The sequence below is a fragment of the Ochrobactrum sp. Q0168 genome, from assembly GCF_016427605.1.
Classification (GTDB): Bacteria; Pseudomonadota; Alphaproteobacteria; order Rhizobiales; family Rhizobiaceae; genus Brucella.
Genome location: NZ_JAELXQ010000013.1, coordinates 56,056 through 112,267, shown reverse-complemented (window position 1 = coordinate 112,267; position 56,212 = coordinate 56,056). Strand labels below are relative to the sequence as shown.

Sequence of the window (56,212 nt, the reverse complement as noted above, 5' to 3'; positions counted from 1 at the left end):
TTCATCGCATCGGCCATTGTTGCACGCGGTGCGCGCTTCTATTTCCTGGCCTGGTTGCTGCGCCGCTATGGCGAGCCGATCCGCCATTTCATCGAAAAGCGTCTTGGCCTGATTGCCAGCGCCGTGGCAGTCTTACTGATTGCCCTGTTTTTTGCTGTGAAATATCTTCACGCCTGATCCGGCTGCCTCACGCCGGTCAAAATAAATTGCTTGGAAACAAGTCTCTATCTTAGTTTAGCTGCACATAAAGAGCCGCGTCAGGAATTTTCATATGGCATTTGCACTTAATCATCCGGTCGGCAAGGTTCAGGCTTGGACCGCAGGCATCATGACCCTCGGTCTCGCCGCAACCGTCGGCACTGCCCTCGGCTTCGAGCATCTTGCGGGCTTCATGCCATGCAAGCTCTGCCTTGAAGAGCGCACGCCCTATTATATTGGCGCCCCGGTTCTGGCCGCAGCCTGGCTTTCCTATGGATTGAAGTGGCCGCCGATCCTGACGCGCGGCCTGATCCTGATCGGCGCGCTTTTGATGACCTATGGTCTGGCGCTGGCCGTCTATCATACGGGCGTTGAGCTGAAATACTGGCCCGGCCCGACCGATTGCAGCGCGGCGACCATGAAAGTAACGCTGGATGCGGGCAACCTTCTGAGCGACCTCAACACGCATCCGCCTGCATGCGACAGCGCACCCGGCTTTTTCCTTGGCCTGTCCTTTGCCGGATGGAATATCGTCGCAAGCCTGTTCTTTGCAGCCATCGGCTACTACGGCGCTTTTGCGAAGAGTGGGAAATAGGGAAGATTCTGAGGGGGCTAAGGCTCCAGTTCGACATCCCAATAGAGAAAATCGAGCCAGCTATCGTGCAGATGGTTGGGCGGGAAAAGACGACCATTATTGTGCAGATCCTGCACGGTCGGCATGACCGGCTTCTGGCGCGGCCACATATGCGCAGCCGCAGGCATGAGACCGCCCTTGCGCAGATTGCATGGTGAACAGGCGGCGACCACATTTTCCCACGTCGTCTCGCCGCCATGGCAACGCGGGGTAACGTGGTCGAAGGTCAGATCATGCGGCGAGCCGCAATACTGGCACTCGAACCGATCACGCAGAAAGAGATTGAAGCGCGTAAACGCCGGATAGCGCGGCGGCTTCACATAATCCTTCAGGCAGATCACGCTTGGTACGCGCATGGAGAATGACGGCGAGGAAACGATCTGATCGTATTCTGCGACGATATTGACGCGTTCGAGAAAGACCGCCTTGATCGCATCCTGCCATGACCAGAGCGACAAGGGATAATAGCTGAGCGGACGATAATCCGCATTGAGGACCAGAGCGGGCAAGCCACTCGTCGAGACGGTCCGGGGTGAGACTGCAATGGTCAAGCACGCACCTCCTTCAGAGCAACTCCGAGAAAGGGCGAAACGACTTTCCATGCGGAATTGCGCTCTTTATCGGAGCGCCGCGCGTCCATTGTGGGCGCAACAACGACGCTCCAAGACCGCGAAGACGGACTGCAATCAGCAGAAAATCAAGCTTCTGCGAATCGAAATACCGTCATCAGCTGATGGGGATAATGTAAGCCCGACGTGACAGGATTGTGAAGCGGAAACGCATTTGTGCCACCGGAAACACGCAACATTTACAGAAGCATCTACAAAAGTGGGGCCGCTTCACGCCCCTTGATTGCTGCGTAATAGGCCCAGAACAATCGCGCCGCCACGCCGCGCCAGGGTGCCCAATCTTCCGCCAGAAGCCGCAACGCTTTAGCGTCCGGGCGCATTTGATGGGCAAAGGCATGACCGACGGCTGCTTGCAGCGCCACATCGCCCGCCGGAAACACATCCGGATGACCGGCGGCAAACAGCAGATAGACCTCCGCCGTCCATGGCCCGATGCCCTTTATCGCGGTGAGCGCTTCTATCGCTTCCTCCGCGGGCAGATCGCAGAGCCCGTGCAGATCGAGCCCGTCATCCACCAGCGCCTGCGAGACGGCCAGAAGCGTCCTTTGCTTGGGCCGCGACAGCCCGGCGAACCGCCACGCCTCCTCGCCGCCATCGATATAGGCTTGCGGCGTCAGCGGATCGATCGCCTCTCTCAACCGCGCCCAAATGGCTGCAGCGCTTGCGGTTGAAACCTGCTGCGCCACGATAATCGAAGCCAGACTTTCAAAGCCGGGCGGTGAGCGGCGCAGCGGAACTGCATGGGCGCGGCTGCGAATATCGGCCAGTCGCATATCGGCCAGAACCAGCGCTTCAAGGCCAGCCTCTATATCGTCCAGTGTATCGATCCGCTGCATGGTGTGGCCTTTCATTTCAAACGCCGACAAAGTACCAATGCATTTAAATGACAATCAATAAGAACCGGCAACTGCCACAATCATGACCAGACCTGTCTTTCGCTTCGCCCCCAGCCCCAATGGCCAACTGCACCTTGGCCATGCCTATTCAGCCCTTCTCAACGCACGCATGGCGAACGAAAGCGAGGGTCGTTTTCTATTACGCATGGAAGATATCGACACGGCGCGCTGCACGCCGGCGCTGGAACAGGGCATCTACGACGATCTGCACTGGCTTGGCCTTTCATGGGAAAAGCCCGTGCGCCGTCAGTCCGAACATTTCGGCGAATATCGCAATGCGCTGACAAAGCTTGCCGACAAGGGCCTTGTCTATCCGGCGTTTCTCAGCCGGGGCGAAGTGCGCGAACGGATTGGCGAGGCCCATGCCAAGGGCAAGGTCTGGCCATCGGACCCGGACGGAACGCCGCTTTATCCGGGCGGCGAGCGAAATCTCTCCGAAAAGGAGCGCATGGAACGGATCGTGTCGGGCGTCGCCTATGCCTGGCGTCTCGACATGGATAAAGCTCTGGCGGCTGCGGGCGGGCCAGTGTTTTGGGAAGAAAGCGGCGCCGGCCCGGATAGCGAAACGGGGCGTATCGCCGCCGATCCCGCCCGATGGGGTGATGTGATCATCGCGCGCAAGGACACGCCGACCAGCTATCATCTCTCCGTAGTGGTGGACGACGCGCTGCAAGGCGTTACCCATGTCGTGCGCGGCAGGGATCTTTTCCACGCGACCGCCGTGCATCGTCTTCTGCAAAAGCTCCTCGACCTGCCGGAACCGCATTATCATCACCATGATCTGGTGCTAGGTGACGACGGGCTGAAACTGTCGAAAAGCCGCAAGGATACGGCACTTGCATCGCTGCGCGAACAGGGATGGACACCGGAGCAAATAAAACACACTTTGAAGTTGTGATTTATTTTCTCCCCAGCGTCACAGATGATGTGCCGCCGCGTCGATTGACGAAAGCGCGCCAAAGCGGTTCAAAGGCAACAGGATAGCTGGCGTTAAAAGCGCTGGCGGTGGTTGTGTATATTCTGAAGGAGGCCAAGCCATGAGCAATTACGTCGAAATCGAAGGTTTGCGTGTTGCCCCGGAACTCGTGGAGTTTCTGGCCAAAGAGGCCGCGCCCGGCACCGGTGTGGACCCGGACACGTTCTGGAAAGGCTTCGCCGCCATCGTTCGCGATCTTGCCCCGAAGAACCGCGCGCTTTTGAAGAAGCGCGACGACATGCAGGCGAAGATCGACAGCTGGTACAAGGAAAACCGCGACAAGGGCTACAGCCAGGCGGATTACCAGCAGTTCCTGAAGGATATCGGCTACCTCCTGCCGGAAGGCGGCGCCTTTACCGTTTCGACCGCCAATGTCGATCCGGAAATCACCCATATTGCCGGTCCGCAGCTCGTCGTGCCGGTCATGAATGCGCGCTATGCGCTTAACGCCGCCAATGCGCGTTGGGGCTCGCTCTATGATGCGCTTTACGGCACCGATGCGATTTCCGACGCCGATGGCGCGGAAAAGGGCAAGGGCTATAATCCGAAGCGCGGCGAGAAGGTTATCGCCTGGGCGAAGAATTTCCTCGATGAAAGCGCGCCGCTTGCGTCGGGCAAATGGGCCGAAGTCGCTGGCCTTTCCGTCAAGGATGGCAAGCTCGACATCAAGCTGACGAACGGTTCCGCCACAACCCTGAAAGATGCCAGCCAGTTCAGGGGCTATAATGGCGACGCCGCCAGCCCGACCAATGTTCTGCTGGCCAAGCACAACATGCATGTCGATATCGTCATCAATGCCGATCATCCGATTGGCAAGACGGATCCGGCGCATATTGCCGACATGGTTCTGGAATCGGCCATCAGCACGATTCAGGATTGCGAAGATTCAATTGCCGCTGTCGATGCCGAGGACAAGGTTGCGGTCTACCGCAACTGGCTCGGCCTGATGAACGGCAAGCTGGAAGACACGTTCGAAAAGAACGGCAAGCAGATGACGCGCCGCCTCAATGGCGACCGCAGCTATCGCGCCGCCGATGGCTCCGAGCTGACGCTCAAGGGCCGCTCGCTGATGCTGGTTCGCAATGTCGGCCACCTGATGACCAATCCGGCCATTCTTGACGCCGACGGCAATGAAGTGCCGGAAGGCATCATGGATGCGGCCTTCACCAGCCTGATCGCCCTGCACGATATCGGCCCGAATGGCCGTCACATGAACTCGCGCGAGGGCTCGGTTTATATCGTCAAGCCGAAGATGCACGGCCCGGAAGAGGTGGCTTTCGCCAACGAGCTCTTCACCCGCACCGAAGAACTGCTCGGCATGAAACCCAATACGCTCAAGATGGGCGTGATGGACGAGGAACGCCGCACGACGATCAATCTCAAGGAATCGATCCGCGCCGCCAAGGACCGTGTCGTGTTCATCAATACCGGCTTCCTCGACCGCACCGGCGACGAGATCCATACCTCGATGGAAGCTGGTCCGATGATCCGCAAGGGCGACATGAAGCAGGCCGCATGGATTGGCGCTTATGAACAGTGGAACGTCGATATCGGTCTCGAATGCGGCCTTTCCGGCCACGCGCAGATCGGCAAGGGCATGTGGGCCATGCCCGACCTGATGGCGGCAATGCTGGAGCAGAAGATCGCCCATCCGAAGGCAGGCGCGAACACCGCATGGGTGCCGTCGCCGACCGCCGCCACGCTGCACGCCACCCATTACCACAGAATAGATGTCGCCGCCGTTCAGGAAAAGCTCAAGAGCCGCCCGCGCGCCAAGCTCGACGACATTCTGTCGGTGCCGGTCGCCAGCCGTCCGAACTGGACGCCGGAAGACATCCAGAAGGAAATCGACAATAACGCACAGGGCATTCTGGGCTATGTCGTGCGCTGGGTTGATCAGGGCGTCGGTTGCTCGAAGGTGCCGGACATCAACAATGTCGGCCTGATGGAAGACCGCGCGACGCTGCGGATTTCCGCCCAGCACATCGCCAACTGGCTCTACCATGGCGTTGTCACGGAAGCGCAGGTCATGGAAACCATGAAGCGCATGGCCGCTGTCGTGGACAAGCAGAATGAAGACGACCCGCTCTATCGCCCGATGGCTGCCGACTTCGACAAGTCCATCGCCTTTCAGGCTGCCTGCGACCTCGTCTTCAAGGGTCGCGAACAGCCGAACGGTTATACCGAGCCGGTCCTGCATCGCCGCCGCTTGGAACTGAAGGCGCAAGGGTAAAAACCAAGCGCTCGCCCTCGCCCTTCGACCCGATGCCTTCGCACCGGCTCAGGATGAGGGAGTGAGGTCATTGCCAAAGCCTCGGGCTTTGATCGTAAAACAGATTGAATGCGGCGGGAGAAATCCCGCCGTTTTCGTCTGCGAAATCGCTTGACTCCATTATAATAGATATTATTTCTATCATAATGGAAAACGCAATCGAACAGCTCGACAATGCCATTGGCGAGAACCTGCGCCGTCTGCGTCTGGCGCAAGGCATGACGCTGGATGCGCTGGGCGATGTTTCCGGGGTCAGCCGCGCAATGATCTCGCGGATCGAGCGCGGCGAGACAAGCCCGACCGCACAGCTTCTGGCGCGCGTTTGCGCGGCGCTCGGCACTTCGCTTTCAGCCTTTTTTGGCGATGCGGAAGCGCCGCCATCGCCCTACCTTCCCAATGAGCGCCAGCCCGTCTGGCGCGACCCAGACACTGGCTATCTGCGCCGGTCGGTCTCCCCACCCGGTACAGGCTCGAATGTCGACATGATCGAGGTCGAGTTTCCCGCTGGTGCGAAAGTGTCCTTTGCGCCGCAGACCGCCAATGCCGGTATCACCCAGCATATGTGGCTCTTTGCCGGTGAGATGGAAATGACCGTGGGCGACACGCATTATAGCCTCAAGCCCGGCGACTGCCTTTATATGCCCATCATGGCTGGCATCACCTTTTACAATCCCGGCTCTTCCCTTGCACGCTACGCCATCGTGCTCGAACGCCGCGGCAGCCTTTGAAAGACCGTCCGATGATTCACGTTCTCAATGCGGAAGAAGCAAAACGAGCTGTCCCCGCGCTCGCCGAAATTCTGGCCGACTGCGTCATGGGTGGCGCATCGGTGGGCTTCATGGCCCCGTGTGAGCCGCAGGATTTCACGCCTTACTGGACCCGCATCGCCGGCGAGACCGAGAGCGGCGACACGCTGCTCATCGTTGCCGAACATGAAGGCGAAATCGTCGGCACGGTTCAGCTTGGCCTCGCGCAAATGCCCAATCAGCCGCATCGCGCCGACCTGAAAAAGCTGCTCGTCCACCGCAAGGCGCGCGGACTTGGCCTCGCGCGCAAGCTGATGGATGAAGCGGAAACCCAAGCCCGCAGCCGAGGTAAAACACTGATCTGCCTCGACACCGCCACCGGCAGCCCCGCCGAAGCGATCTATACCCATCTGAATTGGCAGGCCGTCGGCGTGATCCCGAATTACGCGCTCTTTCCCGATGGCAGTCCCTGCGCCACCACGCTCTTCTACAAAGGCATCTGAAATGACCCTTTCCATCCGCCATGCGACGGCAGCCGATCTCCCGACGCTGCTTGCCATCTATAATGATGCGGTCGAAAACACCCTCGCCATCTGGAATGAAACGCTCGTCGATCTGGAAAACCGCCGCCTGTGGCTGGAAGGCCGCAAACGCGACGGGTTTCCGGTGCTGGTGGCCGAGCGCGAAGGCAAAGTCGTCGGTTATGCCAGCTATGGCCCGTTCCGGCCCTTCGAAGGCTTTCGCCATTCGTCCGAACTGTCGGTCTATGTCGCAAGCGATGCGCGCGGCGGCGGCATCGGTCGCGCCTTGCTGGCCGAGCTCGTCGAAGAAGCGCGCCGCCGCAAGGTGCATGTGCTGGTGGCGGGCATCGAAGCGGGCAATGCCGCGTCCATCGCGCTGCATAAATCGCAGGGCTTTGAGGATTGCGGCACCTTGAAACAGGTCGGTCAGAAATTCGGCCGCTGGCTCGATCTGACCTTCATGCAGAAGATTCTGTGATCTTCAGTCGAGCGACATTTGCCACCGACAGATCATCAAGACCGATGGCTCCTTCCACCCGGTCGCTGCGCGCCATGAGATAGAGGCCGAGACCGCTGGTCAGCACCGCGATGAACACCAGATACCAGGCATGCGCCATCGGATTGACCGCCAGCATCGTCGTCACGATCACCGGCGTCAGGCCGCCAAACACCGCATAGGAAAGGTTATAGGAGAACGACAGACCCGAAAACCGCACCGGGGCTGGGAAGGCGCGCACCATGACATAGGGTACCGCGCCAACCATGCCGACGGAAAGTCCCATGACCGCGTAGAGCGCAAAAAGCACCGGCAGCGAGGTGCCGGCAAAGCTGTAGAAAACGAAGGTGGCAATGCCGAAGAACACACCGGCCACCGCGAAGAAGCGACCGCTGCCGATACGATCGACAATTGATCCCGCAGTCACCGTGCCAAACATCAGGAAAAGCGTGCCAAAGCTGGTCGCAGCAAGCGATTGCAACGGGCTGTAACCATAGAGCTTTTGCAGGAAGGTGGCCGTCATCAGCGTGGTCACGACGATACCGGCAGACAATATCCAGGTCAAAAGCACGGAAATGATGACGCCGTGCATATGCTCGCGCAGCACGGTCTTCAGCGGCAGCTTGTCTTTCAGCAGATGGCTGTTCTTCATTTCGGTAAAGATCGGCGTCTCCGCCAGCCAGCGCCGCAGATACACAGCGAGCAGGCCAAAAATACCGCCAATGAAGAAGGGGATGCGCCATGCATAGGCGGCAAGCTCTTCCGGGGTGAAAATCCAGTTGATCGCCGTTGCGATCAGCGAACCGATCATGATGCCGAGCGTCAGACCGGAACAGAGGAAGCCGCAGGCCATGCCGACCCGATTGGCGGGCACATGTTCCGCCACAAAAGTCCAGGCGCCGGGAACCTCGCCGCCAATGGCCGCGCCTTGCAACATGCGAAACACGATGAGCAGGATCGGCGCGCCAACGCCAAGCGTCGCATAGGTGGGCAAGCAGGCCATGGCCAATGTCGAGACCGACATCAGGAACACCGAAAAGGCGAAGACCCGCTTGCGCCCGAACTTGTCGCCGAAATGCGCCAGCACGATACCGCCAATGGGGCGCACCAGATAACCGGCTGCGAAAATGCCGAAAGTCTGGATCATGACCAGCCAGTCCGGCATGTCGGGCGGAAAGAACAGATGCCCGATGACGCTGGCAAAAAACACGAAGATGATGAAATCATAAAACTCCAGCGCGCCGCCGAGGGCCGAAAGGCCAAGGGTGCGGAAATCCTGTCCATGGAGCGGACGGGGGCTAATGCCTTGCGCGTGCGTGTTCATCGATGCCATCGATCCTGTTCTTTTTCGGCTTGTTCGTCATGCCATTGCTTTGCAAAACCCCGTTTTACCGGGGCCGAAATGTAATGCGCCAAACAGGCCCGCATCGCAAGACTTGACTTTTAGCTGACTCATTATAACTTTAGAATAATTCTAAACTGATGGATTTTAACATGCTGAGTCGATTTTTCCGCAACGGTCGTCGCCCGTTCGATTCGCTTTCCGAACAGGAAATACTGGCGCTAGCCATCTCCTCAGAAGAGGACGATGCCCGCATCTATCTCGCTTATGCCGATGGCCTGCGTGAAGAATTTCCGCAATCGGCCAAGATTTTCGAACAGATGGCGGAAGAAGAGCACGGGCACCGCGATGCGCTGATCGAACGGCACCGGGCGCGTTTCGGCGACCATATTCCGCTCATTCGCCGCGAGCATGTCAGCGGCTATTACGACCGCAAGCCCGACTGGCTGGTGCGACCGCTCGGCATCGACAAGGTGCGCGACGCGGCGTCTGAAATGGAAGATCAGGCCTATCGCTTCTATGTCGAGGCGGCGAAGCGCGTCACCGATGCGGCCACGCGCAAGCTTCTGGGCGATCTGGCGCTTCAGGAAAAGCAGCACGAGGTCAAAGCCGAATCGCTGGAACAGGAGCTGACGCCCGAAACCGTGCAGGACGAGGAACGCGCGCTGGAGCGCAAGCAGTTCATCCTCACCTATGTCCAGCCCGGCCTTGCGGGCCTGATGGACGGTTCGGTCTCCACCCTTGCGCCGATCTTCGCTGCCGCCTTTGCCACGCAGGATACTTGGCAGACTTTTCTGGTCGGTCTGTCTGCCTCGGTCGGCGCGGGTATCTCGATGGGGTTCACGGAAGCCATTCATGATGACGGCAAGCTGTCGGGTCGCGGATCGCCGATCAAACGCGGCCTGTCCTGCGGCATCATGACGGCACTCGGCGGCCTCGGCCACGCCCTGCCCTATCTGATCACGGATTTCTGGACGGCTACGTCTTTGGCGGTCGTTATCGTGTTCTTTGAACTCTGGGCCATCGCCTTCATCCAAAACCGCTTCATGGAAACGCCATTCTTCCGCTCGGTTCTGCAAGTGGTGCTGGGTGGTGCGCTCGTCCTGGCGGCAGGTATTCTGATCGGTAATGCTTAAGCTTTGACGTCCAAAGGCGGCGACATCGCTCCCTCAAAACCGTCAATGGCGATGCGGCCCTGCCGGGAGACAGTGACAAAACTGTTTGCCGGCACGGCCCTCCAGTTCGCGGCTTCGCCATCCAGCGGCTCCGACACAACACAGATTCCGGACGATGCGCCAAGTGTCGCCGTATAAAGCGTCGGCGCAAAGGCGTCGGTGGCATAGCGGATCGCATAAAGCTGATTGCCATCGGAAAAGGCAGCCGTCAGCCGCAGAAATGGCGGCACATCGGCCTTTTCGGCTTCATTCACGATCGTCGCCACCATGCGCTTCATCGCCTGAACCGGATTACTGTCCAGGCCGAATTCCAGCATCAGCAGAAAGATCAGTTCCGAATCGGTTGCGCCGTGCTTCTGCGCATAGACATGATCGCTCAGATGCGCTTCGAGCCTGCGGCGCAGCCGGTCGAAACTGCCGATCTGCCCATTATGCATGAAGCTCCAGCGCCCGGAAACAAAGGGGTGACAGTTTGAACGGCTGGTCAGCCCGCCTGTCGAGGCGCGCACATGCGCAAGAAAAAGGCGCGACCGGATTTGTCGCGCCAGACTGCCAAGATTCTGATCGGACCAGGCGGGCAATATATCCCGATAAAGGCCCGGTTCGGTGCGATGCCCATACCAGGCAACGCCGAAACCGTCGCCATTGGTGCGCGTTTTGGCTTCATGCGCATCGTGGCTCTGCGCCACGAGCGAATGACAGGGAGACGAAATAATGTCTTCCAGATAGGTCTCAGGTCCGAGATAGGCTGCCCAACGGCACATGTGCGATCCGATGTAAACGTGTCGCCCGAAAGCGGAAACCGCGGTACTCAGCGACCTCTGTTATGCGTCCGCTCATAGAGCTGACGGACAATGGTGCTTGCAGTCTTCTCGAACAAAAATGGCAAAAATGCATGGATCAAAGCAGCAAATGCCGCCCCGAACAGCTTGAATGAAAACCGCGATGCAAAGGCCATATGCTCGAAATAGGTCTCATCGACCGAGGCGGGATGTTCGGTGAAAATGCGGGTAATACGCGTCGTCATTGCAATGCTCCCGTTTGATTGAGAAATTCTTTCTCTTTTGCCCAGCGCTGAAGCGCCGTTCTGGAAAATCATTTTAGCAAGAATGAAGAAGATGAAATCTCAAAATATTCTTGAAATCAGTATATAATTGGGACAAATATCCCACTATGATAGCTTCTATCGACGAAATTGATCGCAAAATATTGGGAGAACTGCAGATTGACGGCACGCTGTCTGTTGATTCTCTGTCGGAGCGTGTGAACCTGTCGCGCAATGCCTGTTGGCGACGGGTAAAGCGCATGGAGGAAGAGGGCATCATCAAGGCGCGTGTTGCGCTGGTGGACGCCGAAATGGTGGGCTGCGGCCTGTCCGTTTTCATTCTGGTACGAACATCCAGTCACGATCCGCAATGGCTTTCGAAGTTCCGCAACGCCACGGCGCGGTTTCCGGAAATCGTTGGTGTCTATCGCATGACAGGCGATCTCGACTATGTGTTGAAAGCGCGTGTGGCTGACGTGAAGGCCTATGACCGGCTCTACCAGCAGCTTATCGCCAGCGTTCCGCTGTCGGATGTTTCGGCTTCCTTCGTGATGGAAGAAATCAAGGAAACCACCGTCGTGCCGCTCGATCTGCGCTGACGGCAGCCCCAGATCGGCCATGCATGAAAAAAAGCATGATCCTGTGCCGTACTATCATTGCAAAACGCCAAATAGGCGGTACACCTTTGATCTGTTTTCACGTATGAGCGTCGCCAATTTGAATCCCCGCAGGAAAGGCTCCCTCATGACCGCAGCATCCGCTCAAGCACCAACGCTCGGCATCATTCGCCTCGAACATGCGAAAGGCCTTGAACTCCCCGCCTATGAGACCTCCGGTTCCGCAGGCATGGACCTGCGCGCAGCCGTTGCCGAAGACCGCCAGATCGTGTTGCTGCCCGGACGCCGCACGTTGGTTCCGACGGGTCTGATCTTCGAAATCCCGGAAGGCTATGAAGTGCAGATCCGCCCGCGCTCCGGCCTCGCCTTCAAAAACGGCATCACCTGCCTCAACACGCCGGGAACCATCGATTCCGATTATCGCGGCGAAGTGAAGGTTCTGCTGGTCAATCTGGGTGACGATGATTTTCGCATCGAACGCGGCATGCGCATCGCACAGGCCGTCTTTGCTCCCGTAGTGCAGCCAAAAATCGAGGAACGCGCCGAAGTCACCGAAACCACACGCGGCGCTGGCGGTTTCGGCTCGACCGGCACGGCCTGATCAAGCGAAATAGATTGAACGAAGAGCCGGGCGAAATGCCCGGCTTTTTCGTTTGGAATTTACTGCGTCAGCGCCGCTCTTTGACAAATAACACCTGTTACCTGAACATCAGCCTGACCGAGTTTGATGCCGAGCAAGTCGAGCAGGCCGTTTAGTATCGGATCGAGCAGGGATGTGAGCGGCGTCAGAAGACCTTTCAAAAGCACGGAAAGAGCGTCCAACGAAAGGGAAAGACCCGCTATATTCACTTCCAAGCTCAGGTCATTCTTGAACAACATGCTCGTTATGGAGCCGGTTATTGTAGAGTTAGTAACAGTCTTTATCGTTTTATTCTGTATATCATTGTATGTGAAAGTCAGTGATTTCTTTGTTTCATCACCTATAGGCAATGCGATTTTCGCTTTTATCGTAATGGGTAACAATAGGAGAACGTTCACCTCGGCGATCGTGGCCTTATCAACCACCGGCGTTTTTGAGAAGTTTTTCATTTGGTCATAATCAGCGTCGCCGAGATACACGCCTGCTATGCCGGGCCTCGCAGCAATCGTAACCTTTGCACTTTCCGGCCCTGTCGGACAGCTGACATTGCTTAGCTCGGCTTCAGCCCATGCGACATCCACATAGAGCGGTACGTGCAGTCCTGCCAAGGTACCTGCTCCTACTCCAATCCCGGTTTTGATGCTGACGTCGACATTCAGCTTCAGTCGAATCTGAGCTGTGCGAACAAGCGTCCCCGCGCCGCCTACAGCAAAGAACGGTGTTCCCTGAGGAGGTTCACCCACGGTAACAGAAAGCGACACGTCCAACAAACCTGGAATTTTCGCACCCGTATCTACCGCAGCTTGGTGCTTTCCTCCCAACATCACGCCTGCCGAAATCATCTGCAAGACATTGGCCGTGATGCTGTAATTGCCAGCAGAGCCTATGCTGGCGTTCGCCAGAGAACCAAGACCCAACAGCTTACCAACAGGCAATTTGGCTGAAAGGGCGGCTGCATTTTTGCCCAAAACGTTTAGTGCTGCCTTGGCTGTAGCGTTGTTCGTCACGACGTCAGCCATCACCTTTGCCAGAACGCCCACCGAGACGTTTGTATTCAACAACTGATCATATGTCCCAGCGGTCAAGCCGACTTGCGGTGCAAGTTTGTCGAGAAAGCCCAGCAGGTTGATATCGGTGGCAGCAAGAGCGTTGTAGTCAACCAAACTCAGGTTCAGCGTTGTTCCCAGCAAGCCGCCCAATAGTCCATTGAGAACACTTTGATCCGTGTTCAAACTGGCTAGTCGTGAACCGATGGAAAAAGCCGCTTCCGCATGGGAGGCCGCCATACCACTCGCGCCAACTGCAGGGCGATCCATCAGCGCCTGACCGAAATAGAGGTTGCCGGGCTTTGCGAGCGTCACCCGCACAGCATCCGGACTTGTGCCGCCCGCCACGAAACGCGACCCCACATCCACTGATTTATCGGCCTTGTAATTGCCGGTCTCCACCCAGACACGTGTGAGATTGTCCGTCTTGCCCTTGACGATGGAAGGGTCGTACGTGCCCGTCATCATGACGGGAGTGAGCCCATTGGCCAGCAATTGCTTTTTGACAGCATCACTGGCGGTGCCGATTGCGCTGGCACCGCTGATCGCGGCCAGATCGGCCATGTTCTGCAATTGTCGCCGCTCCAGATAGAGCGCGCTTGAATCGATGGTAAGCGCCGCAATTGCGAGAAAGAGTGGCACGATGAGGGCCGCCATCGTGGCCATATTGCCCTCACGCGCCTTTAAAAAACCTAAGCCCCCCACCCGCATGTCATGTCCCTCCGAGCCGGATTGTCGAAGCGCGCACGATCGTCTTGCCGGGTAGAGGCAATTCGGTAAACAGGTTCCAGATCGGCAGATTGGCTGCGTTATAGCTGATCGTGACTGTAAACTGGCTTGGATCCGACGCAGCATTGTCAATCGCGGTCTGTATCTGCGCCGGATTGATCAGCATATATTTGGCCGCGTTTTTCTGGATGTAAGTCGTGGCAAGCGTCTGCCGCTCGGTCGCATCTATCCCCGCAAGCGCCGTGCGTGTTGCATCGGCAGCGAGCTGCTGCACCGCATTGGCCGCGCCCAGATAAATCCCGAAAGCGATGACGCCCATCAGCAGAAGCAGAAAAACCGGCGCCAGTATCGCAAACTCTACTGCCGCAGTTCCCACTTTATTGCGTGAAAAAAGAACAGCAGATCGTATAATCTCCCGAAGCCATTCTTTTCTCTTCAAAAATGGGAAACTAATCGTTTTAATTGTGATCCCGCAGTCCATATGCCCTCCCGTCCAAGAGCAGATAAACTTACATGTATAGACATTACGAATGAACATGCTTCATGCACGCGCACTCAACTGTTTGACAGAAGAAATGCGTTCGATTTTTATTCTTATTACTTTTCATAATAATGCCGTCGATCCCATATCAACATAAAATAATTTAATAAAAGCTAAATAGAGCCTTATTCGACTCGATAGTAAAGTTTAACTACAAGTTGTATCGAGCGCGACCGTTAAGCCATTGTGGCAATTGGCGGCGGTGCGGCGCTGCCATTGGCTATAGCAGCGCGGCTGCTTTCTGCTGTTGTACCGTCGTCGAAAAAGGACGAACAAAAACCGGACTGGAGAAACCAGACCGGCTTTGTTGTCGCGAGAGATGCGGACCGTTTTACTTGAACTGAATGGGCACGCTGATCGATTTACGCGGCTCAGCAAGGGCTGGTGGCGGAGCAGGCACCGGCGAAGCACGACGCACTGCTTCTATTGCGAGTTGATCCACCGCAGGATCACCTGACGAACCCGCCACACGGGCCGACAAGACAGTGCCGGTAGGATCGACAACAAAAGTGACTCTCACAAGGCCCTTGGCGTTTCGCATCTTGCGCTGCAAGTACCGCGTATTGCGGTTGAGATGAGAAAAAAGCTTTGCTTCCCACTTGTCGGAGTTTACTCCAGCCGACGCGTTGTTCTCCCCACGGCGGTTCGCAGCAGCCTTCGGACCGTTATCGGCATCCATGCGCGGGGCGCTGGCCTGACGGGTTTCCTCGGCCTTTTCCGCCTTCTTAGGCTTCGGCCTCTCGACCTTTTGCGGCTTGGGCTTTTCAGGCTTCGGCTTTTCGACCTTCTTGGGTTCGGGTTTCGGCTCTGGCTTGGGTTCAGGCTTTTCGAAGGGCATAGGAACGGCCACGTCCGGCTTTTCCGCCTCGACGGCATCCGGAATGATCTCTTCCGGTTTCTCCTGAACGTTCGGCTCCGGAGGGGTCGGTTCCTCGGGCTGCGGTTCCGGCTGAACAACCGGCTCAGGCTCAACTTCCTTTGGTGCTTCCGCCGTTTCCGGTTGTGCTTGTTCCGCGACCTGTTCTTCGACCGGCGCCGTCGGCTCCGGTGCAAGCTCGACCACCATGGCCGCGACCTCGGCACCGAAAGGTTGCTCTTCTTCCCGCAGCTGTTGGATCGCGTAAGCACCGGCAGCATGTACCGTCAGGACAACTATGCCCGCGCCGATCCAACGTCCCGCATCATGCCAGAAGGAATGATGATGAACGTCGGGAGAGGCCACCTTTACGGGAGGATGATCGGGCGGAAGCGCATTCATTGTGCCGCTCCGGGTGCAGCAGGTGCCGGTGCGGAAGAAGCAGGTGCTGCTGGAGCGGCTGCGCCAACGGTCTCAAGACCAACCAGCGCGATCTTGAGATAGCCAGCCTCGCGCAACAAATTCATGATGCGCATCAGCTCTTCATAGGGGACAGTTTTATCGGCGCGCAGGAAAACGCGCGTTTCCTTGTTTTTTTCCGAGAGGCCATCCAGCGCAGCGCCCAGACGCTCGCGTGCAACGACATCATTGCCGACACTGATGCTCAGATCGGTCTTCAGCGTCACATAAAGCGGCTTGTCGGGGCGCGGCGCAGCGGCGGCGGTCGATGCCGGCAAGTCAACCTTCACGTCAACAGTCGCCAGCGGGGCCGCCACCATGAAGATGATGAGCAGAACCAGCATCACGTCGATGAAGGGCGTTACGTTGATCTCGTGATTGAGCTCGAGATCGTCTCCGCTGCCTTCGCGAAGTTTACTCGCCATGGTGCCTACTCCGCTGCGTGCAGCGTGCCTTCGCGCACGCCGGCTGCCCTGAAATCCAGATCGCGGCTGACCAGACGTTCAACACCCGCCGATGCATCTGCCAGAAGCGAACGGTAGCCGGTGATTGCGCGGGCAAAAACGTTGTAGATCACCACCGCCGGAATAGCGGCCACCAGGCCGATAGCGGTGGCAAGCAGAGCTTCAGCAATACCTGGAGCCACCACGGCCAGATTGGTCGTCTGCGCTTCACTGATGTTGATGAAGGAATTCATGATGCCCCAGACGGTGCCGAACAGACCGACAAATGGTCCAATCGAGCCGATGGTGGCGAGGACGCCGGTGCCCTTGGACAGGCGGCGACCAGCCTTGGCTTCAATCCGCGACAGGCGCGACGAAACACGTTCCTTGAGACCTTCTCCTCCCGCGCGCGCCAGTGCCGGGCTGGAGAGCCGGACCTCGTCTTCGGCAGCCCGCACCATGATGGCGCCCGCCCCCTTGACGCCGTCGAGCGAACGGCCCGCTTCGGAAGGCGTTGCGAAATGACCGATGTTCTTCAGCGCCTTATTGGCACGGCGGCGCGCACCCGCCAGTTCGAGCGACTTGGCAACCCATATGGTCCATGTTGCGAGCGAGGCAAGGCCGAGACCGATCATCACCGCCTTCACGATCCAGTCGGCGGCCATGAACATGCCCCAGGGCGACAGGTCATGCGGAAGGCTGGCATCTCGCTCTTCGATTGCGGGCTGCTGCTCGGCTTGTGGAGCCAGCGTCTGATCCACAGCAAGCGGCTGGATTGCAGGCGCAGGCTGGCTGGTCGGCTGAGTGGCGGCGGGAGCCGCTGAAGGATTGGGCTGCGCCGCCTCTTGAGCCAGCGCTGGACCCACGCCCAGCAAGACAATGCCCATTGTCGCGCCCATCGCCGCAGCCATGAAGCCTTTCCGACAGAAACCAGTCATCTTGATCGCCTTTTGATTGTTCAACTCGGGCGCCAAGGACGACCCATCACGCAGGCCGCAAGGCGCTGCTTGTTGAATCCTTTTTAACTCCCAATAATATGATGATGCAAGTCATGTTTTGTTGTAACTGCCTTTTTCCGCCCGCTTTTTGGGAAGCGGGGCCTGTCAAACCCCTTATAAATAGCTGTTGCATAATGCGGACAAATCAGACCTGATAACCATGTCGGAAGAGTTCATCCCCTTGGTCAATGCGGATGGGTAGAGAGCGCACCGGCAGGAGGAGCATGCAGATGATGCACAAAGACATTCAGGCACTCGAGCATGCGGCAAGAACCGCGATGGCGGGCAATGATGATCCGCTGCCAGCTCCGCAGCGCACGCTGAAACCGGCCCATGTCGGCCTCGCCTTTCTGATGATCGCGGGCGCAGCCTATCTGTTTCTCGTCTGACATTGCTTCGGCTCGATGACCCGCGCCTTGTGCGGACCGGGCCTGCAACAGCCCGCCGTTTACCATGACGCGTAAGAAGTGACACGCGGCGTTGCTGCAAGCAGCTATTGCGTGCAACCATTGGTGACGAAAAGCGTTGTTACAGCGACAATCCGTTATGACAGGAGGCCAGATATGGCGCGATCACCCGCGAAGACGAGCAAGATCGAAGAAAAGATCGAGGAAGCGTTGACCGATTCGACCACGGAAGACTTGCAGACGCAAGTTGAGCAGTTGAAAGAGGACATCGCAGCCATCGCGGCGACGCTTGCCAATCTCGGTAACCAGACCGTCCGCGACGCCAAACGCAGCGCGCAGGAAACCTATCAGAGCGCTTACGCACAAGGCGGCGATATCGTCGATGAATTGTGCGGAAAGGCGCAGGACTTGGAAGCACAATTGACGGCAACGGTACGCGAACGTCCGATCACGTCACTCGCGACCGCGCTCTGCATCGGCTATCTGCTCGCCCTTCTTTCCCGCCGCTGAGGCGTCCCATGCTTAAAGCCCTGGTCCCTATCCTGTCCGCTCTGGCTGGCGAAGAACTGAAGTTCACCGTCAGTCAAACGCGACGCGCGGCAATATACGGCGTGGCGATTGCCATTTTGGGTATCATCACGGTCACCTTTCTTTGTGTCGCTGCATTTCTAGCGCTGGCGCAGGCCTATGGCGGACCTCTGGCAGCGCTGATTCTTGCCGCAATTTCGCTGCTTCTGGCGCTAATCGTTCTCGCTGTGCTAAAAATTCAGGCAGCAGCGGAGGCGAAGAAGCGCAAGCAGCGGATCGAAGCCGATAAATCGGCGATGATGGCGACAGCCGCTCTGGCGACGATCCCATCAATCCTCAAGCGGCCGATACTGGCAGCGGCCCTGCCCTTGGCAGGCATTGCACTAGTCTCGCTGCTTTCAGACAAGAAGAAGCGACCGCCCAAAACCTGACAAAAAGCCCCTATAAAAATAAAAACACCGGGACCCCTTCCGGTGTTTTTTCATGGGTCATCCAGAACCGCTTCGTTTCACTGCGCAGCCGCGTCGGTGCTGTCGACCAGCGATGCAAGACGCACCGACACGCGCGTACCGGGGCGCCCCACCGCTTCACCATAGACCGGCTTTTCACCGAACTGCATGCAAAGCTGCTCGACCACCAGCGTGCCGAGACCGTTCTTGTCGCTGGGCTTTGCCCCTTCCACACCCCAGCCCACACCATCGTCTTCCACCGCCAGAACAGGCACGCCATCGGCATCCGCTTGAAAACTCACGGAAATCTGTCCGCCCGGTCGCCCCTTGAAGGCGTGTTTGATAGCGTTGGTGACCAATTCGCCGACGATGATGCCAATCGTGGTCACATCGCGGGCTTTCAAATCGAGCTGCGCGAAATCCGTAACGATCTCGATTTCGCGGTCCTGTCCGATGGCGTTGCGGATATCGTTGACAACCGTGGTCAGAAACTCGTCGACGCGCGCGGTTTCCATGTCTTCGCCCAACCGCAAACGCCGATGGGCCGTCGAAACCGTCTGTACCCGGTCGCGCGCTGCCGAAAGTGCCGCGCGCGCATCCTCGCTGCGCGCCTGCCGCATCTGCAATCCGAGCAGAGACGAAACCGTCGCCAGCGAATTGCCGATACGATGGTTGGTATCCTGCAACAGAAGCTCGACGCGATAACGCTCCCGCTCCGCGATCCGGCGCTCCTCCTCCAGTTCGGCTGTGCGCTCGCGCACCCGCTGTTCGAGGATCTCTTTTTCGGAGCGAAGGGCCGTCTGCCCCTCGAACATGGTGCGCGCATACCGTTGTATGCGGCTGAAAAGGAGCAGTCCAAGCACTACCGCCGAGGCCAAAGCCACGATGGAAGTGGCCGTCATCCAGTAGCGCATCCTGTTGATGCGCTCGTTGCGTTCAGCAAGCTGCTTTTCTTCCACATCGATGAAGTCCGACACGGTGGTGGAAAGCTGTTCCATCAGAGACTTGCCTTCGTCGCTGCGCACCCGCTCCATCGCAGCCGTGACATTGCCCGACGAGGCAAGCTCAACCGTTTCACGCACATCGGCTTCTTCCCGCTCGATCAGAGCGCGTATCTGCTTGACCCGCGCATCCTGCAACGGATTGGGGACCGAAAGGGCCTCCAGATCTTTCAATGTCTGATCGACGGACATGACCGAATTGCGGTAGAGATCGAGATGCGCCTCGTCGAGCGTCAGCAGATAACCACGGCGGCTCATTTCAATATTGTTGGCGAGCCGCGCAACCTTGTCGACCTGCTGACGCAAGGCATAATTGCGGGAAATGTCGACGATCTGGTGCGTAACGCTTGAGGATAGAAACAGCGTCATCACGGCAGAGAGCAGCACAAGTCCAAGCGAGACGATAACCGCAACCGGTTTCGGCGAAGACTGAAGCAGTTTCTGCAACAAGACTGATGGCAAAACGCGCCCCAATACAAATTGAATGACCCACTTCTGATAGCAAATATCAGTGGCCGCTAACCTTCAAGTGTCTGGTGCAAAAAACTGTCATTGCGAGCGAAAATAAACGCCGCGGGAGGGACGGCGGCGCAGCGCTCAAGCCAAAATGGCACACAAGCTGCTTCAGCCGGAAGCAAGCACCGCCGGATCAGGCACCCGGCGGCACAAAGCTTCAGGCAAAACTTCTCAAGGTCACGCGAGAGGAATCCGCATCCGGCCCGTAATCGCTTTCGCCCTCAATCTTGAGAATTTCCTGAAGACGCGTCCGGGCGCGGCTGACACGGCTTTTGATCGTACCGACGGCGCAGCCGCAAATTTCAGCGGCTTCTTCATAAGCAAAGCCTGACGCGCCGATCAGAATGATCGCTTCGCGCTGATCGTCGGGCAGTTGTTCCAAAGCCGCACGAAAATCCTGCAAATCAAGCGTGCCATACTGCGAAGGATGCACGGCAAGCTGTTCGCTGAATACGCCATCCGTATCCTGCACTTCACGTCCGCGCTTGCGCATCTGGGTATAGAATTCATTGCGCAGGATGGTGAAGAGCCAGGCCTTCATATTGGTGCCCATCTCGAAGGTTTCCTGCTTGGCCCAGGCCTTCATGATCGTATCCTGCACCAAGTCGTCTGCCTTGTCATGCTGACCGATGAGCGACACGGCAAAAGCACGCAAGCTTGGCAGCGACGCCAGCAGTTCTCGCCTGAACTGCGCGCCTTGCGGGCCCTCCTGCTGGGCATTTTCATCAACCGACGGAACGGGTGCTCTGTCCACGCATACTCTCCTGTTCAGCCTGATCGAGTTTATCGAGAAGATCGAGAAAACGGTCCGGGATCGTCTCATCTTGAATCGAGGCGTATAACGCCTTGAGCTTCAATCCGACTTCACAATTGGGTCCTAATATGTCCTTCGGGACGCGCCGCGAAGTTGCGACGCCATTCGTATGAAGGTTATCTTTATCTGTCATATTTTATCGTTCTAGGCGGTGAGCCCTGTCCTGTTTGTTACAAAGCTTCTGTTGGACGGGAAATGCGCCAGCCCTAAAAAAGTTCCCGGAATTATGCCGCCGGTTCGGAACTTTTTTCAAGCCGCATCGTTTTGGTCCGTAATGCCGCCCACTTGCGTGATGATCGCGTTTGGCCAAAAGCCGGTTCAATCCGGTTATTCCAACGGAGTTCATGCGAATGTAAAACAAAGCGGCAGATGAGGAGTTCCATTACCATGACGTTATCGACGCGTATCGCGCCGCATCTTCCCTATCTTCGTCGTTTCTCGCGTGCCCTTACCGGTTCCCAGACATCCGGCGATGCTTACGTGGCTGCCGTGCTCGAAGCTCTGATCGCAGATTTGAGCATTTTCCCGGATACATCGTCGGACCGCATCGGGGTCTATCGCCTGTTCTGCGACCTTTACAAGACCGCATCGATCCGGGTGCCCGAACAATCTTCGGAGATCGGCTGGGAACAGCGGGCAAACCGCAATCTTGCGCATATTGCGCCCCTCCCCCGCCAGGCCTTCCTGCTGGTTGCGGTTGAAGGCTTCACCGACAAGGAAGCCGCCGAGGTTCTCAATGTCGACGATGCCGAACTGGGGCGTCTCCTTTCCGCCGCATCGACGGAAATCTCGCGCCAGGTCGCAACCCGCCTGATGATCATCGAAGACGAACCGCTGATCGCCATGGATATCGAGCAGATGGTCGAAAGCCTCGGTCACGAGGTGGTCGGCATCGCCCGCACCAAGGACGAGGCGGTTGCGCTTTATGAAAAAGAAAAGCCGCGCATGGTTCTGGCCGATATCCAGCTTGCCGATGGCAGCTCCGGCATCGACGCCGTGAACGAAATCCTGAAAGACGACACCATTCCTGTCATCTTCATCACGGCCTTTCCGGAACGCCTGCTTACCGGCGAACGCCCCGAGCCGACATTCCTCGTGACCAAACCGTTCAATCCGGACATGGTGAAAGCCTTGATCAGTCAGGCATTGTTCTTTGAAGAGGCTTCTCAAGTCGCGGCCTGAATTCGGCCCGCTACAACCAAGTTCGGCGCTTATGATCGTCTCCGGGAGAGGGAAAAACCCTTTTCCCGGAGTGTCTTGCATATTCCGCCTTGCAACTCTTGGGCAAGCCCGAATTCAACCCTGAATACCCATTTTTACACGCTGGCAGGAACCGAATGCATAGCAAAGACGTTTATTCCTCATATACAATAGAGGAGATCGGATATGCTTTACTACGCGCTCGTATTTCTTGTCGTGGCTCTTGTCGCAGGTGCGCTGGGCTTTGGCGGCATTGCCGGTGCATCGGCGGGTATCGCCCAGATTTTGTTCTTCGTATTCCTCGCCTTGCTGGTCGTATCGCTGATCGCTTCGGCAATTCGCAAGGCCTGATAGATCGAAGAAAACCCCAGTTCAGAACTGGTCTGTTTTTGGCCGCAAACCGGCCTTACCGATATGACCAACAGAATACCGTCGCGCGAGATCGCGCGGCGGTTTGTTTTCTGAAGAAAAAGCGGATTTGCCATCGCGACCTTCAGCCAGTGCACGCCATCCGGCCCGATAGACAGTCATCGAGACTATAATGAGCGCATCAAACCTGCCATTACGCGAAGCCGAACCGGATGCAGCCCGTCTACGCGCGCTGCTTCGGGCGGTTCGTAATAGCAATGTCTGTGTGCTCTACCAGCGCCCGGATCTGATCTATGCCTGGGGCGAGAATCTCCCCTCCTATTGGCAGAGCTGGAAAGTCGGCGGCACCGACGAGGATTTTATTGTTTCCACATCGCTCCCCAAGCTGAAAGCAGCCAAGGAGACGGCGCTGGAAACCATGACGGCGCAAAATGTCGAACTTTCGATTATGGATGGCAACAAGCTCCACTGGGTCGAACTGCATATCGATTGCGACCGCGATGCCAGCGGCAATCTGCTTGGGCTGGTGACCACCGTACTTGAAATCAGCGAGCTGAAACGCCGCGAGCAAGTGCTGAAAACGCTTTTGCGCGAAGTCAGCCACCGTTCCAAGAACATGCTGGCCATCGTCCAGAGCATCGCCAGTCAAACAGCGCGTTTCACAGATACGATTGACGATTTTCTGCTGAAATTTCGCGGGCGCATCCAATCGCTGTCCTATTCGCAGGATCTGGTGACCGATTCCAATTGGCGCGGCGCGCTTTTCCGCGACCTTGTCCACTCGCAGGTGGAAAAATATATTGATGTCACCGATGAGCGCCTCAGTCTCGTAGGAGACAATCCCTATCTGTTCCCCGGTGCCGCTTTGCACGTGGGTCTGGCGCTTCACGAACTGGTGGTCAATGCCACATCGTTTGGGGGCCTTTCGATCCCCTATGGCCGTGTGGCGATTTCGGCGAAGGTCATACGCGCCACCGACAACGAAGACGAGAAGCTGGTTTTCCGCTGGGAAGAAACCAATCCGGCCATGCCGGAGGTCTACCAGCATGATCCTCGCTTCGGCAGCGCTGTCCTTCAGCGTATTGTTCCCGCCTCAGTCAATGGTCAGGCGGAATACCGCATCGACGGTACGGGCGCTGTTTATTCGCTTACGATACCGGCCGAACAGTTCGATTCCTGAGCTTCCGATCCAAAGTTGCCATGCTGGCATGCCGCTTTTTCATCCGGCCACGTAACACGGGCCATAAATAAAAGCCGTCATGGACGAACCATGACGGCTTATTAAAAAGAGCGAAACGCCTGCCTGCAAAACGGTTGACCGTCTGCGCGGCGTTCACGCCGTCCACCCTTTTTGGGGGAGTTGGGGCGAACTATGAAGACCGTGTTGGGGGGCGGGGTCACGGGCTTCATGCATCAAAAACGCGGCTGGCGGAATTTGGTTCCGTCAGGATTTGATTTTTTTACAATAAAGTTCGAGTCGATGATGAACGATCTCGTAACCGAGCGACCGGGCAATTTCTTCCTGTAGTTTTTCAATCTTGTCCGAGCGAAATTCGACGACCTCCCCGGAATCCATATCGATGATATGGTCGTGATGCGCGCCGCTCGCCTGTTCGAAACGCGAGGGTCCACCCGCAAAGGCATGACGATGGATCGCGCCGCGCTCTTCCAGAAGTTTCATGGTGCGATAAACGGTCGACAACGAAATGCTGCTGTCGATCTCAACCGCTCTGCGAAAAATCTCCAGCGCATCCGGATGGTCTTCCGTTTCGGTCAATATGTTCAGGATGATCCGGCGCGGGCGCGTGATGCGCACACCGGCCTGCCGGAGTTCCTGTTCGTAATCGGGTTTTCTGTAACGTTCGCTCATGCGTCGATTATGCACCCTCACGCCGCCAGTTGCAAATTTTCGCAACTGGGATCGCCCTGATGTCCCCAACGATCTTATAGCTATGCCAGAGGTATCGTACTGTAATATTACCACCATCTTTTAGCGATGAATGTCTTGTTCTTGTTTATCTCTATCGTCGAGAATATTTTTGAGAATCACTGGAGTTATAAAGAAATTATTGGAGGATTATCACATGAAAAATATAGTTACTTTATCTGTATGTGCGACATTTCTGATTGGAATTGCAGTATCAGGGGCAGCCGCGGATGTAAAAGAGGGGTGTTTCTGTATACCCGGCACCAACAAATGTCTGGTTATTCATGGCGGCGAGAGTGCTCAATCCAAAGGCGCTACGTACGTAGATAGATCGGAATGCGAAAAATAATCAAAACTAGCCGCGTCTCTTATGAGCTCGACCCCGCTTTCGGCGGGGTTTTTATTCTGCTTGGAGGCGGTTCACGCCAACTCTCCGCTTTTTTCCTCCTGTACGAACGACCAACTGATCACCTTGCCTAAGTTCAACTTTAATATGGATGACGGTTCAGGGGCATATGGGTGTTTGGGAGGGCTTCCATGTACTGGTTCAACGTTGGGCTGACGGCATTTTTTGTAACGGTGATTGTACCGGCTGTCATATTGCTGGTTGTCGAAGAACTGCGCGGAAAAGGATGACGCGGTTTGCTACCTATTGAATAAAGGTGCTGGAAACCGATGGTACGCCCAAGGGGAATCGAACCCCTGTTTGCGCCGTGAGAGGGCGCCGTCCTAACCGCTAGACGATGGGCGCATAGGGTCTGTTGTTGGCTGATATAATCGCCCTTACAGAAAAGCGCAATCCGGGAATATAAAAAGGCGGCCATTGGCCGCCTGTTTATGTATGCAACGCAACCCGATCTTACTCGACGCTGCCGAGCTTGATGCGGCCGATCACGCGAGATTCGCGATAATCATAAATGATGAGTTCGGTGCCGCCGTCGGGCAGCAGCGTTTCCAGCGAAAGCTGATCGCCGGAGAGGCTCTGCGACAGAAGACGCGTGCCTGGAACGAGGTTGATCTGTGATTCGATCAGCTTCGGCGGCTCGGGCTTCACAGGCTGGGCGGGCGCTTGACCCGGAATATCCGAGCGGGCTTCCTGCGCGGCAGGGGTTTCGGGCGCGCGATTGATCTTGTAGACAACAGCGACCAGCACGGCCATAAGACCGATCAGCATGACGCCGATGGAAACAGCCAGAAGCCGGATCATCTTGCGGCGCACACGTTCCATAGCTGGATCAAGCACTGGCTCGGACGGTTGTTCGTCCTGATAATAGCCCTGCTGATAGTCCTGATAGCCTGAATCCTGCTGATTCTGGTATCGCGGATAGTGTGGATCCTGCATTAAATGACTCCGGTTCATGCACCCGTGTGGCGCGTGATAACGAAGGGAAGAGACAATTGAAAGAACTAATTGCCGACACCGATGCTGCGGGCAAAAGATTGGACCAGTGGCTGGCCGCAGCATTAGGGCCGGAACTCTCCCGCAGTCGCGTTCAGTCCCTGATTGCCGACGGTCATGTGACCATCGACGGTGAACCTGCTCGTGAAACCAAGCAGAAGCTGCGCGAGGGCATGAAGATCGCCATCGTGCTGCCCGAGCCTGAACCTGCCGAACCGCAAGGCGAGAACATTCCCCTCGATATTCTATACGAGGACGATGATCTCATCGTGATCAACAAGCCTGCTGGCCTTGTCGTTCACCCTGGCAACGGCAACTGGACGGGAACGCTTGTCAATGCCCTTATATATCATTGTGGCGATAGCTTGTCCGGCATCGGCGGAATCCGCCGTCCGGGCATTGTTCATCGTCTCGACAAGGATACGAGTGGCGTCATGGTCGTGGCCAAGAACGACCGGTCTCACCGGCATTTGAGCGAACAATTTGCAGACCATGGCCGCACCGGCGATCTGGAGCGCGCTTATCTCGCTCTCGTCTGGGGCATGACCGAACGCCCGCAGGGCGTCATCGACGCGCATCTGGGTCGCTCGCATCGCGACCGCACAAAGCAGGCCGTGGTGAGTGAGGAGCGCGAGGACGCGCGCCACGCCGTTACCCATTATGCGACGGTGGAAAAATTCGGCCCCCGTGAGGATGCCACGGCACTGGCTTCTCTAGTGGAGTGCCGCCTGGAAACCGGCCGCACGCATCAGATTCGTGTGCATATGGCCCATATCGGCCACCCGCTGGTTGGCGACATGGATTATGGCAGCGCCTATAAAACCAAGGCCAACAAGCTGCCGGAACCGCTGAAAGAAGCCGTGCGGGGCTTTCACAGGCAGGCGCTTCACGCCTGGCTTCTCGCCTTCACACATCCCGCAACCGATGAGTTGATGCGATTTGAAGCGCCAGTGCCGCAAGATATGGAGCACCTACTGGAAAATTTCCGCGCGCACTCCATATAATACTGACAGATCTTCCGGTTCTTCCTCACATCGCAATGCATGTAAAACTTGCCTTGAAGCGAAGAGAAAAAGCGGACCAGTGCCAGTCCGGGTGCAGTTGATGACAAAACTGCGCCTGGATGCTCAGAAACCGTAAATTCCAGCGCGCTTTACAAAATACTTCTGCAACTTTTCACGCAGACGGATGTTCACATTACAGTGACAGTTTGTTTCATGAGTTAAAGGATCGTGTTTTCGCCAAAATCATGCCTATATATGGAGGCTCGCGCTCAGGACGTGCAGGAGGCAGCCAGCGCGACAGGTTCGCCAATCGGGAGCCTGACATTATAAAGGAGGGTGCTCTATGGCCCAGATGAATCTTCCCAGCATTACGTCCGGTGACGGTGGCCTTACCCGTTACCTGGAAGAAATCCGCCGTTTTCCCATGCTTGAGCCGCAGGAAGAATATATGCTGGCCAAGCGTTATCATGAACATGCCGACCCGAAAGCCGCCCACAAGCTGGTGACGAGCCATCTGCGTCTCGTGGCCAAGATCGCCATGGGCTATCGCGGCTATGGCCTGCCCATCGGCGAGGTCATTTCCGAGGGCAATGTCGGCCTGATGCAGGCCGTCAAGCGTTTCGAGCCGGAACGCGGCTTCCGTCTTGCCACCTACGCCATGTGGTGGATCAAGGCTTCGATTCAGGAATACATCCTGCGCTCGTGGAGCCTTGTGAAGATGGGCACGACTGCCAACCAGAAGCGCCTGTTCTTCAATCTGCGCAAGATGAAGAGCAAGATTCAGGCGCTCGACGATGGCGATCTCAAGCCGGATCAGGTCAAGCAGATCGCAACCAAGCTGAATGTCAGCGAAGACGAAGTGGTCTCAATGAACCGCCGTCTGTCGGGTGACGCCTCGCTCAATGCGCCGCTGCGTGCAAGCGAAGGTGAATCCGGCGAATGGCAGGACTGGCTGGTCGATGACAGCAACAGCCAGGAACAGGTTCTGATCGAACAGGACGAGCTGGAAAACCGCCGCTCGATGCTCGAACAGGCGATGGACACGCTGAATGATCGCGAACGCCGTATCTTCGAAGCCCGCCGCCTTTCCGACGATCCGATGACGCTGGAAGACCTGTCCAGCGAGTTCGGCATCAGCCGCGAACGCGTCCGCCAGATCGAAGTGCGCGCCTTTGAAAAGGTGCAGGCTGCGGTCAAGGCTGCTGCATTCAAGCAGCAAAAGGCGCTGAACCATATCGAAGAGGCTCACGCTTAAAACTGATATAATCAGCATGGAATTTTACTGCCGCAAAACGGGAGACCGTTTTGCGGCGGATTCGTTTCTGCAAGCTACGCCCCCGCCTCCCCGGTTGTGAGCGCAAAACCCTCATCGATCCAGCCGGTGATCCCGCCAGCCATGAGCTTGACCGGCCTGCCGAGATCGGCGAGCCGCAGGGCACCACGCGCCGCGCCATTGCAATGCGGCCCCGCGCAATAGGTGACAAACACCGTTTCTTGCGGCCATTGCGCCATTTTCGAGCCGATGATCTTGCCATGCGGCAGGTTGATGGCACCCTGAATATGCCCTTTTGCAAACTGGGCCGGGCTGCGCACATCGAGAAGCACGAAATCCGCGCCCTTCGAAAGCGCATCATGCACATCCCAACAATCCGTCTCGAAGGCGAACTGCGCTGCAAAATGGTCGCGCGCCAAGGCGCTTGGTGCTGCTTCAATGGCGGTCACGGCAGATTTGGCCGAGGTCTTCAACGCAATGGTCATGGCGATCTCCTGTTGTGTGCGCCATTCTTTTCGCTCGAACAACGGCCCGCTTGCAATTGGCGCGATTGACAATATACGTAAAGATCATGACAAACCCGAAGCCACAACTCTCTGGCCCGCTGGTCGTCGCCCTTCTCTACGACGGTCTCTGCACATTTGAATTCGGCATCGTCGCGGAAATCTTCGGCCTGCCGCGCCCGGAAATGGGGCCAGACTGGTATCGCTTTGCCAGCTGTCCGATAGAGGCTGGCCCCTTGCGCGCGCATGGCGGTTTCGTCATTACCCCCGACCATGGGCCGGAACTGATCGATGAGGCCGATATCATCCTCGTGCCGGGCTGGAAAGGCGCGGATATTCCTGTACCGGAGGCGATTTGCGAAAGGCTGCGACGCGCGCATCAACGTGGCGCGCGGCTCGCTTCGATCTGTTCCGGCGCATTCGTGCTGGCGGCAACGGGCCTGCTCGACGGCGGTGAGGCCACGACCCACTGGCGCTATGCGCCAGCTCTGCGCGACAGGCACCCGGATATCGCGGTCGATGATGCATCGCTCTATCGCGAACACAACCGCATTTTGACCTCTGCGGGAAGCGCTGCGGGAATAGATCTGCTGATCGAAATCGTGCGGCAAGATTTTGGCCCCTTGGCTGCCAATTCCGTTGCGCGTCGCCTGGTCATGCCAGCGCACCGCACCGGCGGACAGGCGCAGTTTCTTGAAAGGCCCGTCGCCAAACGCGAAGGCACCGAAATCAGCCCCCTCCTCGACCAGATCAGGAGCAATCTCGCCTCGGAATGGACCATCGAACGGATGGCCAGCGAATGCCGTATGAGCGCCCGCACTTTTCTGCGGCGCTTTGCGGAAGCGACCGCGACAACGCCCGGCGACTGGCTGATTGCCGAACGGGTGACGACAGCCAAACAACTGCTATGCCAGACCCCCAACAGTATCGACGATATCGCCGCTTCCGTAGGCTTCGGCAGCGCCTACACGCTGCGTCACCATTTCCGACGGAAGATCGGCATTAGCCCTGCGGAATATCGCAGACGCTTCCTCGCGGAACCGTCATCCAACCGCAATAAAAGCTTCAAATAACTGTAATGGTAGACCTTTAGGCACAAAGCGTGTTTCACCGATGCCTGAAGGACATCCCATGAAAAAGCTCCTGCTTGCCGCAGCCCTCGCCTTGACCGCTGCCACCGCCGCATCTGCTTCCGACTATGTTTCCTTTCTCGATTATCCGCAGAAGGAACAGGATGGGAAGGAATTCTATACGGCTATCGAAATCCCGCAGGGCAGCTTCACCAAATACGAAATCGATGACAAGACCGGTCACATCGTCGTTGACCGCTATCAGTCGATGCCGGTCATCTACCCGGCCAATTACGGTTCGATCACCAGCACGCTGGCAGGCGACGGCGACCCGCTCGATGCGCTTGTCTACACGCGCGAGCCAATCGTACCGGGCGCGATCATCAAGGTTCGTCCGATTGGCGTGTTGAAGATGATCGACGGCGGGGAAAAGGACGACAAGATCGTGGCCGTTCCGACCTCCAAGATTGATCCGACCTATGACAATATCAAGGAAATCAGCGACCTGCCCAAGATCGAGCAGCAGCGTCTGGAAGCCTTCTTCCGCGTTTACAAGCAGCTGCCGGAAGGCCGCAAGCTTGTGGAACTCGGTGGCTTCGACACGGCTGAGGCCGCGCAAAATGAAGTGGCCGGAGCCATCAAGGCTTTCACGGAAAAGAACAAGAAATAACGCCGAAACTCTTCAAACAAAAAGGCCGCTCAGCGCGGCCTTTTTCATTCCAATACTCGCGTTTTAATTGGCGCCCAGAACGTCGGTGAAGGCTTTTTCGCCCGGCACACCTTTTTCAAGGCTGATCAGCGCACGGCGACCATTGCGATAGGATACCGGAATATCGATCCATTGCAGACGGCGCATCAGCGACAGGTTGGTGTCCTGCGCGGTGCGGGCATCGTTGAGCCAGATGATGAAGAAATTATCTGCGATCTTGGACGGAACCGCGATCAGCGGGTTGCCCGCCGCCTGTTCCGTATCCTTGAAGGTGATGCGTTGAACATTGTCGATTGCGCCGCCGGAGAAGCCATCCGGAACGGTGAACACCATCTCGATCAGATGGCTGGCCGGAATAGACTGATCCGTATTCTTGCGGATCGTCATCTTCAGCTGAACATTGCTCGTCGGCATCGTCACCGTACCGCGCACCGCGGGTTCTTCCGGCTGTCCGTCACCGGGGCTTTCCTGAATGACCGACCAGACGACGTTGCCCTTTTCCACAGAACCGGACTCGGTGCTGCCGCGCTCTTCATAAAGCAGCGCCTGCTGGCCGACTGCTACGGTCTGCTGCGAAGCTGGCGTCTGCTCGCCCGGTGTTGCCTGCGAACCAGCGGGAGAAGCGGACGGCGTGGATGCTGCCGTGGACTTGCCTTCGCCAAGACCCGGCGCGCCGCCAGCCGGACCTTCATCGGTCTCGCTGCCATCCGGCAGCAAACGCTGGGTAAGCTTCTGTTCGCCTGCCGGTTGTTGCGGCTGCGGTTCAGGCGTCGGCGTGGTTTCGTTACCAGCCGTATTATTGTCGGCCGGGGGCGGTGTCGCAGAGCTGTCGCCGCCGCTGCCAGCAGGCGTGGACGGCGCATCATTGCGCCCGAGGCTCGATGCGAGTTCCTGGATCTTGTCCTTGTTGGCCCAGACGCCATAACCCGCACCGCCAAGCACAAGCAGAGCAACAAGACCGGCAATCAAGCCCTTATAGGAGCGCTTTTCGCGGACTGCACTGCGCTCGATATATTCGCTACGGCGTGCTTGCGCCTTTTCCTTGGCGCGGTCGATTTTCCAATCGCCGCTGCGTTCCGCGCTAAACGACGTATCTGCGTCCTGTTCCGACACATGGTCGTGACGCTCCGCAGCCGGTGCGGCAGAAAAGGCGGCATCGTCTTCCTCATCATGGTGCGCGCGCGTGGCGTTTACACCGTGATTCGCTTCCTGTAGAAAATCTTCGAGCGCATCATCGACGGGATCCGAGGCCGCGACGGCAGCGGGAGGCGCATAAAAGGCTTCAACTTCGGCAATCGCATCTTCAAGAATATTGCGCTGGCGTACCGCCACAGCCTGCGAGGCATTTGCCGTCACAAGCTTCTGTTCAATCGTCGCGCGCGCCTTCGCGTAAACGCGCTGGCGCAATTCAGGCGATTTGTCCGCCTGCGCATCAATTGTCTTTTTCAGTACAGCTACAAAATCCGCCATTCCGTCTTACCCGGTTTATCGCCCGTTCAGATACTACAAGCACTGGATGCAATTAAATGTCCCAATAATCACAATAATCAAGGGAAAGCAAAGTGTCTGGCAGTAATTAAGCGAAGCTTTTCAAAACGATGAGGCGAAATAGCGGCAGATTCGACAACGCTTCGGGCATTTTCTGGCCAATCTGAACCACCGGATGCCACTGCGACGCCTGAAAACTGAAAACCCGAAGCAGTTTATGCAAAACTGCTTCGGGTTGATCAATAGCGCGATCTAAAGCATGTCTCCCGAAAGTGGGAACCGGTTTCGGGATAAAGACATGCGTTAAAACAGATCAATCCTGGAACGGATCGGTGACGAGGATGGTGTCCTCGCGTTCCGGGCTGGTAGACAGCATGGCCACCGGAGCGCCGATCAGTTCTTCGATATGGCGCACATATTTGACAGCCTGCGCCGGAAGATCGTTCCAAGAACGGGCGCCTGCGGTCGTTTCCGACCAGCCCGGCAGCGTTTCATAGATCGGCTTGACGCGCGCCTGCGCGCCCATGGAGGACGGCAGATAATCGATACGCTTGCCGTCGAGTTCATAGGCAACGCAGATCTTGATTTCGTCCAGACCATCGAGAACATCGAGCTTGGTCAGCGCAATGCCGGTGATACCGGAAGTGCGAACCGTCTGGCGCACGATAACGGCGTCGAACCAGCCGCAGCGGCGCTTGCGGCCCGTCACCACGCCGAATTCATGACCCTTGGTGCCGAGAAATTCGCCGATTTCATCGTGCAGTTCCGTCGGGAACGGACCCTCGCCAACGCGGGTCGTGTAGGCCTTGGTGATGCCGAGCACATAGCCGATGGCTGTCGGGCCAAGACCCGAACCGGCAGCAGCCTGACCGGCCACGGTGTTGGAGGAGGTTACGAACGGATAGGTGCCATGGTCGTTGTCGAGCAGAGCACCCTGCGCACCTTCGAACAAGATGCGGTCGCCAGCCTTGCGGCGCTCATCGAGCACGCGCCAGACCTGATCGATATAGGGGAGGATTTCGTCGGCAACCGAGGTCAGTTCGTTAAGGATCGTCTCAACGGCGATTTCCTCAAGGCCCATGCCGCGGCGCAGCAGATTGTGGTGCGACAGCAGGCGCTCAACCTTGGGCTCCAGCGTTTCCGGCTCGGCCAGATCGATGACGCGGATGGCGCGACGACCGACCTTGTCTTCGTAGGCAGGGCCGATACCGCGCTTGGTGGTGCCAATCTTGAGGCCCGAATTGGAGCCTTCGCGCATGGCATCGAGATCGCGGTGGATCGACAGAATGAGCGGCGCGTTTTCGGCAATGCGCAGAACGTCGGGAGAAATCTCGATACCCTGTGCGCGCAGCTTCGCGACTTCAGAGACGAAATGATGCGGATCGACGACGACGCCGTTGCCGATGACGCTGAGCTTGCCGCGTACCAGACCGGACGGCAGCAGCGAAAGCTTGTAGCTGACGCCATCGATAACAAGCGTATGACCGGCATTATGACCGCCCTGATAGCGCACGATGACATCGGCGCGTTCGGACAGCCAGTCCACGATCTTACCCTTGCCCTCGTCGCCCCATTGCGACCCGACGACAACCACATTTGCCATTTAAGAAAACTCCTCGGTCGGCATGAAGCATTTCCAGCAAAAGTGTGAAGCGGTTTTGCGTTCGGAAATGCGTAAAACTAACTATTGGCCGTTGATAGCCCAAGGATCGCAAGCTTCCCCGAAAGGTTCACGGGGTGCTGATCCCTCGTCTCTATACAGACTGAATCCCGCTTGCGCGACTCTTTCGTGCAAAAAAATCACGATTTTTGCGAACACCGTGGACAGAAGAGGCGCTTAGCTCGCTTGAGATTCCGTTTATGGCGAGGCGAAAATGGTGGGATTTGAGACCCGGAGCGGAGCGTACTTTTGCGTACGTGAGCACCGGAAGCGAAAAATCACGCCATTTGCAGACCGCCAGAAGCGGAATATCTGCGAGCTAGCCCGCGCGAACCATATAGACAGCGTCATCAGAGTAGCTTTTCAGCTTTTCTTCGAGCGCTGGCAGATCGCGGGAGACAAAGCCCTTCTTTTCCCAGAAACCTTCGGAGTTATTCACAGCCACCAGCGACATGGTGAAGAAGCCGTCGGTTTCGGCCTGGGCGGCCATCAGTTCCAGCACGCGCGTGGCAGCGCCTGCGGAGCGGGCAGCGGGCAAAAGCGCAATATCGTGGATGTAATAGGTGCTGGTATCTTCCGGCAATTCGCCGAGAACGGAATTCAGCGCGGGCACCGTATCGAGTTTCCAGGGATGGCTGATGCCATAGCCCAGAATGTCGTTGTCACGGGCATAAACGAAACAACCCGCCGGGTAGAGCTTGAAGCGGTCCCTGAAGACCGCTTCATCCTCGAAAAAGTCGAGATGGACCACATTGGCTACCACAGTCACGCGCTCGATATCCTGCTCGTGCATGCGCCGCCATTCCGGCTGTGCCATCTCTTCAGTCATATTTTCAAACTTCTCCGACGTTGAACTCAAGCGGTGTTGCCGCCCTGATTGCCTCTTGAGCCATCAGTTCGTCAAGTGCCGCATGTGGAATCTGTTCATCCACATAGAGCATGGCAATGGCGTCGCCACCGGGATGATCACGGCCGAGCGAGAAATTTGCGATGTTGATATTGTGCTTGCCGCAGATTGTGCCGAGCAGGCCGATCATGCCCGGAACGTCCTTGTTGGTGACATAGAGCATGTGCGGACCAACCTCGGCATCGAGGTTGATTCCCTTGATCTGGATGAAGCGCGGCTTGCCATCCGAGAAGCAGGTTCCGGCAATGGAGCGCTCGCGTAGCGTCGTGCGGACGGTCAGCTTGATATAGCCGTCGAAAATACCGGACTTGTCGCGCTTCACTTCCGAAACGATGATGCCGCGTTCCTTCACCATGATCGGAGCCGAAACCATGTTGACGTCGGCCACCTGCGGGCGAATGAGCCCCGCCAGAGCAGCACTTAGAAGCGCGCGCGTGTTCATGCTGGACGTGGAACCGTCGAACAGCACTTCCACTTCCTCGATCGGCTCGTCCGTCACCTGACCGACAAAGGCGCCGAGAACTTCCGCAAGTTTTACGAACGGGCGTAGACGCGGCGCTTCTTCCGCCGTGATCGACGGCATGTTGATGGCGTTGGAAACCGCCCCCTTGGTCAGATAGTCCGACATTTGTTCGGCAACCTGAAGCGCGACATTTTCCTGCGCTTCCGAGGTCGAGGCACCCAGATGCGGCGTGCAGACGACATTCGGCAGGGAGAAAAGTTCGTTCTCCGTCGCAGGCTCGACTTCGTAGACGTCGATACCGGCACCGGCCACATGGCCTGATTTCAGCGCGGCAATGAGGTCCTTTTCAACGATCAAACCGCCGCGAGCGCAATTGACGATGCGAACGCCCGGCTTGGTCTTCGCAAGGCTTTCCGCATTGATGAGATTGCGGGTCTTGTCGGTGAGCGGCGTGTGCAGCGTGATGAAATCGGCGCGGGCAAGCAGCTCGTCCAGCTCAACTTTCTCCACACCCAGTTCCTGCGCGCGCGCTTCGGACAGGAACGGATCGAAAGCCACGACATGCATCTTGAGGCCGACGCCGCGCGTAGCCACAATCGAACCGATATTGCCGCAACCGACGACACCAAGCGTCTTGCCAGTGATTTCCACGCCCATGAAGCGGTTCTTTTCCCACTTGCCCGCGCGGGTGGACGCATCGGCCTCCGGCAGCTGGCGCGCCACGGCGAACATCAGCGCAATGGCGTGTTCCGCCGTGGTGATCGAATTGCCGAACGGCGTATTCATCACGATAATGCCGCGACGCGAAGCTGCGGGGATATCGACATTGTCCACGCCGATACCGGCGCGACCGACAACCTTGAGATTTTTTGCAGCGGCGATCAGCTTTTCCGTGACCTTGGTGGCCGACCGAATTGCCAGACCATCATACTGACCGATGACTTCGAGAAGCTTTTCCTTATCCTTGCCGAGATCGGGCAAGTAATCGACTTCAACACCGCGATCCTTGAAAATCTGGACGGCAGTGGGCGAAAGCTTATCGGATACGAGAACGCGAGGTGCCATTTGGGCCTCCTTTTGTTTTAAGCACATCTGTCCGAAAACCGTTTCCCACTTTTCGGGATGTGCTCAAACATGTCCTGACCAAGCATTTCAAACAATGAGCTTGCAGATAGGCACCGCATTGGGCTCTTTTCAGCTCATGGCGAAATGCTGCAAATATTTTGGGAATGCGAGCCGTGGCCTAACCGGGGGCCAGCCACGGCTTAAGCAGGAGCGTGCCTCAGGCAGCAGCCTTGAGCGCAGCTTTCTGCGTTTCAAAAGCCCAGTCGAGCCAATGGGTCAGCGCTTCCAGATCGGATGTTTCAACCGTCGCACCGGCCCAGATACGCAGGCCCGAAGGCGCATCGCGATAAGCGCCGATGTCATAGGCGACGCCTTCCTTTTCCAGCGCCGTGACGATGCCCTTGGCGAAAGCCGCCTGCGCTTCGGCCGAAAGTGCTGCCACTTCAGGATCGACAATGGTGAGGCACACGGAAGTGTTGGAACGATTTTCCGGCTTCGCGGCCAGATTGGCGATCCATGGCGTCCTGGCCACGAAAGCATCCAGAACAGCAAAATTGCTGTCGGCGCGTGCGACCAGACCATCAAGCCCGCCAATCGACTTTGCCCAGTTGAGCGCGTCGAGATAGTCTTCCACGCAGAGCATGGATGGCGTGTTGATGGTTTCACCAACAAAGATGCCTTCGATCAGCTTGCCGCCGGAAGTCAGGCGGAAAATCTTGGGCAGCGGCCATGCAGGCTTGTAGCTTTCCAGACGCTCGACCGCACGCGGGCTGAGGATCAGCATGCCATGCGCGCCCTCGCCGCCCAGAACCTTCTGCCAGGAGAAGGTGACGACATCGAGCTTCGCGAAATCGAGACGCTGCGCGAAAGCCGCAGAGGTGGCGTCGCAGAAGGTCAGGCCCTTGCGGTCCGCCGGGATGAAATCGGCGTTCGGAACGCGCGCGCCGGACGTGGTGCCGTTCCAGGTGAAGACGACATCGCGGTCGAAATCGACCTGGCTGAAATCGACAATCTCGCCGTAAGGCGCCACAAAAGTGCGCACATCTTCGAGCTTGAGCTGCTTGGTCACATCTGTCACCCAGCCCGAACCGAAGCTTTCCCACGCGACCATATCGACGCCACGCGCGCCGAGCATGGACCACAGCGCCATTTCCACAGCGCCGGTATCGGATGCCGGAACGATGCCGATACGGTAATCGGCAGGCACCTGCAGGATTTCGCGGGTAAGGTCGATGGCGTCCTTCAGCTTGGTCTTGCCGATTTTCGCGCGATGCGAACGGCCAAGAGCGGCATCGGCCAGCGCATCGAGCGACCAGCCGGGACGTTTTGCACAGGGACCGGATGAAAAATTAGGGTTAGCCGGGCGAACTACCGGCTTCGCAATCGTCGTCATGTTGTTTCTATCCTCTCAGATAGCACGCGTCTCGGTGGGGAGACGTGGCCCACTGATGGGAATAGCGGAAAGCGCTGTTTCCTGCAACAACCTTTACCAGGTGGTGAAACGAATACCGGCGCGCAGCTGATGCGACTTGATATCCTTGTCGCTGATCGTGATGCCGTTGCCGCTGACCACATCGCCGCTGCTGATGACGCCGTAACGATAGCCGAGATCGAGCTTGATGTTGGAAGCAACGTCGATGCCGACACCCGCCATCAGCGCCCAGGCAAAGCGATAATCGTCGTCGGACTTGAAGTCGCCAGCGCCCGTATCGAAGCTGTAACGCACATTGGCAAAGCCGAGACCGCCGCCGAGATAAGGCGTGAAGCCTGAGAAATTGCCAAGGTCCACATAGGCATTGGCCATCATGTCCCAGATACGGGCTTCTGCGGGGAAGTCTTCCAGATCCTGCTTGGAATAGCCGCCGGTCACATCGGCGCGCAGATAATCGGTGAACTGATAACCGATACCGATCGAAGGCACGAAATTCTTATCCAGATCGAAGCTTTCGGAAACGCTGTTGCCGAACTGGTCCCGGGCCGTCAATCCCGTTTTTGAAGAGATGTTATAACCAAGATCGCCGCGCAGATACCAGCCGGAACCCACTTCCACGGGCTGCGCTTCGACGACAGGTTCATATCCAACAGCATCGAGATCAGCCGCCGAGGCAACGGATACAAGGCTGAAACCCGCCAGAGCAACAGACGACAGGTTGAGAGCACGCCACTTCGCAAACATGATGAGATCCCCGCTCATAAGAATAGTCTCAATTATGAACGCCTATGGTTAATGCCTGATAAAAATCGGGAGATATTTAAGAAATGCCGCAAAGAAAAAGGCCCGGAAAACCGGGCCTTTGACGATCAGATATCGGGGTCGCGTTACTTGTAGACCGGGCCGTCCACAATGGTCGAAACCTGCTGCGGTGCATAAGGCGCATTCGATCCACCGAACATGTAGCGCAGGCCGACGCGCACGTCATGAACGTCCATGCCATTATCGTAACCGTCACCGAGATATTGACCGCCCTCGAACATCTTGCCGCCATTGATGTGGCGATAGCGATAACCCGCATCGAGCTTGAGGTTCTGCGTCAGATCGACAGATGCACCGGCCATGAGAGCATAGGTGAAGCGCCAGTTGGCTGCCCCCTCTACGGAACCGCCGTAGCGCGCATCTTCGATATCGTTCCAGCGCACGCGCGTTCCACCAATACCGGCGCCCACATAAGGCGTGAAGCCAGCAAAGTTGCCGAGATCGACATAGGCATTGGCCAGGATGGACAGCGCCGAGAAATGGCTGCGTTCGTCGGATGCACAGTTCAAATCGCCGTTGCAGGCTTCACCGTAGGTATTGCCCTCGAACTTCGCACGGGTCATGTAATCGACCGTCAGATCGGTACGAAAGTAATCCGTCAGCTGATAGCCGACGCCGCCGCCGATCAGGAAGGAACCTTTCAGATCGCCGTAAAGTGTGTTGCTGCCGAATGTCGACGGGCCGCAATCGCAATTATCGATGGTCGCATAATCCGCATCCTTGAATTTCGGCTTCGAATAGCCGAGATCGCCACGCAGATACCAGCCGCCGACCGCAGGCGGCGCTACAACCACTTCGGGAACCACTGGCGGTTCAATCAGATCCGCCGCCAATGCGCCCGTGGCCATAATGGCGACAGACGCAGCCAAGCCGCCAAAAAAAGTTTTAACAAGACCGTTCATCGTCTGCCCCATAGAAATATCATAACGCCGGAGCGTTATCCTCGCTTTCAATAGGGACCATAGATTTCAAAAGTTAATTACAACTTAACCTTGTTTTTTAACGATACTTTTTAATAAATCTTAGAAGTGGCTAAAATAAAAACGGCGCATCAGAGACGCGCCGTTTCAATAAATCAAAGTGTTGTCTCTCAGGCTGCGTTGCCCACCGACGAGATGACGTCCACGATATCGTTGACTACTTTTTCAACCAGAACGCGATCATCGCCTTCGGCCATCACGCGGATGAGTGGCTCGGTTCCCGATGGGCGGATCACCAGGCGACCCTGCACGCCGAGACGTGCCCGCGCTTCATCGATGGCGCTCTTGACGTTCTTGTTTTCGAGCGGCTTTCCGCCCGTGGTGCGCACATTCTTGAGCAATTGCGGCACCGGCTCGAACTTGCGGCAGATGTCGCTAAGCGGCTTTTGCGCTTCCTGCATGACAGCCAGAATCTGCAAGGCGGAGATCAGGCCGTCGCCGGTCGTCGCGAAATCCGACAGAACGATGTGGCCGGATTGTTCGCCGCCCACATTGAAACCGTGTTCGCGCATATGCTCGACGACATAGCGGTCGCCAACCTTGGTGCGGGCCAGCGTCAGGTTGTGATCGCTGAGGAAGCGCTCCAGTCCGAGATTGGACATGATGGTCGCGACAATGCCGCCACCCGTCAGGCGATCCGTATTCGCCCATGATTCGGCAATCACCGCCATCAGCTGATCGCCGTCAATCACCGATCCGGTTTCATCGACCAGCAGCACGCGATCCGCGTCGCCATCGAGCGCGATACCGACATCGGCACGCAGTTCCTGCACCTTCTTCATCAGGCCAATCGGATGCGTCGAACCGCAATCCTCATTGATGTTGATGCCGTTCGGCTCGTTGTTGATGGTGATGACTTCGGCACCGAGTTCCCAAAGTGCTGCCGGAGCAACCTTGTAACCAGCACCGTTGGCGCAATCGATCACCACACGCAGGCCGTTGAGCGCAATGTTACGCGGCATGGTGCGCTTGGCAAATTCGATATAGCGATAAATATCGCCGTCGACGCGCTTGGCCTTGCCAATGGCGCCATGGCTTGCCAGCAGCGACGACAGATCGCCCTCGATCAGCTTCTCAATCTGAATTTCAATCTCATCCGATAGCTTGAAACCATCGGGACCGAACAGCTTAATCCCGTTGTCGTAGTAAGGATTGTGCGAGGCGGAGATCATCACGCCGATGTCGGCGCGCAGCGAGCGGCAGAGCATGGCGACAGCCGGTGTCGGAATCGGCCCGAGCAGGAAGACGTCCATGCCCGCCGCTGTAAAACCGGCGACCAGTGCGTTTTCCAGCATATAGCCCGAACGGCGCGTATCCTTGCCGATCACCACCCGCGAAACCTGACCCGAACGGCGGAAAATATGACCCACCGCCATGCCAACTTTCATGGCGATATCCGGCGTCATGGGGAAACTATTCGCCTGTCCGCGAATGCCATCCGTTCCGAAGTATTTCCGTGTCATATATTTAGCCTTGCGTTGAGCCACGTCGCTGTCCCGGTGCCGTCGATATATGCCGCTCATTTCAACCAGAGCGCAATAGTCGCGCAGGCCCGCAACTTTGACAGCGAATTTCGAGTGTTAATATCCTAAAATGCCTGTTCTATGCAATTTCGTCTTTGGCAGGGTCCAAAGCGATCCCGGCTTCTAAAGTCGTATCCTTCAAAAGATCATGCGCCGAAATCGTTAACCGAGCCTTTGCAAGCCGTGGGCGAGATATAATCAAAAAGAAAGCCGGGCGAAACCCGGCTTTCGTCGTCTCTTTGCAACAAGCGCTTATTGCGGCTGCGGCTCCATGCCGGGCTCACTGCCCGGTTCGCCGCTGCTCTTGCGCTTGCGCGGGCTACCGGCCTTCGGAACACCAGAACCGCGCGACGGCGTATCATTGCCCTGATCGCGCGACGGCTTGTTGCCGGCGATCAGCGCCTTGATTTCATCGCCACTGAGCGTTTCATATTCCAGAAGACCTTCGGCGAGCGCAATCCAGTCCTTCTTCTTCTTGGTCAGGATGCGGGTCGCTTCGGCATAGGCCTCGTCGATCAGGCGACGCACCTCGGCATCAATGATCTGCGCGGTTTCTTCCGAAATATTCTGCGTACGCGACACCGAATGACCAAGGAAGACTTCTTCCTGATTGTCACCGTAAGCCACGCGACCAAGCTTGTCGGAATAGCCCCATTGGGTGACCATGGAGCGGGCAAGCTTGGTTGCCTGCTGAATGTCCGACGACGCACCGGAAGTGATGTTTTCCTTGCCGAATTTCAGCTCTTCGGCCACACGACCGCCCATCATGATGGCAAGACGCGACACCATCCAGGTATAGGTGGCCGAATAGCGGTCGCCCTCCGGAAGCTGCATCACCATGCCAAGCGCACGACCGCGCGGAATGATCGTTGCCTTATGGACAGGATCAGCTGCAGGTACGTTGAGCGCCACGATGGCGTGCCCTGCCTCGTGATAGGCCGTATTGGCCTTTTCTTCCGGCGTCATGGCGGAGCGGCGTTCCGCGCCCATCATGATCTTGTCCTTGGCGTCTTCGAATTCCTGCATGGTCACCAGGCGCTTGTTACGGCGCGCTGCCATGAGGGCGGCTTCGTTGACGAGATTGGCGAGATCGGCGCCGGAGAAACCCGGCGTGCCGCGTGCGACAACCTTGAGATCGACATTCGGCGCGAGCGGCACATTGCGAACATGCACCTTCAGAATCTGCTCGCGACCGACGATATCCGGGTTCGGCACCACGACCTGACGGTCGAAACGGCCCGGACGCAGCAGTGCCGGGTCAAGAACGTCCGGACGGTTGGTCGCCGCAATCAGAATGATCGATTCGTTGGCTTCAAAACCATCCATCTCGACCAGAAGCTGGTTGAGCGTCTGTTCGCGCTCGTCATTGCCGCCGCCGAGACCGGCGCCGCGATGACGACCGACAGCGTCGATTTCGTCGATGAAGATGATGCAAGGGGCATTCTTCTTGGCCTGCTCGAACATGTCGCGGACGCGGCTTGCACCGACACCGACGAACATTTCAACGAAGTCCGAACCGGAAATGGTGAAGAACGGTACATTGGCTTCACCCGCAACCGAGCGCGCCAGAAGGGTCTTACCGGTACCCGGAGGGCCAACGAGCAGCACGCCGCGCGGAATCTTGCCGCCGAGACGCTGGAACTTCTGCGGATCGCGCAGGAATTCGACGATTTCTTCAAGGTCCTGCTTGGCTTCGTCAACGCCTGCCACATCCTGGAACGTGACGCGGCCATGCGCTTCGGTCAAAAGCTTCGCCTTCGACTTGCCAAAGCCCATCGCACCGCGCGACCCGCCCTGCATCTGGCGCATGAAGAAAATCCATACACCGAGGATCAGAATCATCGGCAGCCACGACAGGAGAATGCCGATCAGCGAACTGGAACCGTCGCTTTCGGGACGGGCAGTGATCGCAACATCCTTGCTTTCAAGCCGCGCAACGAGGCCCGTATCGCCAGGCGAATAGGTCTGGAACGTCGAGCCATTGTCGGCAAAGGTGCCGGTAATGCGCTCGCCGGTAATCGTGACCGATTTCACCCGACCATTGGATACGTCGTCAATAAATTGCGAATAGGAAACTTCACGGGAATTCGTGCGCTGACCAGGGCTCTGGAACAGGTTGAACAGCGCGATTAAAAGAAGAGCAATGATCGCCCAGAGAGCGAAGTTGCGATAGTTCGGATTCATATCGGGTCCAATCGATACCACGGCCATTCCGCAACCGCGGAACGATGTTTCGATCTAACATAGGATCGAAGGAAGGCGTTGCCAAGGCGCGTAACACGCCGCATGGGAGATTCTTCCCACTCTGGTTTATAAAAATTAGGAGTTTGGGGAAGACTGGCGACCAATTCGCCTCTCGATCGCTTGCGCCAGTGCGAAATCATATCCCGGCAGAACGTGGTCAAACAGCGCGAAATGCCGCTCCATGCGGATATGCGCCGGGAGCTTTTGCCCCGGAAGGAATGGCAAAGAGATAATCTTTCCATCGGCATAGACAGCAGGCAGCACCAGAAGCGTTTCGCGCCATGCTGCATGGGTTTCAGACGCGTTTTCTGGAAGCGCGGCGGGAGAATCGGCCAGAAAATCCGTCAGCGCCTGTCGCCCCGGGGCGGCGATTTCAAAATCGCGCGAGCCTGAATTGAAAAACCGAAAGCGCCCGTCCCAGATGCAGCTGCCGCCAGCAGGCAACGGCGCAGATGGCAAATTGCGCCGCTCGCGGCGAAAGCGATGGGGCTGCCCCTTGGCTCCACGCTCGATCAGCGCGCCCAAAATGGTCAATCTTTCGTGTTTTCGGCTTTCCTGTTCTACCTCCCCCGACAGGATGCGTTCGATGCGCAGACGCTCAGCATCGCCGGGCAGGAATCGACGCCCACCCGCCAGCGAAGCCACAAGGCCGGAAAAGAGCCGCCGGACCGTTTCCGGTAAAGCGGCATAAATTGCCGGATCAATTTCAATCCGGTCGCAATCATCCACCTGCAGACTTGTAGGATCGGCCAAAGCCGCAACGAGAGCAGCATTATCGCGCTTGCGCGCGGCACTTGCCAGAGCGACCTGCGCCAGAACGAGCTCGGGATCGGCCGCGGTAGCGGCACCTTGCCGGACCCGCGGACGTTCATAATCGGTATTGACGTTGCTCGGATCGTCAACCCAGCGAAGACCTCTCCCCGTCAGTTCATCCCGCAAAGCCTGCCGCGAAACGGAAAGCAGCGGGCGGATCAGTTCTACTGACCCTTCCAGCCATGATTGGGGCGCCATGGCGGCGAGTCCCCTCGCCTCCGCGTGGTGGCTGCGCTCCTTGCGCATCAGAAAAGTCTCGATCTGGTCATTCTGCGTATGGCCGGTCACGATCACACCCGCACCCGCTTCATGCGCTGCCTGAACCAGCAGCCGGTAACGGGCGCTTCGCGCGGCTGCCGCCAGTCCCTGTGAGGGCTTGGGATCATCCCATGCCAGAATGCGGTGCGCGATACCGTGCTCCCGGCACAGCGCGCCGACATTTTCAGCCTCCTCGGCTGATTCGGGACGCAAGCGGTGATCGATGGTCACTGCAAGAAGTGCAGGACGGGAATCGAGCGTCGCCAAATGATCATTGAGCAGGAACAGCATTGCCAGCGAATCGCTGCCGCCGGAAACCGCCGCAATGACGGTCTTTGCTTGATCCAGATGAAAAGGTTTAAAAATATCAGCCGGGGAAAGCCCCACGAAACAACTCCGCAATCAGCACTTTACGCGTGTACGTTCTTCGGCAACGCGCTTCAAAATGGCGGGCGCGGCCTTGGGATAACGTTGCGGGATCTGCTCGAAGGTCGCGCAGGCAACGTCATGATTGTCCATTTTCTCAAGCGTCATGCCGAGTTTGAACATGTTTTCCGGCGCACGGCGAGAATCGGGATAGTCGCGCTGCGTGTCAATGAACACGGTCGCAGCTTCCGGATAGCGCCCCTGCCCGTAAAGCGATTCTCCCAGCCAGAAGCGCGCTTCCGCGGTCTGCGGGTCAGCCGGATAGCGCTTCACATGCTGGCGGAAACCGGATTCGGCCGCCTTGTAGTCGCCCGACATCAGATACTGATACGACGCCTGATAGAGCGTATTTGGATTGTCGCCCGATGGCAGCGAGGCGACAGCCGTACCGCTCTGCGAGCCACCAGCAGGCTGCTGGCCATTCTGTTCGACAGGGCGTGGTGTAGCGCTCAACGAATCGCCGATTACATTGCCACTGGAATCGAAACGGATGGACCCCAGTGTCTGCGGCGGCTCGCCGCGCTGGGGGCCGCCCTGCGCCAGAGCGCCCGTACCGGTTGTGCCAGTAGCAAGAGAATCGGCGCCAATTGCGCCAGATTGTGCGGATTGCGGTGCGTCCAGAGCCGGTGTGTTGTCCGAAATAGAACCGTCCTGACCGGCATCTGCGGAAACCCCGGCATCGGGATTTCCGGCAGCTCCGCCATCATAGGTGTTTTCGGATGAACCGGCGCTGGCGAGAGCGCTGCCGTCGCCACCGCCATGGCCCAACCGCTCGCCGGTTTCGGCGCGCTTGCCGGTTTCCAGAAACTGGAAGCGCTGCTCATATTCTTCCTGCATTTTCTGCATCTGATCCTGCATTTCGAGGATCTGGAAGTTCATCGCCTCGGCGCGCATACCCAGCGTATCGGCCATGCTGGCAGGATCGCCCGCGCCCTGCGCACAAAGATCGGCACCTGGAGCCGGAGCGGCAACAGCTGGCTGACCTGCCTTGTTTGCAGCTGGCGACGCGATGCCGTTCTTCTTTTCGAGTTCCTCAAATCGGAATTCGTTGTCTTCCTGCGATTTTTGCAGCTGATTGTCGGTGAATGCGATCTGGGCGTCCACATCCTCGATCTTACCGGTCAGGTTACGCACCAGTTCCTGCAACATGCCGGGACTCTGGTAGCCGCCACCCTGTGCGGATGATCCGCCGCCGCGCATAGCATCATCAAGAATGGCGGTAGAGCCGACGCTGACGCGATTCTGGCCCCCGCCCTTGCCCTTTTCGAGGGCCTGAAAACGGGCTTCATTATCGCGATGGATTTTCACGATTTTGTCGCGGAGCTGCAGGATCTTGCTGTAAGACTGCGCGTTCTGATGCGCGAGATTGCATACCTGCTGCGAATACTGGTTCATGCCGGGATCACCAGTTTGCGCCAAAACCGGAGCACTCGCCAAAAGCGGCAGCATGGCAATTGCCAGTGTCACTTTTCTCATTGTTGTCCTCATTCCCTATTGCCCCTGCGAGTTTACAATGAACAGGATGATCGAGTGCCGCGCCTGAATGCTTGCTGAACATGCGGTACCGCACGGCCAGTTCCGCTTTTAGAGCAAATCCGTGAAAAGCAAAGATGCTTTCCCTAACACTACAGTTGCAAATTCGTCAGGCCGTGGCGAAACGAGTGATTTTAGAGCACCGGAGCGGAGCGTACTTAAAAGTACGTGAGCACCGGAGCACAGAAAATTGCTCGTTGCATACCGGCATCACGAATTTGCCGCTGTAGTGCTAATCGCGGTTCACTATGACAGGAGTAACTTCGGCCAAAATTTGTCGAAATGCCCGATCAACCGGCATGAAAACGAAAAAAGCGGCCCGAAGGCCGCTTTTCCCGTAACGCTGTTGTGCGTTTACAATTATCAGCTGCCAGCACCGTTGAGAACGGTGACGGCGCGGCGGTTCTGCGACCAGCACGAGTCGGCATCGCAAACTGCAACCGGACGTTCGTTACCATAGGAAATGGTGCGCATACGGTTGGTCGGCACGCCACGCGATGCGAGGAAGTCGCGGGTGGCGGCAGCGCGGCGCTGGCCGAGAGCGAGGTTGTATTCACGCGTGCCGCGTTCGTCCGCATGACCTTCGACGGTGATCGAATATTGCGGGTAACGCTGCAGCCACTGGGCCTGCTTCGAAAGCGTCTGCTGTGCGTCTGCACGGATCAGCGACGAATCGAGATCGAAGAAGATGCGGTCGCCGACATTGACCGTGAAGTCCTGCGCCGAGCCGGGCGTTGCCGCACCTGCACCGCCGAGGCCGAGATCACCGGCATTGTTCGGGAGATTCTTCTTGGATGCGCAACCGGCGACGGCGAGCGACATGAAAAGGGCAATAGCGATCGGGCTACGTGCAATCGACTGGATGCGGCGCATGGGCCGAGGCTCCTTAAGATTTGATGTTCCTGCGTAACCCACCAATAATCATATCGAGGTTAATGCAGGCTCAAGAAGTATGGTTAATATTGTCTTGAGACCAAATGCAACCGGCGTTTCCGACTGCAATTCTGTTTTTAGGCCTTGATGGCAAAATGCGGCAGAAACAGGGCTTTTGGGGTGGATTGTGGCAATCGCCGCAAATGTAGGCCAAAAACATCGCAAATTAGGCGATAAGGACCAAAGAAAAGGCGCGGGACCGAAATCCCGCGCCTTAATCTTTTTATGATTCTCCGACCGTCAGCCTACTCGAGCAGCGGCGACCAGGCCGGATCGGATGCGAAATTCGGCGTCTGGATCTGGCGTTCGTTACGGCCCGTCAGATCGATGGTGAACAGTTTTGGACCGCCAGCGCCTGCCGCCTTGCGGAAGAACATCAGCACGCGACCGTTCGGAGCCCAGGTCGGGCCTTCATTGTGGAAGCCCGAGGTCAACAACCGTTCGCCCGAACCATCGGTCTTCATCACGCCGATCGAGAACTGGCCCTGCGACTGCTTGGTGAAGGCGATGAGATCGCCACGTGGAGACCAGACCGGCGTGGAATAGCTGCCGTCACCCATCGACAGGCGGCGTGGATTGGAACCATCCGCACCGGCGATATAGAGCTGCGGGCGACCGCCGCGGTCGGAGGCGAATACAACCTGGGAACCATCCGGCGAATAGGAAGCACTGGTATCGATGGCCTGACTGTTGGTCAGGCGGGTCGTGGTGCGCGAGCGCAGGTCCATTGCATAGACATTGGCGCTGCCGTCATCCTGAAGCAGGCTCATGACGACCTTCTGGCCATCCGGCGAGAAGCGCGGTGCAATCGTCATGCCGGGGAAGTTACCGACCAGTTCACGCTGGCCCGTTTCGAGCTGCAGCAGATAAACCTTGGGCTGGCCGCCGGCAAACGACATATAGGTCACTTCCTGGCGGTTCGGCGAGAAACGCGGGGTCAGCGCAATATCGCGACCGTCCGAGAGATAACGGACATTCGCCCCATCCTGATCCATAATCGCAAGACGCTTGACACGCTTCTGGGCCGGGCCGGATTCATCGACGAAGACAATGCGTGTATCGAAGTAACCCTTTTCACCCGTCAGGCGCTCATAGATGGCGTCGGCGATGATATGGGCGACACGACGCCAGTTATCCGGCGAGGTGAAGAACTGCTGGCCGATCATCTGCTGACCGCCAAACGTGTCCCAGAGGCGGAATTCCGCCTTCAGCCTGCCGTCCGGCTGCTTGGTGATGCGACCGGTGACCAGAGCCTGCGCATTGATGACCTTCCAGTCCTCGAAGCGCGGAGCGGCATCGGGATTGGAAATCTTTTCAATGAAAGCGCCCTTGTCGATGGGCGCAAACAGGCCGGAACGCTCAAGATCGGCAGCGATAACGGACGTGATGTTGGGCCCGAGCTGGTCCGCGGACAGGAAATCCGTGATCGCAATCGGCAGAGGCTCGATCACGCCCTTGTTGATGTTGATTTCCACCACGGCGCGTGCTGGCATGGTGCAGACAAGACTTGCGGCAATCATGCAGGCGAAAGCCGAGAGGACTGTCCGGATCTTTGTTTTCAGGATGCCGGTTTTCATATCTTCTGGGACCTCTTTTGTCCTTTGCCCATAGTGGGCTTCATTTGGTCTGGCGACCGGGAAGACCCCGATCAGAACATTTCGCTCGGGTCGAAGTTGACGATCACTTCCGACCATGAATCATATTTGTCGACTGGCAGGTTATACGGGGCGCAGCGTGCGACCGCGCGCTTGGCGCTTTCCGCCGCCGCGCGGCCAACACCGTCGCCGCCACCGCCCGATGTCACTTCCGGAACGCCCTGAATGGAGCCGTCCTGGTTCAGCTTCATCTTCACGGTCACAACCAGCCCCGGCGCATCGGCCACACCGGCAGGCACGTTCCAGCACTTGGAAATCGCACCGCGCAGCGCATCCATTTCACTTTGGCTGAGCTTCGAGCCGCCGGTATTCTTCTTGCCGCCAAGCGACGCCTGATCGGTCGAGCGCTTCGCGCCGCCACCCGAAGCCTTCTGCTTGTTGAGCAGCGCCGAAACCTCATCGGCAATCGCATCGTTTTTCGACTGCGAGGTCTGCGATGCGGACTGCGTCGGCTTCTTTTCATCCGTTGGCTTGCGATCCGGCGTCTTGGCGGTCTGCGCCTGCGGCGGCTTCGGCTTGGACTGCGGCGCGGGCACATTGTCCGGCAGCTTCGGCGTATTCGCATCCGGCGTTTCGGCCTGCTTCTCGATGGCTTCGGCCACCGGGTCAGGCTTCACTTCCTGCTTCGGCTCAGGCTTGGCCTGCATTTCGGTCGCGGGAACCGGCGTCGGCTTTTCTTCCGGCTTCGGTTCGGGCTTGGGCTCAGGCTTCGGTTCCGGCTTCTTCACTGGTTCCGGCTGGGCTTTTGGCTCTTCCGCCGCCTCGATTGGCTTTGCCTTGGTGTCAGGCTTCGGTGGGGTCGTGGTATCGACCTCCTGATCGCCAACATTCTGGGCATTGGGAACGGTTTGCGGCTTGGTCGTCGGGATCGGCGCAGACTTCTCCTTCATAGGAGCCGTCTTCTCGCCTTGCTGAATTTGCGTGATGGATTCAATCGGCACGATGTCGACCGGGAACGACTCCGAATCCTGCACGTCGAATGCCTTCGGCGAGGAAAAGGAAAAGAGCCCCAGCGCAATGACGATGGTATGGAGCGCTACAGAAGATGTCAGGCCAGCCTTCATGATGGCGTCAGCTATCCTGCTCCTGGAGGGTCACAAGGCCGATATTCTTGAAACCGGCGGCGGAAATGCGGGCCATGACCTTCATGACGGTGCCGTAATCGGCAGCCTTGTCACCGCGCACGAAAATGCGCTCTTCATAGCCCGTCTTGGCGATCGCCTGAAGCTTCGGCACGACCTCTTCGATTGGAATTTCAGTTTCCTGCAGATAGACCTTGCCTTCATTGCTGACCGAAACGGTGATGGGCTGCGTATCGGCGTTCATCGCCTTAGCCTGCGTATCCGGCAGATCAATCGGCACGCCGACCGTCAGAAGCGGCGCGGAGACCATGAAAATGATGAGCAACACCAGCATCACGTCGACGAAGGGCGTAACGTTGATTTCACTCATCAGTGCCTTCTTGCGGCCGCGCCTGCGGCGTCCGCCCGACTGCATTCCATTTCCTACCGACATGCCCATTGCAAGATTCCCGAAAGCTCGATTTGCCGTATTCGCTGGAAGGCGCTCAATTGCGCGGCGTCAGCTTCTCATCAATTTGGCGCGACAGTATGGCGGAAAACTCGTCTGCAAAGCCCTCAAGCCGTCCGCCGATCTTGCCCGCATCGGATGAGAGCTTGTTATAGGCAATAACAGCAGGAATAGCGGCCAGAAGACCGATAGCCGTCGCGAGAAGTGCTTCGGCAATACCCGGCGCCACAACCGCGAGACTGGTATTCTTGGAAGCGGCGATAGCCTGGAACGAGGTCATGATACCGACAACCGTACCGAACAGACCGATAAACGGTGCGGCGGAACCGATGGTGGCCAGGAAACCGAGACGCGATTCCATCTTTTCGCTTTCACGCGCCAGCGCGACATCCATCGCCTTGTCGATACGCATCTGAAGGCCGATGGGGGAACGTGCGCCCTTCTCGAAGGATTTTTTCCATTCGCGCATGGCGGCCATGAAGATCGACGCCATGCCGGTGGTGCGGCGTTCGCCGAGATTGCGATAGAGCTCTTCCAGAGACTGGCCCGACCAGAAAGCCTGCTCGAAGCGATCAATGGCGCGGCGCGCGCGGCTATAGGCGATCACCTTGTCCACGACGATAGCCCAGGTCCAGACCGAGGCGCCAAGCAAGCCCAGCATGACCAGCTTGACCACCCAGTTTGCCTGCATAAACAGACCCCAGAGGGTAACATCGGCGGCGGGGGCCGCTAACGCAACATTTTCCATCGATCCACCGTTTCGAGGTTTGCGCGGATCCTATATCCAGACCGCAAACCCCAACCTTCTCTGTCTTTAGGCATTTCCAGCCGCAGAGCCGTTCGGTCTTCTGCTGGAATGTCCTGTTTTTGAATCCAAACGCCCGGCACGGGACCGGGCGGCATCGCAAATCGTCACGGATCGTCCCGAAACCCGGGTGATCCAATCTGCGCAGCTTTACGTCTTGTTCGATGCAGTTCGATCAGGAAAAACGCTCGGCACTTTTCCCGAAACTGCTTCCCGCGCTGTTCGCACACCCAGGCAGGACATGCAGACATTCGCATCGCAACCGCCCCAAAGCACACATGCCGGATTTACAACTTTAAATCCCTACGGCGCTTGTTACGGTTAATTTTGGTGAAAGGAAGGCGCTGCGCTTGCCGCCTGCCGTTCAACCGATTCCGTCAGAATGATTAATCGAATATTATGGTTAAAGATGCGTTAGCATTTGCACCTATATCGCCCCAACATGCCAAAATTGGCCATCAATGAGGGAGCGCTTTAAAATAAACGCGCTAACAGCACCCTCAATTCTTGGGAGGGCAGCCTGAAAATCAGCTTCCCTTGGTGAAAGCCTCACGCCACTCGTCCGGTATCCGGCGTGGGTGACCTTCCTTGGTGATCATCACCGCTTCCACTTTGGCTTCAGAGAGCAGGCGCCCCTCGCAGGTGATTGTCTGCGCCATGATGACCCGCGCCCCGCGAATTTCGCTGACACGCGTTTCAATCAGGATGAGATCGTCCATCCGGGCCGGAGACTTGTAATCGATCTCCATGCGCCGCACGACCCAGACCATTTCTTCGCCAAGCGAACCTTCGGCAAGCTCGATATGATGCACATCCTGCAAGCGCAGGAAATCGGTGCGTCCGCGCTCGTAAAATTCCAGATAGCGCCCGTGATAGACAAAGCCGGAAAAATCCGTGTCGGCATAATAGATGCGCGCATAAAGGTAATGCGCCCCGTCTTTCAGCGCACCGGATACAGCTTCAAGCGCCGCATGTTCGTTTCGATCGGTCCCGATACTCTTAGTCATTGTCTTCCATGAAGAGGCCGAATTGCGCCTGCTGGATGATTTCCGCCGGCGCGGGCAATCCCAGATGCTGCCATGCAATCGCCGTCAGAACGCGACCGCGCGGCGTGCGCTGGAGAAAGCCCTGCTGGATGAGATAAGGCTCGATAATGTCTTCAATCGCATCACGCGGTTCGGAAAGCCCTGCCGCTATCGTTTCGATCCCGACCGGCCCGCCGCCGAAATTGCGCGCGATGATATTGAGGTAACGCCGGTCGAGCTGATCCAGCCCGCGATTATCTACCTCAAGCCGCGACAGCGCCTCATCGGCAATCTTGCGGTCGATGACGTCGCTCCCGGCGACCAGCGCGAAATCGCGCACACGACGCAGCAAGCGTCCGGCGATACGCGGTGTCCCCCGCGAACGGCGCGCGACTTCCAGCGCACCATCCGGCGAAATGCCCATCTGCATGATGCGCGCGCCGCGGCGCACGATATATTCCAGTTCCTCGACCGTATAGAAATTAAGCCGCACCGGAATGCCGAAACGGTCGCGCAAAGGCGTGGTCAGGAGACCAAGACGCGTCGTCGCCGCAACCAGCGTGAATTTCGCAAGATCGATCTTCACCGAACGCGCCGCCGGGCCTTCGCCGATGATCAGGTCCAGCTGGAAATCTTCCATCGCCGGATAGAGAATTTCTTCCACTGCCGGGCTCAGACGATGAATTTCATCGATGAAGAGCACATCGCGCTCTTCGAGATTGGTGAGCAAAGCCGCCAGATCGCCAGCCTTGGCGATAACCGGGCCCGACGTGGAGCGGAAATTGACGCCAAGTTCCTTGGCCATTATCTGCGCCAGCGTCGTCTTGCCGAGACCGGGAGGACCGACGAAGAGTACGTGATCCAGCGCCTCGCCACGCACTTTGGCCGCTTCGATGAAGACCTTGAGATTGGCGCGCGCCGCCGCCTGCCCGACGAAATCGTCAAGCGTCTGCGGGCGCAGCGTATTGTCTTCGTCTACGCGTCTGTCGGCATCGATGAGAGGGTTGCGGTCGCTCATGCCTTCCTCCTCGCATGAACATCATGTTCAGACAAGTATCTCACCGCGCAGATTATCATCGGGAAAGTTCCTTCAAACCAAGACGGATCAGCTTGGCCGAATCGGCGCCCTCGCCCGCCTCTTTCAGCGCAGCCGCAACGGCATTCACCGCCTGATCGCGCGAGTAACCGAGATTGGAAAGCGCCGACACGGCATCCGCGACGGGAGCCGGGGCCGCTCCGGCCCCAAGCTCCTGCTTGAGCCCGATGGTGCCGCTCGCCTCACCAGCGAAGGCGGGGGCCTTGTTCTTCAATTCGGTGACGATGCGCTCCGCCACTTTCTTGCCGACGCCCGGCGCGCGCGACACCATGGCGATATCCCGCAGTGCAATCGCATTGGCGAGTTCCGATGGAGATAATGTGCTAAGCACCGCCAGAGCCACTTTTGCGCCGACGCCCTGCACATTTTGCAACAGGCGAAACCATTCGCGCTCAAGCTGATTGGCAAAACCATAAAGGCGGATCATGTCCTCGCGGACATAGGTTTCGATGAACAGAATGGCCGCCTCGCCCGCGCCGCCGAGATTGCCCAGCGTGCGCGCCGAACAAAACGCCACATAGCCGACGCCATGCACATCGATTACGGCATGATCCTCGGCAATTTCATCGATCACGCCCTTAAGCTTGCCGATCATTCTGGTCCTACCCCGCTAAAAGCGCATCCCGAAAAGTGTGAAACGGTTTTCGGACAAGATGCGCGCGAAAAACAAAAACGTATTCTTGCTCATCAGCTCGCAGCGCGCTCCAGCAGCGCCTGCATCCGGCGGGCGCTTACAATGCTCTGACGATGATGGGCATGGCAAATGGCAATGGCCAACGCATCGGCAGCATCACTCGTGTCGAACGACGCGCGCGGCATCAGCACCTTGACCATCATGTGGATCTGCTGCTTTTCGCCGTGACCGACGCCGATCACCGCTTTCTTGACCGCATTCGGCGCATATTCCGCCACGGGCAGGCCTGCCTGTGCGGGAGCCAGCAGGGCAATGCCGCGCGCCTGCCCAAGCTTGAGCGTTGCGGTTGCATCCTTGTTGACGAAAGTATGCTCAACCGCCGCCTCGTGCGGCATGAATTCATGCAGAACTTTGGAAAGCCCCTCATGCAACTGGCAAAGTCGCGAGGCGAGATCCATCTCGGCATTCGACGTCACCGTGCCCGAGCCGATGAAGTGCAGCGAATTGCCCAGCGATTCGACAATGCCCCACCCCGTGCGGCGCAGGCCCGGATCGATGCCAATAATGCGAATCGTTTCTTTCATAAGCGAACCCTATCCTCAGACGGATTCACTTGACAGCAGAAAAGTGAACAAAAGAGAAACACGCGCCGAAAGCACGGACGGGGCAGCGCAGATTTTGGCTATGACGAGCCGAAAATGGTGGGCTTTGAGAACCGGAGCGCAGCGTACATAAGGTACGTGAGCACCGGAAGCGGAAAAGAACGCCATTTGCAGGCCGTCATAGCCAAAATATCAGCGGCCCTTAAGAAGCGCCGAAGGCAGTCTTCAGCAACACAATCTGTTCGGAAACCGGATTGCCGTGCGGATTGGCCTGCAAGGAAACCACATCGCCATAGACTTCACGGTCCATGCGGCGCACGCGCGCCTGCAAGCGCATCGAGCGCTCCACGAGTTCGGCAAAAGCGGGGGGCAGTTCGCTCCAGCCCGGAGCGCCTTCGCCAGCCGATGGCGTGTCGAGGCGCACCTTGGCCTTTTCGGCAGACACTTGCTGGCGGTTCATCTCGCCGTTGCGGGCGGCGCGCTGGAGCAGCAGCCAGGACGCAATCTGCATGAGACGGGTGGTGAGACGCATCGATTCGGCGGCATAAAGCGTTGCTGCAACCCGCGACAGGTTGCGCGCTTCTTCACGGCCTTCGCCGTCGAGATAGCTCGCTGCTTCCTCGACCATATCCATGCCCTGGCTGTAGATCGGCTTGAACGAATCCGAGAAGACCATGCGCTCTGCGAGGCTGATCATATTGCTCGGCATCTGTCTCTGTTCGCTAATCACTGCTCTGTCACCCTGCATGACCGCCTGCATCGGCGGCCCATTCGTTGATCGCATCCACTGGAGGATGAACGCGACTGAAAAATACTGAACCGCCGTTCGACCACGCGGGACGTTCGGACGGAACAGTCACATCAAACAAGTCCACGACAAACTGCACCTTCATGCACGGTCGCGCAAGATTATGTTTAACGTTCGGTTAACATTTTCAAGGGGTGGTTAACTGTCCCTGCAAGCAGAACGGGTCGAACCGGCTTCCGGTTCCCCTCATGCGTTCAAACGCTGGCCGCTAGAGCCTTGCAGGCACAAAAAAAGAGCCGCGAAGGCGGCTCTCAGGAGTTTAACAGGGAGGCGTCAAACAGAGTGGCTAAACCACTCGGTAAGAATCCAGCCGAACTGGATGTAAATGATTAAACCCTCTTAAGATTAATGAATGGTTAATTTTGAGTTGGACCTGTGGAAATTTCCAGCAGCACTGGACTGAGCAGAAAGGAAAAGCCGCCCGAAGGCGGCCTCTTAATCAATAGCGCTGCAGCGCTGGTTGCGGTTTCGGTGCCGCTTGCATCTTCACCGGCTCGGCGGCAGGAACGGCAGGCTTGGCTGCGCCCTGCTTGCCCCAGCCAATCGTCGGCAGCCATTCCAGATAATAGGCGAGCGCGAACTGCATCACGATACCCGTTGCAATGAGTAGGGTGTCATAAGGAAGACCGCCTGGATTGACCAGCTTCATCACCTGCGCCACCATGGCAAGCAGCGTGCCCGCGATGAACACCGGCAGCGAATGCTTGCCTAGGATGGCCAACGGATTGTCCGGCGCTGTGCGGGCGATGCTGTTCAGCGTCGGCACCACGGCAATGAGATAGGCCATAGCCAGAATGTGCAGAAGACGCGGACCCGACAGGAAGGTCTTGTCAAAGCCGGTGATGATCATCGGCAGGCCCATCGAGGCATCCACACCCCAAAGCGGAATGCGGACCCAGGCCAGCGCCAGCACCAGATAGCCGAGGGCAAGGCCAATCAGCGCCGGATGGGTGGGCAGCTGGCCGCCACGCCGAACATGGATCACGCCTGCAATGCCGATCGCGAACAGGAACTGCCAGGAAAGCGGGTTCAGGAACCAAACGCCTTCCGTCGGATAATTGATCGGCGCGACCTGATAAAGA

At 57.6% G+C, this 56,212-nt stretch carries 58 protein-coding genes, 1 tRNA gene and 1 pseudogene (2 of these 60 running past the window's edge); 20 read left to right on the top strand and 40 right to left on the bottom strand.

Translation table 11 applies throughout. The annotated features are described in order from the left end of the window. A protein-coding gene (locus tag JAU75_RS18670; RefSeq protein ID WP_199057959.1) for a YqaA family protein crosses the window boundary here: on the top strand, window positions 1-177 show its final stretch. It extends 414 nt beyond the left edge of the window; only the last 177 of its 591 coding nucleotides appear in the window; its start codon lies beyond the left edge, outside the window; it ends in the stop codon at window positions 175-177. 94 nt (window positions 178-271) lie between these two features. Beyond that, window positions 272-793: a disulfide bond formation protein B gene (locus JAU75_RS18665; RefSeq protein WP_199057958.1), complete on the top strand. Its 522-nt coding sequence runs from the start codon at window positions 272-274 to the stop codon at window positions 791-793. Window positions 794-810: 17 nt separating this feature from the next. Here JAU75_RS18665 and JAU75_RS18660 read toward each other — a convergent pair whose 3' ends face one another. Both JAU75_RS18660 and JAU75_RS18655 read right to left on the bottom strand, forming a co-directional pair. Continuing rightward, window positions 811-1,383 (bottom strand): HNH endonuclease, encoded by a 573-nt coding sequence (locus JAU75_RS18660; RefSeq protein ID WP_078339434.1) that lies wholly within the window; start codon window positions 1,381-1,383, stop codon window positions 811-813. A gap of 269 nt (window positions 1,384-1,652) precedes the next feature. Further along, the gene (locus tag JAU75_RS18655) at window positions 1,653-2,297 is read right to left on the bottom strand and encodes a DNA-3-methyladenine glycosylase (RefSeq protein ID WP_199057968.1); all 645 of its coding nucleotides are present in this window, start codon (window positions 2,295-2,297) and stop codon (window positions 1,653-1,655) included. Window positions 2,298-2,379: 82 nt separating this feature from the next. Here JAU75_RS18655 and gluQRS point away from each other — a divergent pair, with 82 nt between their 5' ends. From gluQRS to JAU75_RS18630, 5 genes are all read left to right on the top strand, one after another. Further along, entirely contained in the window at window positions 2,380-3,255 is an 876-nt protein-coding gene (gene gluQRS / locus JAU75_RS18650) for a tRNA glutamyl-Q(34) synthetase GluQRS (protein WP_199057957.1), read from the top strand. Window positions 3,256-3,394: 139 nt separating this feature from the next. Beyond that, the gene (locus tag JAU75_RS18645) at window positions 3,395-5,566 is read left to right on the top strand and encodes a malate synthase G (RefSeq protein ID WP_199057956.1); all 2,172 of its coding nucleotides are present in this window, start codon (window positions 3,395-3,397) and stop codon (window positions 5,564-5,566) included. 185 nt (window positions 5,567-5,751) lie between these two features. Beyond that, entirely contained in the window at window positions 5,752-6,333 is a 582-nt protein-coding gene (locus JAU75_RS18640; protein ID WP_199057955.1) for an XRE family transcriptional regulator, read from the top strand. An 11-nt stretch (window positions 6,334-6,344) separates the two neighbouring features. Continuing rightward, window positions 6,345-6,854, top strand: coding sequence for a GNAT family N-acetyltransferase (locus JAU75_RS18635; protein ID WP_199057954.1), 510 nt, complete (start codon window positions 6,345-6,347; stop codon window positions 6,852-6,854). Between the two features lies 1 nt (window position 6,855). Continuing rightward, window positions 6,856-7,350: a GNAT family N-acetyltransferase gene (locus JAU75_RS18630; RefSeq protein ID WP_199057953.1), complete on the top strand. Its 495-nt coding sequence runs from the start codon at window positions 6,856-6,858 to the stop codon at window positions 7,348-7,350. Here the strand turns inward: JAU75_RS18630 and JAU75_RS18625 are convergent. After that, the gene (locus JAU75_RS18625; RefSeq protein ID WP_199057952.1) at window positions 7,331-8,701 is read right to left on the bottom strand and encodes an MFS transporter; all 1,371 of its coding nucleotides are present in this window, start codon (window positions 8,699-8,701) and stop codon (window positions 7,331-7,333) included. The two genes, JAU75_RS18630 and JAU75_RS18625, sit on opposite strands and share 20 nt — an antisense overlap. Before the next feature lie 161 nt (window positions 8,702-8,862). Here JAU75_RS18625 and mbfA point away from each other — a divergent pair, with 161 nt between their 5' ends. Beyond that, on the top strand, window positions 8,863-9,846 hold the full coding sequence (mbfA, locus tag JAU75_RS18620; protein ID WP_199057951.1) for an iron exporter MbfA: 984 nt from the start codon (window positions 8,863-8,865) through the stop codon (window positions 9,844-9,846). Here the strand turns inward: mbfA and JAU75_RS18615 are convergent. Both JAU75_RS18615 and JAU75_RS18610 read right to left on the bottom strand, forming a co-directional pair. Further along, window positions 9,843-10,649: a class II glutamine amidotransferase gene (locus JAU75_RS18615; protein ID WP_199057950.1), complete on the bottom strand. Its 807-nt coding sequence runs from the start codon at window positions 10,647-10,649 to the stop codon at window positions 9,843-9,845. The genes mbfA and JAU75_RS18615 overlap by 4 nt on opposite strands. A gap of 47 nt (window positions 10,650-10,696) precedes the next feature. Then, the gene (locus JAU75_RS18610) at window positions 10,697-10,912 is read right to left on the bottom strand and encodes a DUF6356 family protein (RefSeq protein WP_109369714.1); all 216 of its coding nucleotides are present in this window, start codon (window positions 10,910-10,912) and stop codon (window positions 10,697-10,699) included. 146 nt (window positions 10,913-11,058) lie between these two features. On the opposite strand from JAU75_RS18610, the gene JAU75_RS18605 reads away from it, so the two are divergent. Together JAU75_RS18605 and dut are read left to right on the top strand one after the other, a co-directional pair. After that, window positions 11,059-11,529, top strand: coding sequence for an Lrp/AsnC family transcriptional regulator (locus JAU75_RS18605; protein ID WP_199057949.1), 471 nt, complete (start codon window positions 11,059-11,061; stop codon window positions 11,527-11,529). A 145-nt stretch (window positions 11,530-11,674) separates the two neighbouring features. Beyond that, window positions 11,675-12,148: a dUTP diphosphatase gene (gene dut / locus JAU75_RS18600; RefSeq protein ID WP_199057948.1), complete on the top strand. Its 474-nt coding sequence runs from the start codon at window positions 11,675-11,677 to the stop codon at window positions 12,146-12,148. A gap of 59 nt (window positions 12,149-12,207) precedes the next feature. Here dut and JAU75_RS18595 read toward each other — a convergent pair whose 3' ends face one another. The 5 genes and pseudogenes from JAU75_RS18595 to exbB all read right to left on the bottom strand — a co-directional run. Next, window positions 12,208-13,899: a pilus assembly protein TadG-related protein gene (locus JAU75_RS18595; protein WP_247880539.1), complete on the bottom strand. Its 1,692-nt coding sequence runs from the start codon at window positions 13,897-13,899 to the stop codon at window positions 12,208-12,210. Window positions 13,900-13,945: 46 nt separating this feature from the next. After that, window positions 13,946-14,338 (bottom strand): TadE family protein, encoded by a 393-nt coding sequence (locus tag JAU75_RS18590; protein WP_371836206.1) that lies wholly within the window; start codon window positions 14,336-14,338, stop codon window positions 13,946-13,948. Between the two features lie 496 nt (window positions 14,339-14,834). Next, window positions 14,835-15,761: a TonB family protein gene (locus tag JAU75_RS18585; RefSeq protein WP_199057946.1), complete on the bottom strand. Its 927-nt coding sequence runs from the start codon at window positions 15,759-15,761 to the stop codon at window positions 14,835-14,837. Beyond that, complete coding sequence (gene exbD / locus JAU75_RS18580; protein ID WP_199057945.1) at window positions 15,758-16,243, bottom strand: TonB system transport protein ExbD; 486 nt, start codon at window positions 16,241-16,243, stop codon at window positions 15,758-15,760. Before exbD ends, JAU75_RS18585 begins: the two co-directional genes overlap by 4 nt. 5 nt (window positions 16,244-16,248) lie before the next feature. After that, window positions 16,249-16,980, bottom strand: a pseudogene (exbB, locus tag JAU75_RS18575) (tonB-system energizer ExbB); the annotation flags it as partial. Window positions 16,981-17,489: 509 nt separating this feature from the next. Between exbB and JAU75_RS18570 the strand changes: the two are divergent. The 3 genes from JAU75_RS18570 (at window position 17,490) to JAU75_RS18560 (ending at window position 18,625) form a co-directional block, all read left to right on the top strand. Next, entirely contained in the window at window positions 17,490-17,648 is a 159-nt protein-coding gene (locus JAU75_RS18570) for a hypothetical protein (RefSeq protein ID WP_199057943.1), read from the top strand. A gap of 174 nt (window positions 17,649-17,822) precedes the next feature. Next, entirely contained in the window at window positions 17,823-18,176 is a 354-nt protein-coding gene (locus tag JAU75_RS18565) for a DUF883 family protein (protein ID WP_199057942.1), read from the top strand. An 8-nt stretch (window positions 18,177-18,184) separates the two neighbouring features. Then, entirely contained in the window at window positions 18,185-18,625 is a 441-nt protein-coding gene (locus JAU75_RS18560) for a phage holin family protein (protein WP_199057941.1), read from the top strand. A 77-nt stretch (window positions 18,626-18,702) separates the two neighbouring features. Here the strand turns inward: JAU75_RS18560 and JAU75_RS18555 are convergent, their stop codons facing one another. From JAU75_RS18555 to JAU75_RS18545, 3 genes are all read right to left on the bottom strand, one after another. Continuing rightward, the gene (locus JAU75_RS18555) at window positions 18,703-20,106 is read right to left on the bottom strand and encodes a CHASE3 domain-containing protein (protein ID WP_199057940.1); all 1,404 of its coding nucleotides are present in this window, start codon (window positions 20,104-20,106) and stop codon (window positions 18,703-18,705) included. 211 nt (window positions 20,107-20,317) lie between these two features. Then, window positions 20,318-20,914, bottom strand: a complete 597-nt coding sequence (locus JAU75_RS18550; RefSeq protein ID WP_199057939.1) for an RNA polymerase sigma factor — start codon at window positions 20,912-20,914, stop codon at window positions 20,318-20,320. Next, window positions 20,886-21,107 (bottom strand): NepR family anti-sigma factor, encoded by a 222-nt coding sequence (locus JAU75_RS18545; protein WP_199057938.1) that lies wholly within the window; start codon window positions 21,105-21,107, stop codon window positions 20,886-20,888. Before JAU75_RS18545 ends, JAU75_RS18550 begins: the two co-directional genes overlap by 29 nt. Before the next feature lie 254 nt (window positions 21,108-21,361). Here JAU75_RS18545 and JAU75_RS18540 point away from each other — a divergent pair, with 254 nt between their 5' ends. The 3 genes from JAU75_RS18540 (at window position 21,362) to JAU75_RS18530 (ending at window position 23,723) form a co-directional block, all read left to right on the top strand. Then, a complete protein-coding gene (locus tag JAU75_RS18540) occupies window positions 21,362-22,156 on the top strand; it encodes a response regulator (protein WP_199057937.1) in 795 nt (264 codons plus the stop codon). A gap of 204 nt (window positions 22,157-22,360) precedes the next feature. Next, on the top strand, window positions 22,361-22,525 hold the full coding sequence (locus JAU75_RS18535) for a DUF1328 domain-containing protein (protein WP_007876538.1): 165 nt from the start codon (window positions 22,361-22,363) through the stop codon (window positions 22,523-22,525). 190 nt (window positions 22,526-22,715) lie between these two features. Beyond that, entirely contained in the window at window positions 22,716-23,723 is a 1,008-nt protein-coding gene (locus JAU75_RS18530; protein ID WP_199057936.1) for a sensor histidine kinase, read from the top strand. A 264-nt stretch (window positions 23,724-23,987) separates the two neighbouring features. On the opposite strand, the gene JAU75_RS18525 is transcribed toward JAU75_RS18530, so the two are convergent. From JAU75_RS18525 to JAU75_RS18515, 3 genes are all read right to left on the bottom strand, one after another. Next, window positions 23,988-24,413 (bottom strand): Fur family transcriptional regulator, encoded by a 426-nt coding sequence (locus tag JAU75_RS18525; protein ID WP_199057935.1) that lies wholly within the window; start codon window positions 24,411-24,413, stop codon window positions 23,988-23,990. Window positions 24,414-25,146: 733 nt separating this feature from the next. Further along, a tRNA-Glu gene (locus tag JAU75_RS18520) sits at window positions 25,147-25,221 on the bottom strand. Between the two features lie 108 nt (window positions 25,222-25,329). Next, on the bottom strand, window positions 25,330-25,812 hold the full coding sequence (locus JAU75_RS18515) for a hypothetical protein (RefSeq protein WP_199057934.1): 483 nt from the start codon (window positions 25,810-25,812) through the stop codon (window positions 25,330-25,332). A gap of 26 nt (window positions 25,813-25,838) precedes the next feature. On the opposite strand from JAU75_RS18515, the gene JAU75_RS18510 reads away from it, so the two are divergent. Further along, complete coding sequence (locus JAU75_RS18510) at window positions 25,839-26,873, top strand: RluA family pseudouridine synthase (protein WP_371836205.1); 1,035 nt, start codon at window positions 25,839-25,841, stop codon at window positions 26,871-26,873. A gap of 343 nt (window positions 26,874-27,216) precedes the next feature. Beyond that, window positions 27,217-28,128, top strand: a complete 912-nt coding sequence (gene rpoH / locus JAU75_RS18505; protein ID WP_199057932.1) for an RNA polymerase sigma factor RpoH — start codon at window positions 27,217-27,219, stop codon at window positions 28,126-28,128. A gap of 74 nt (window positions 28,129-28,202) precedes the next feature. Here the strand turns inward: rpoH and JAU75_RS18500 are convergent, their stop codons facing one another. Continuing rightward, window positions 28,203-28,631, bottom strand: coding sequence for a rhodanese-like domain-containing protein (locus tag JAU75_RS18500; RefSeq protein ID WP_199057931.1), 429 nt, complete (start codon window positions 28,629-28,631; stop codon window positions 28,203-28,205). 86 nt (window positions 28,632-28,717) lie between these two features. Between JAU75_RS18500 and ftrA the strand changes: the two genes are divergently transcribed. Next, complete coding sequence (ftrA, locus tag JAU75_RS18495; protein ID WP_199057930.1) at window positions 28,718-29,722, top strand: transcriptional regulator FtrA; 1,005 nt, start codon at window positions 28,718-28,720, stop codon at window positions 29,720-29,722. Window positions 29,723-29,780: 58 nt separating this feature from the next. Next, window positions 29,781-30,389, top strand: a complete 609-nt coding sequence (locus JAU75_RS18490; RefSeq protein ID WP_199057929.1) for an inorganic diphosphatase — start codon at window positions 29,781-29,783, stop codon at window positions 30,387-30,389. 63 nt (window positions 30,390-30,452) lie between these two features. On the opposite strand, the gene JAU75_RS18485 is transcribed toward JAU75_RS18490, so the two are convergent. The 23 genes from JAU75_RS18485 to JAU75_RS18375 all read right to left on the bottom strand — a co-directional run. Further along, a complete protein-coding gene (locus JAU75_RS18485) occupies window positions 30,453-31,898 on the bottom strand; it encodes a transcriptional regulator (protein ID WP_199057928.1) in 1,446 nt (481 codons plus the stop codon). Window positions 31,899-32,229: 331 nt separating this feature from the next. Beyond that, window positions 32,230-33,519 (bottom strand): adenylosuccinate synthase, encoded by a 1,290-nt coding sequence (locus JAU75_RS18480; protein WP_199057927.1) that lies wholly within the window; start codon window positions 33,517-33,519, stop codon window positions 32,230-32,232. A gap of 376 nt (window positions 33,520-33,895) precedes the next feature. Next, window positions 33,896-34,405, bottom strand: a complete 510-nt coding sequence (locus JAU75_RS18475) for a GNAT family N-acetyltransferase (RefSeq protein ID WP_121538552.1) — start codon at window positions 34,403-34,405, stop codon at window positions 33,896-33,898. 4 nt (window positions 34,406-34,409) lie between these two features. Continuing rightward, a complete protein-coding gene (serA, locus tag JAU75_RS18470) occupies window positions 34,410-36,011 on the bottom strand; it encodes a phosphoglycerate dehydrogenase (protein ID WP_199057926.1) in 1,602 nt (533 codons plus the stop codon). 217 nt (window positions 36,012-36,228) lie between these two features. Then, on the bottom strand, window positions 36,229-37,404 hold the full coding sequence (locus JAU75_RS18465) for a phosphoserine transaminase (protein ID WP_199057925.1): 1,176 nt from the start codon (window positions 37,402-37,404) through the stop codon (window positions 36,229-36,231). Between the two features lie 93 nt (window positions 37,405-37,497). Further along, entirely contained in the window at window positions 37,498-38,187 is a 690-nt protein-coding gene (locus JAU75_RS18460) for an outer membrane protein (RefSeq protein ID WP_199057924.1), read from the bottom strand. A gap of 143 nt (window positions 38,188-38,330) precedes the next feature. After that, on the bottom strand, window positions 38,331-39,167 hold the full coding sequence (locus JAU75_RS18455) for an outer membrane protein (protein WP_199057923.1): 837 nt from the start codon (window positions 39,165-39,167) through the stop codon (window positions 38,331-38,333). Window positions 39,168-39,355: 188 nt separating this feature from the next. Then, window positions 39,356-40,708, bottom strand: coding sequence for a phosphoglucosamine mutase (gene glmM / locus JAU75_RS18450; protein WP_199057922.1), 1,353 nt, complete (start codon window positions 40,706-40,708; stop codon window positions 39,356-39,358). Window positions 40,709-41,020: 312 nt separating this feature from the next. After that, a complete protein-coding gene (gene ftsH / locus JAU75_RS18445; protein ID WP_199057966.1) occupies window positions 41,021-42,952 on the bottom strand; it encodes an ATP-dependent zinc metalloprotease FtsH in 1,932 nt (643 codons plus the stop codon). A gap of 135 nt (window positions 42,953-43,087) precedes the next feature. Then, the gene (gene tilS / locus JAU75_RS18440) at window positions 43,088-44,470 is read right to left on the bottom strand and encodes a tRNA lysidine(34) synthetase TilS (protein WP_199057921.1); all 1,383 of its coding nucleotides are present in this window, start codon (window positions 44,468-44,470) and stop codon (window positions 43,088-43,090) included. Between the two features lie 15 nt (window positions 44,471-44,485). After that, window positions 44,486-45,997, bottom strand: a complete 1,512-nt coding sequence (gene ybgF, locus JAU75_RS18435) for a tol-pal system protein YbgF (RefSeq protein ID WP_199057920.1) — start codon at window positions 45,995-45,997, stop codon at window positions 44,486-44,488. A gap of 408 nt (window positions 45,998-46,405) precedes the next feature. Further along, window positions 46,406-46,915: a peptidoglycan-associated lipoprotein Pal gene (pal, locus tag JAU75_RS18430; protein WP_119043175.1), complete on the bottom strand. Its 510-nt coding sequence runs from the start codon at window positions 46,913-46,915 to the stop codon at window positions 46,406-46,408. 305 nt (window positions 46,916-47,220) lie between these two features. Beyond that, window positions 47,221-48,552: a Tol-Pal system beta propeller repeat protein TolB gene (tolB, locus tag JAU75_RS18425; protein ID WP_199057919.1), complete on the bottom strand. Its 1,332-nt coding sequence runs from the start codon at window positions 48,550-48,552 to the stop codon at window positions 47,221-47,223. A gap of 71 nt (window positions 48,553-48,623) precedes the next feature. Beyond that, on the bottom strand, window positions 48,624-49,694 hold the full coding sequence (locus JAU75_RS18420) for a cell envelope integrity protein TolA (protein WP_199057918.1): 1,071 nt from the start codon (window positions 49,692-49,694) through the stop codon (window positions 48,624-48,626). Between the two features lie 7 nt (window positions 49,695-49,701). Next, window positions 49,702-50,151 carry a protein TolR gene (gene tolR / locus JAU75_RS18415; RefSeq protein WP_199057917.1) on the bottom strand — a complete coding sequence of 150 codons (450 nt, stop codon included), beginning with the start codon at window positions 50,149-50,151 and terminating at the stop codon, window positions 49,702-49,704. Between the two features lie 46 nt (window positions 50,152-50,197). Beyond that, a complete protein-coding gene (gene tolQ / locus JAU75_RS18410; protein WP_199057916.1) occupies window positions 50,198-50,908 on the bottom strand; it encodes a protein TolQ in 711 nt (236 codons plus the stop codon). Between the two features lie 584 nt (window positions 50,909-51,492). Next, window positions 51,493-51,972 (bottom strand): YbgC/FadM family acyl-CoA thioesterase, encoded by a 480-nt coding sequence (locus JAU75_RS18405; protein WP_199057915.1) that lies wholly within the window; start codon window positions 51,970-51,972, stop codon window positions 51,493-51,495. Further along, a complete protein-coding gene (gene ruvB, locus JAU75_RS18400) occupies window positions 51,965-53,008 on the bottom strand; it encodes a Holliday junction branch migration DNA helicase RuvB (protein ID WP_199057914.1) in 1,044 nt (347 codons plus the stop codon). The genes JAU75_RS18405 and ruvB overlap by 8 nt, the downstream gene beginning before the upstream one ends. Before the next feature lie 55 nt (window positions 53,009-53,063). Then, a complete protein-coding gene (ruvA, locus tag JAU75_RS18395; protein ID WP_199057913.1) occupies window positions 53,064-53,681 on the bottom strand; it encodes a Holliday junction branch migration protein RuvA in 618 nt (205 codons plus the stop codon). Between the two features lie 92 nt (window positions 53,682-53,773). Continuing rightward, entirely contained in the window at window positions 53,774-54,304 is a 531-nt protein-coding gene (gene ruvC, locus JAU75_RS18390) for a crossover junction endodeoxyribonuclease RuvC (protein WP_199057912.1), read from the bottom strand. 220 nt (window positions 54,305-54,524) lie between these two features. Then, window positions 54,525-55,031: a DUF1465 family protein gene (locus tag JAU75_RS18385; RefSeq protein WP_199057911.1), complete on the bottom strand. Its 507-nt coding sequence runs from the start codon at window positions 55,029-55,031 to the stop codon at window positions 54,525-54,527. Between the two features lie 28 nt (window positions 55,032-55,059). Further along, the gene (locus JAU75_RS18380) at window positions 55,060-55,215 is read right to left on the bottom strand and encodes a hypothetical protein (protein WP_199057910.1); all 156 of its coding nucleotides are present in this window, start codon (window positions 55,213-55,215) and stop codon (window positions 55,060-55,062) included. Between the two features lie 354 nt (window positions 55,216-55,569). Continuing rightward, a protein-coding gene (locus tag JAU75_RS18375) for an OpgC family protein (protein WP_371836204.1) crosses the window boundary here: on the bottom strand, window positions 55,570-56,212 show its 3' portion. Its footprint extends 572 nt past the window's final position; only the last 643 of its 1,215 coding nucleotides appear in the window; its start codon lies off the right edge, out of view; it ends in the stop codon at window positions 55,570-55,572.

Bases quoted from the DNA above. Each gene is read 5' to 3' on its own strand.
- JAU75_RS18635 (WP_199057954.1), top strand. From the start codon at position 6,345: ATGATTCACGTTCTCAATGCGGAAGAAGCAAAACGAGCTGTCCCCGCG.
- JAU75_RS18455 (WP_199057923.1), bottom strand. From the start codon at position 39,167: ATGAACGGTCTTGTTAAAACTTTTTTTGGCGGCTTGGCTGCGTCTGTC.
- tolB (WP_199057919.1), bottom strand. From the start codon at position 48,552: ATGAAAACCGGCATCCTGAAAACAAAGATCCGGACAGTCCTCTCGGCT.
- ftrA (WP_199057930.1), top strand. From the start codon at position 28,718: ATGACAAACCCGAAGCCACAACTCTCTGGCCCGCTGGTCGTCGCCCTT.
- JAU75_RS18490 (WP_199057929.1), top strand. From the start codon at position 29,781: ATGAAAAAGCTCCTGCTTGCCGCAGCCCTCGCCTTGACCGCTGCCACC.
- JAU75_RS18465 (WP_199057925.1), bottom strand. From the start codon at position 37,404: ATGACGACGATTGCGAAGCCGGTAGTTCGCCCGGCTAACCCTAATTTT.
- glmM (WP_199057922.1), bottom strand. From the start codon at position 40,708: ATGACACGGAAATACTTCGGAACGGATGGCATTCGCGGACAGGCGAAT.
- JAU75_RS18610 (WP_109369714.1), bottom strand. From the start codon at position 10,912: ATGACGACGCGTATTACCCGCATTTTCACCGAACATCCCGCCTCGGTC.
- JAU75_RS18570 (WP_199057943.1), top strand. From the start codon at position 17,490: ATGATGCACAAAGACATTCAGGCACTCGAGCATGCGGCAAGAACCGCG.
- JAU75_RS18565 (WP_199057942.1), top strand. From the start codon at position 17,823: ATGGCGCGATCACCCGCGAAGACGAGCAAGATCGAAGAAAAGATCGAG.
- exbD (WP_199057945.1), bottom strand. From the start codon at position 16,243: ATGGCGAGTAAACTTCGCGAAGGCAGCGGAGACGATCTCGAGCTCAAT.
- JAU75_RS18530 (WP_199057936.1), top strand. From the start codon at position 22,716: ATGAGCGCATCAAACCTGCCATTACGCGAAGCCGAACCGGATGCAGCC.
- tolR (WP_199057917.1), bottom strand. From the start codon at position 50,151: ATGGGCATGTCGGTAGGAAATGGAATGCAGTCGGGCGGACGCCGCAGG.
- JAU75_RS18585 (WP_199057946.1), bottom strand. From the start codon at position 15,761: ATGAATGCGCTTCCGCCCGATCATCCTCCCGTAAAGGTGGCCTCTCCC.
- JAU75_RS18460 (WP_199057924.1), bottom strand. From the start codon at position 38,187: ATGTTTGCGAAGTGGCGTGCTCTCAACCTGTCGTCTGTTGCTCTGGCG.
- JAU75_RS18655 (WP_199057968.1), bottom strand. From the start codon at position 2,297: ATGCAGCGGATCGATACACTGGACGATATAGAGGCTGGCCTTGAAGCG.
- ftsH (WP_199057966.1), bottom strand. From the start codon at position 42,952: ATGAATCCGAACTATCGCAACTTCGCTCTCTGGGCGATCATTGCTCTT.
- JAU75_RS18485 (WP_199057928.1), bottom strand. From the start codon at position 31,898: ATGGCGGATTTTGTAGCTGTACTGAAAAAGACAATTGATGCGCAGGCG.
- JAU75_RS18500 (WP_199057931.1), bottom strand. From the start codon at position 28,631: ATGACCATTGCGTTGAAGACCTCGGCCAAATCTGCCGTGACCGCCATT.
- serA (WP_199057926.1), bottom strand. From the start codon at position 36,011: ATGGCACCTCGCGTTCTCGTATCCGATAAGCTTTCGCCCACTGCCGTC.
- JAU75_RS18380 (WP_199057910.1), bottom strand. From the start codon at position 55,215: ATGAAGGTGCAGTTTGTCGTGGACTTGTTTGATGTGACTGTTCCGTCC.
- JAU75_RS18420 (WP_199057918.1), bottom strand. From the start codon at position 49,694: ATGAAGGCTGGCCTGACATCTTCTGTAGCGCTCCATACCATCGTCATT.
- rpoH (WP_199057932.1), top strand. From the start codon at position 27,217: ATGGCCCAGATGAATCTTCCCAGCATTACGTCCGGTGACGGTGGCCTT.
- JAU75_RS18630 (WP_199057953.1), top strand. From the start codon at position 6,856: ATGACCCTTTCCATCCGCCATGCGACGGCAGCCGATCTCCCGACGCTG.
- JAU75_RS18525 (WP_199057935.1), bottom strand. From the start codon at position 24,413: ATGAGCGAACGTTACAGAAAACCCGATTACGAACAGGAACTCCGGCAG.
- JAU75_RS18595 (WP_247880539.1), bottom strand. From the start codon at position 13,899: ATGGCCACGATGGCGGCCCTCATCGTGCCACTCTTTCTCGCAATTGCG.
- JAU75_RS18560 (WP_199057941.1), top strand. From the start codon at position 18,185: ATGCTTAAAGCCCTGGTCCCTATCCTGTCCGCTCTGGCTGGCGAAGAA.
- ruvC (WP_199057912.1), bottom strand. From the start codon at position 54,304: ATGAAAGAAACGATTCGCATTATTGGCATCGATCCGGGCCTGCGCCGC.
- pal (WP_119043175.1), bottom strand. From the start codon at position 46,915: ATGCGCCGCATCCAGTCGATTGCACGTAGCCCGATCGCTATTGCCCTT.
- ruvB (WP_199057914.1), bottom strand. From the start codon at position 53,008: ATGAGCGACCGCAACCCTCTCATCGATGCCGACAGACGCGTAGACGAA.
- JAU75_RS18480 (WP_199057927.1), bottom strand. From the start codon at position 33,519: ATGGCAAATGTGGTTGTCGTCGGGTCGCAATGGGGCGACGAGGGCAAG.
- JAU75_RS18545 (WP_199057938.1), bottom strand. From the start codon at position 21,107: ATGACAGATAAAGATAACCTTCATACGAATGGCGTCGCAACTTCGCGG.
- JAU75_RS18645 (WP_199057956.1), top strand. From the start codon at position 3,395: ATGAGCAATTACGTCGAAATCGAAGGTTTGCGTGTTGCCCCGGAACTC.
- JAU75_RS18665 (WP_199057958.1), top strand. From the start codon at position 272: ATGGCATTTGCACTTAATCATCCGGTCGGCAAGGTTCAGGCTTGGACC.
- ruvA (WP_199057913.1), bottom strand. From the start codon at position 53,681: ATGATCGGCAAGCTTAAGGGCGTGATCGATGAAATTGCCGAGGATCAT.
- JAU75_RS18605 (WP_199057949.1), top strand. From the start codon at position 11,059: ATGATAGCTTCTATCGACGAAATTGATCGCAAAATATTGGGAGAACTG.
- JAU75_RS18625 (WP_199057952.1), bottom strand. From the start codon at position 8,701: ATGGCATCGATGAACACGCACGCGCAAGGCATTAGCCCCCGTCCGCTC.
- JAU75_RS18535 (WP_007876538.1), top strand. From the start codon at position 22,361: ATGCTTTACTACGCGCTCGTATTTCTTGTCGTGGCTCTTGTCGCAGGT.
- mbfA (WP_199057951.1), top strand. From the start codon at position 8,863: ATGCTGAGTCGATTTTTCCGCAACGGTCGTCGCCCGTTCGATTCGCTT.
- JAU75_RS18515 (WP_199057934.1), bottom strand. From the start codon at position 25,812: ATGCAGGATCCACACTATCCGCGATACCAGAATCAGCAGGATTCAGGC.
- gluQRS (WP_199057957.1), top strand. From the start codon at position 2,380: ATGACCAGACCTGTCTTTCGCTTCGCCCCCAGCCCCAATGGCCAACTG.
- JAU75_RS18540 (WP_199057937.1), top strand. From the start codon at position 21,362: ATGACGTTATCGACGCGTATCGCGCCGCATCTTCCCTATCTTCGTCGT.
- JAU75_RS18615 (WP_199057950.1), bottom strand. From the start codon at position 10,649: ATGTGCCGTTGGGCAGCCTATCTCGGACCTGAGACCTATCTGGAAGAC.
- JAU75_RS18405 (WP_199057915.1), bottom strand. From the start codon at position 51,972: ATGACTAAGAGTATCGGGACCGATCGAAACGAACATGCGGCGCTTGAA.
- JAU75_RS18640 (WP_199057955.1), top strand. From the start codon at position 5,752: ATGGAAAACGCAATCGAACAGCTCGACAATGCCATTGGCGAGAACCTG.
- ybgF (WP_199057920.1), bottom strand. From the start codon at position 45,997: ATGAGGACAACAATGAGAAAAGTGACACTGGCAATTGCCATGCTGCCG.
- JAU75_RS18385 (WP_199057911.1), bottom strand. From the start codon at position 55,031: ATGCCGAGCAATATGATCAGCCTCGCAGAGCGCATGGTCTTCTCGGAT.
- dut (WP_199057948.1), top strand. From the start codon at position 11,675: ATGACCGCAGCATCCGCTCAAGCACCAACGCTCGGCATCATTCGCCTC.
- tolQ (WP_199057916.1), bottom strand. From the start codon at position 50,908: ATGGAAAATGTTGCGTTAGCGGCCCCCGCCGCCGATGTTACCCTCTGG.
- JAU75_RS18475 (WP_121538552.1), bottom strand. From the start codon at position 34,405: ATGACTGAAGAGATGGCACAGCCGGAATGGCGGCGCATGCACGAGCAG.